Source organism: Rubripirellula obstinata (assembly GCF_001642955.1).
Classification (GTDB): domain Bacteria; phylum Planctomycetota; class Planctomycetia; order Pirellulales; family Pirellulaceae; genus Rubripirellula; species Rubripirellula obstinata.
This window is the reverse complement of sequence record NZ_LWSK01000041.1, coordinates 1-46,122: the sequence shown is the minus strand read 5'-3', so window position 1 is coordinate 46,122 and position 46,122 is coordinate 1. Positions and strand designations below refer to the sequence as shown.

General features: G+C 54.1%; 30 protein-coding genes. 10 read left to right on the top strand and 20 right to left on the bottom strand.

Annotation, left to right across the window (positions count from 1 at the left end; all coding sequences use genetic code 11):
* Positions 1 to 408 precede the first annotated feature (408 nt).
* On the top strand, positions 409 to 1,680 hold the full coding sequence (egtB, locus tag RC85_RS12120; RefSeq protein ID WP_068262985.1) for an ergothioneine biosynthesis protein EgtB: 1,272 nt from the start codon (positions 409 to 411) through the stop codon (positions 1,678 to 1,680).
* Between the two features lie 454 nt (positions 1,681 to 2,134).
* Here egtB and RC85_RS12115 read toward each other — a convergent pair whose 3' ends face one another.
* The gene (locus tag RC85_RS12115) at positions 2,135 to 5,704 is read right to left on the bottom strand and encodes a glycoside hydrolase family 2 TIM barrel-domain containing protein (protein WP_068262981.1); all 3,570 of its coding nucleotides are present in this window, start codon (positions 5,702 to 5,704) and stop codon (positions 2,135 to 2,137) included.
* A 599-nt stretch (positions 5,705 to 6,303) separates the two neighbouring features.
* On the opposite strand from RC85_RS12115, the gene RC85_RS12110 reads away from it, so the two are divergent.
* The gene (locus RC85_RS12110) at positions 6,304 to 7,599 is read left to right on the top strand and encodes an aminotransferase class I/II-fold pyridoxal phosphate-dependent enzyme (protein WP_068262979.1); all 1,296 of its coding nucleotides are present in this window, start codon (positions 6,304 to 6,306) and stop codon (positions 7,597 to 7,599) included.
* Between the two features lie 819 nt (positions 7,600 to 8,418).
* On the opposite strand, the gene tnpA is transcribed toward RC85_RS12110, so the two are convergent.
* The 11 genes from tnpA to RC85_RS12055 form a co-directional block, all read right to left on the bottom strand.
* Complete coding sequence (gene tnpA, locus RC85_RS12105; protein WP_068262977.1) at positions 8,419 to 8,871, bottom strand: IS200/IS605 family transposase; 453 nt, start codon at positions 8,869 to 8,871, stop codon at positions 8,419 to 8,421.
* Positions 8,872 to 10,025: 1,154 nt separating this feature from the next.
* Complete coding sequence (locus RC85_RS12100; protein WP_068262976.1) at positions 10,026 to 11,462, bottom strand: DUF1501 domain-containing protein; 1,437 nt, start codon at positions 11,460 to 11,462, stop codon at positions 10,026 to 10,028.
* Positions 11,463 to 11,465: 3 nt separating this feature from the next.
* Complete coding sequence (locus tag RC85_RS12095) at positions 11,466 to 13,697, bottom strand: PSD1 and planctomycete cytochrome C domain-containing protein (protein ID WP_084422598.1); 2,232 nt, start codon at positions 13,695 to 13,697, stop codon at positions 11,466 to 11,468.
* A gap of 22 nt (positions 13,698 to 13,719) precedes the next feature.
* The gene (locus tag RC85_RS12090) at positions 13,720 to 15,306 is read right to left on the bottom strand and encodes a sulfatase (protein WP_068262974.1); all 1,587 of its coding nucleotides are present in this window, start codon (positions 15,304 to 15,306) and stop codon (positions 13,720 to 13,722) included.
* Between the two features lie 105 nt (positions 15,307 to 15,411).
* A complete protein-coding gene (locus RC85_RS12085) occupies positions 15,412 to 16,704 on the bottom strand; it encodes a DUF1559 domain-containing protein (protein ID WP_068262972.1) in 1,293 nt (430 codons plus the stop codon).
* 83 nt (positions 16,705 to 16,787) lie between these two features.
* Positions 16,788 to 16,973, bottom strand: a complete 186-nt coding sequence (locus tag RC85_RS12080; RefSeq protein WP_068262968.1) for a putative periplasmic lipoprotein — start codon at positions 16,971 to 16,973, stop codon at positions 16,788 to 16,790.
* 87 nt (positions 16,974 to 17,060) lie between these two features.
* The gene (locus RC85_RS12075) at positions 17,061 to 18,065 is read right to left on the bottom strand and encodes a LacI family DNA-binding transcriptional regulator (RefSeq protein WP_068262966.1); all 1,005 of its coding nucleotides are present in this window, start codon (positions 18,063 to 18,065) and stop codon (positions 17,061 to 17,063) included.
* Positions 18,066 to 19,021: 956 nt separating this feature from the next.
* Entirely contained in the window at positions 19,022 to 19,369 is a 348-nt protein-coding gene (locus RC85_RS12070) for a hypothetical protein (RefSeq protein WP_162273201.1), read from the bottom strand.
* A 161-nt stretch (positions 19,370 to 19,530) separates the two neighbouring features.
* Positions 19,531 to 21,729 carry a recombinase family protein gene (locus RC85_RS12065; protein ID WP_084422597.1) on the bottom strand — a complete coding sequence of 733 codons (2,199 nt, stop codon included), beginning with the start codon at positions 21,727 to 21,729 and terminating at the stop codon, positions 19,531 to 19,533.
* 300 nt (positions 21,730 to 22,029) lie between these two features.
* Complete coding sequence (locus tag RC85_RS12060; RefSeq protein ID WP_068262960.1) at positions 22,030 to 23,109, bottom strand: transposase; 1,080 nt, start codon at positions 23,107 to 23,109, stop codon at positions 22,030 to 22,032.
* 1,035 nt (positions 23,110 to 24,144) lie between these two features.
* Positions 24,145 to 24,960: a GNAT family N-acetyltransferase gene (locus tag RC85_RS12055; protein WP_068262958.1), complete on the bottom strand. Its 816-nt coding sequence runs from the start codon at positions 24,958 to 24,960 to the stop codon at positions 24,145 to 24,147.
* A gap of 339 nt (positions 24,961 to 25,299) precedes the next feature.
* Between RC85_RS12055 and RC85_RS12050 the strand changes: the two genes are divergently transcribed.
* The 3 genes from RC85_RS12050 (at position 25,300) to RC85_RS12040 (ending at position 27,225) form a co-directional block, all read left to right on the top strand.
* Positions 25,300 to 25,575: a hypothetical protein gene (locus RC85_RS12050; protein ID WP_149752714.1), complete on the top strand. Its 276-nt coding sequence runs from the start codon at positions 25,300 to 25,302 to the stop codon at positions 25,573 to 25,575.
* Between the two features lie 139 nt (positions 25,576 to 25,714).
* On the top strand, positions 25,715 to 26,857 hold the full coding sequence (locus tag RC85_RS12045; RefSeq protein WP_068262952.1) for a hypothetical protein: 1,143 nt from the start codon (positions 25,715 to 25,717) through the stop codon (positions 26,855 to 26,857).
* Positions 26,854 to 27,225 carry a hypothetical protein gene (locus tag RC85_RS12040; protein ID WP_068262951.1) on the top strand — a complete coding sequence of 124 codons (372 nt, stop codon included), beginning with the start codon at positions 26,854 to 26,856 and terminating at the stop codon, positions 27,223 to 27,225. Before RC85_RS12045 ends, RC85_RS12040 begins: the two co-directional genes overlap by 4 nt.
* Before the next feature lie 12 nt (positions 27,226 to 27,237).
* On the opposite strand, the gene RC85_RS12035 is transcribed toward RC85_RS12040, so the two are convergent.
* The 4 genes from RC85_RS12035 to RC85_RS12020 all read right to left on the bottom strand — a co-directional run bounded on the left by RC85_RS12035 (position 27,238) and on the right by RC85_RS12020 (position 34,693).
* On the bottom strand, positions 27,238 to 30,483 hold the full coding sequence (locus tag RC85_RS12035; protein ID WP_068262948.1) for a type I restriction endonuclease subunit R: 3,246 nt from the start codon (positions 30,481 to 30,483) through the stop codon (positions 27,238 to 27,240).
* A 121-nt stretch (positions 30,484 to 30,604) separates the two neighbouring features.
* Positions 30,605 to 31,222 (bottom strand): type IV toxin-antitoxin system AbiEi family antitoxin domain-containing protein, encoded by a 618-nt coding sequence (locus RC85_RS12030; protein WP_068262947.1) that lies wholly within the window; start codon positions 31,220 to 31,222, stop codon positions 30,605 to 30,607.
* 458 nt (positions 31,223 to 31,680) lie between these two features.
* Positions 31,681 to 33,063 (bottom strand): restriction endonuclease subunit S, encoded by a 1,383-nt coding sequence (locus tag RC85_RS12025; protein ID WP_068262942.1) that lies wholly within the window; start codon positions 33,061 to 33,063, stop codon positions 31,681 to 31,683.
* Positions 33,053 to 34,693 carry a type I restriction-modification system subunit M gene (locus RC85_RS12020; protein WP_068262940.1) on the bottom strand — a complete coding sequence of 547 codons (1,641 nt, stop codon included), beginning with the start codon at positions 34,691 to 34,693 and terminating at the stop codon, positions 33,053 to 33,055. Before RC85_RS12020 ends, RC85_RS12025 begins: the two co-directional genes overlap by 11 nt.
* A 786-nt stretch (positions 34,694 to 35,479) precedes the next feature.
* Here RC85_RS12020 and RC85_RS12015 point away from each other — a divergent pair.
* Positions 35,480 to 35,863: a group I truncated hemoglobin gene (locus RC85_RS12015; protein ID WP_068262938.1), complete on the top strand. Its 384-nt coding sequence runs from the start codon at positions 35,480 to 35,482 to the stop codon at positions 35,861 to 35,863.
* Between the two features lie 80 nt (positions 35,864 to 35,943).
* Here RC85_RS12015 and RC85_RS12010 read toward each other — a convergent pair whose 3' ends face one another.
* Positions 35,944 to 36,324, bottom strand: a complete 381-nt coding sequence (locus tag RC85_RS12010) for a DUF3127 domain-containing protein (protein WP_068262931.1) — start codon at positions 36,322 to 36,324, stop codon at positions 35,944 to 35,946.
* Between the two features lie 280 nt (positions 36,325 to 36,604).
* Between RC85_RS12010 and RC85_RS12005 the strand changes: the two genes are divergently transcribed.
* A complete protein-coding gene (locus tag RC85_RS12005; RefSeq protein ID WP_068262930.1) occupies positions 36,605 to 38,104 on the top strand; it encodes a lipopolysaccharide biosynthesis protein in 1,500 nt (499 codons plus the stop codon).
* A 791-nt stretch (positions 38,105 to 38,895) separates the two neighbouring features.
* Here RC85_RS12005 and RC85_RS11990 read toward each other — a convergent pair.
* Complete coding sequence (locus RC85_RS11990) at positions 38,896 to 39,204, bottom strand: Dabb family protein (RefSeq protein ID WP_068262924.1); 309 nt, start codon at positions 39,202 to 39,204, stop codon at positions 38,896 to 38,898.
* 83 nt (positions 39,205 to 39,287) lie between these two features.
* Positions 39,288 to 40,502, bottom strand: a complete 1,215-nt coding sequence (locus RC85_RS11985; RefSeq protein WP_084422595.1) for a type III polyketide synthase — start codon at positions 40,500 to 40,502, stop codon at positions 39,288 to 39,290.
* 423 nt (positions 40,503 to 40,925) lie between these two features.
* On the opposite strand from RC85_RS11985, the gene RC85_RS11980 reads away from it, so the two are divergent.
* Positions 40,926 to 42,743, top strand: a complete 1,818-nt coding sequence (locus RC85_RS11980; RefSeq protein ID WP_235033251.1) for a sigma 54-interacting transcriptional regulator — start codon at positions 40,926 to 40,928, stop codon at positions 42,741 to 42,743.
* 4 nt (positions 42,744 to 42,747) lie between these two features.
* A complete protein-coding gene (locus tag RC85_RS11975; RefSeq protein WP_068262922.1) occupies positions 42,748 to 43,974 on the top strand; it encodes a glycosyltransferase in 1,227 nt (408 codons plus the stop codon).
* Between the two features lie 387 nt (positions 43,975 to 44,361).
* Here the strand turns inward: RC85_RS11975 and RC85_RS11970 are convergent, their stop codons facing one another.
* The gene (locus tag RC85_RS11970; RefSeq protein ID WP_068262921.1) at positions 44,362 to 44,838 is read right to left on the bottom strand and encodes an FxsA family protein; all 477 of its coding nucleotides are present in this window, start codon (positions 44,836 to 44,838) and stop codon (positions 44,362 to 44,364) included.
* 154 nt (positions 44,839 to 44,992) lie between these two features.
* Between RC85_RS11970 and RC85_RS11965 the strand changes: the two genes are divergently transcribed.
* A complete protein-coding gene (locus tag RC85_RS11965) occupies positions 44,993 to 45,844 on the top strand; it encodes an alpha/beta fold hydrolase (protein ID WP_160148103.1) in 852 nt (283 codons plus the stop codon).
* Positions 45,845 to 46,122 lie beyond the last annotated feature (278 nt).

Here is a 46,122-nt window from a genome sequence, read left to right as displayed (position 1 = left end):
CCTAGTAGTCCATGTCAGCTCAATCTTCGGTTAGGAGGTAGCGGAAGTCGCGTAGACTTTCGGCGTCCCCCTCGTAGCCGAAACTCTTGGCGAGTTCCGCTACCCGAAAATTGAGGTGACGCGGAATACTAAAGTAGGCCGTAGCGAGTGGAGTGAGTTACGGCATGTCTGCAAGTGCCGTAACTCGCTCCACTCGCTACGGCCTACAAAAAGCGTGCCTGCAACCGCAGAATCCTCCCGTGCGTGTTAGAGCTTGACAACGATGCACGGTGAACGCGTTGACCGAAATAAAGTAAAATTGGTTGGATAACCTAACAAATTCCGATGGTTGCCAACGAAAGTAGCGCTGTCCAGCTAGGCTTTAGAAACCGTTTGATTGTCTGATTGTCGAAATCGGTGAAGTTTTTGATGCCAAAAATTGATTCCAACGTGGCGGCTGAACGTTATCCAAGCGTGCGTCGTTTGACCGAGCAACTTGCCGAACCTCTATCCGCCGAAGACTGCTCGATCCAGTCGATGTCGGACGCCAGCCCCACTCGTTGGCACATGGCTCATACGACTTGGTTCTTTGAAACGTTTCTGTTGAAACAGTTGCCGGGATACGTTTCGCCATCGCCGCAGTTCGAGCAGCTTTTTAATTCGTACTACAACTCGGTCAGCGAACTGTTCGATCGTTCACGACGCGGTTGTCTTTCGCGACCGAACATGGACGAGGTCCGTGAGTATCGCAAGCATGTCGATTCGCTTGTGCGAGAGAACTTGGAATCGGGCAAATTCAACGACCACCAACTCGCTGTTCTCGAAATCGGAATCAACCACGAACAACAGCATCAAGAACTGATCCTAACCGACATCAAACATGGCCTGGCGTGCAGTCCGCTACTGCCGACCTATCGCGAATCGGTTTCAGAAAATTACGCCGACGCCGACGCCAGTGAGATCGAATGGGTTGACGGCCCCGATGGCTTGGTGTCGATCGGACACGATGGCGAAGGATTCTCATTTGATAACGAATCGCCAAGGCACTTGTTTCACCTGGTTCCCTATCAGGTCGCCAGCCGCACGGTCACCAACGCAGAGTTCTTGCAGTTCATGCAGGACGGCGGTTATTCGCGGCCGGAGTTCTGGCTATCGGCCGGTTGGGACGCGGTTCAGAGCAACGACTGGTCCGCGCCGCTGTACTGGAAAAAGGCAGGCGATGAATGGGAAAACTTCACGCTCGCTGGCCCACGCCCGATTGCGATGAACGAACCGGTTTGCCACATCAGCTATTTCGAGGCCGATGCTTACGCACGTTGGGCAGGCTGTCGATTGCCGACGGAATTCGAATGGGAAGCGATGGTCGATTCACTTTCAATCAAACCTGATTCTGGTTGCTGGTCAGACCAATTAATCTCCGCAAACCAGGCGATACACCCGAGGGCTCTGGTCCAGAATCATGGCTTCGACCACGCGTTTGGAAATGTCTGGGAATGGACCAGCAGCCAGTACAGTGCCTATCCCGGGTATGCACCACCGCCAGGTGCGTTGGGTGAATACAACGGCAAGTTTATGTGCAATCAATTCGTGCTGCGAGGCGGTTCGTGTGCAACGCCACAAGGTCACATACGATCCACCTATCGAAACTTTTTCCCCGCCGACACGCGGTGGCAGTTTTCAGGGATACGGCTGGGCCGCTAAATCTTTGGCGTTGACGCGGACATTGGAGGTCCAAGTTTTGTTCCGTCCCTACTGAAGTACGCCAACGGCGTTAAACACCATAGCCCAGGGTTAAGGTTTTGCGAGCGTAGCGAAGCAAACCGCAACCCTGGGTTGATGACGTTAACGAATTAGTCTCCCCCGTCCCCGATTTTGACGGCGAAGCCGCCAAAATCGGGGACGGGGGAGGGGGGCTGCTGGTGCTCCGTGACCCAGGGTTGCAGCGTCAAATCGCCAAGGCGATTGACGACTTTAACCCTGGGCTATGTTGTTTAACGCCGATGGCGTAGAGAAAGAAAGTAGCGCAAGCAAGAATGACTTTAACCCCAAAGATTTAGCGGCCCAGGATAAGGTTAGCGAAGTCGTTGTAGAACGGATTTCATTCCGCTGGACAGTCGGGTGCTTCACTTGATCGTTGCTTCACTCGATCGTTACTTCACTCGATCGTTACTTCACTGGCACTCACCCACTGGTCGCTTGGCACACCCGTGCAATGGATGCGAACATACCGCGCGGTTGCGTTGACCGCGTGCGATTGTTCTGAGCCTTTGGTGTTACTCGACGCGAGTGTCTTCCAATCGTTTCCATCGGATGACGCTTGCACGGTGTAAGCGTAAGGCCCACCCGATTCCCAGACGACGCCAACTCGATTCAGTTTTGTCTGCTTGCCCAAGTCTTTGGAAACCCACTGAGGCGTACTTCCATCAGCGGCACACCAACGCGTGTTTGGATCGCCGTCGAACGCCAATTTTGCGACGTTTCCTCGGGTCGTCTCTGAACTCGACGACCGAAACTTGCCCTTGGGGCCGGAACCAGACGCGAGCGGTTTCAAACTTTCAAAGTCAACCGGTTCAGCATCCACTGCGGAATCCATCACTTGAGCAATTGATTCTCCTGCATTGATCGATTGGATTCGATACGAGTATTGGAATTCTCGGTCGGTCAACAAATACGGTTTCAGCGCCGTCTGTCCCCAACTGTTGTTCCCGCCGACTCCCATTTGCCGATGGTCGATGTTCAGCAAAATGTTTGGCGAGCGTTCCATTTGAAACGAGTACTCAGAGCTTTCCATCGTTTTGACGCCGTAGTGTCTCGCACCCACCGACAACGGTTCGCCCGCGGCAGAGATCAACACCCCATCGCCATTTTCGTTCGTCAGCGAAACCCAGCGGACATCGACCTTGTTGCCGTTTTCTTGGGGTCGCGAGTAGTCGATCCATTGATCGTCCACGGTTCCACCGAACACGCCAATCCGCTCGTAATTGCGATCCGCATAGGTCGGGTTGGGGCCGCGTCCAAACCACTGTATCTGGTTGAACTGCTTGCCAAGTTGCAACTGCGTTCCAACACGATGCGGATACTTTTGTTTCGGACTCGCCGAGATTTTCAATGCCACGTCAACATCGATCTCTGCGTTGCCGTAGACCGTGTAAACGATTCGATACACAGAGCTAACGGATGGCAGTCGTGCGTCAACCGTCATTCGGACCGCACCGGATTGCAACACATCAAGATTTGCTTCGGTTACGACTTGTTGATCGACCGCATCTTTCCAGACCTTGCCGAGTTTTCCGTATTTGATCGGAGCCTTATCGTTATCGGTGTAGGCACGCCATAAGTCTAAACTTGGCCCATTTTCAATTAGCAATTTCCCATCGACAGAATAGCTTTCAAGTGTTCCAGCCTTGGTATCGAAAACAACCTGAAAATCATCACCGCTAACCGTCGCTTTTCCGTCTGCCTTGACAAGCTTCGGCGCTGGCAACGAAGCGGGTTGGATTCGGATCGCCGATGTTTCTTTGGGCAGCTTAAACTGTTCAAACGACAATTCATGGCCCGGTTCAACTAGTTCACTGTACGCCTGCTTTGCAACAAAACGCAGGGTCACGAAGTACTCCGCACCTGGTTTGATTTCCAAGCTTGGCATGTCAATTTGGATTTGCGATTCGCCACGCGCTGGAATATCTAGCGCTGGCAAATCGCCTTTGGCAATTTCCTTACCACTCTCTTCAATCACCCAACTTCCTTTGACAATATCGTCCATGTTGACCGTATCAAACCAACTTTTGATGGTGAACGTTCCAGCCATCAAATCGATCGGTGTGACGTGAACGTTTCGGTAGACGTGTTTGATCGCAAACAAACCCGGATGCGGCGTCCAGTCGGACGCAATTAAACCGTTCATGCAGAAATTGTTGTCATGGTGAATGCCATGCTTATCTTCATGCCAACCACCGTAGGCAAAGAAGTCTTCCCGGACCGGTCCGACACCCACGTTTGGTTGATGCGAATCTGGTACGGGCGTACGCAATCCCTGGTCCATCCAATCCCAAACGAAACCGCCGCAATGATTGTCGTGCTGATAGATCGTGCCATGCCAATACTCGGCAAGGTTCCCGTTGCTGTTGCCCATCGCATGCGTGTACTCGCACAACACGTTGGGTTTCTCGCCAGCTTCGCGCCCCCAATTCTGATCCGAATACATCTTTGAATTGAAATCAGATGCCTGGTAACCCTCGCGTTTCTCGCCCTCGTAATGAACCGGACGCTCGGGGTGATTCGAATTCAGATATCGATAAGCCGCGTCAAAGTTCGGTCCCACGCCGGCCTCGTTCCCAAGGCTCCAGATGATGACCGATGGATGGTTCTTGTCACGTTCCGCCATGCGACGCACACGATCGACGTGCGGTACTTCCCAAGCCGGATCGTTGGCGAGTTTGTTTTGCGGGTTGTTTCCGTAATCGTGCGATTCAATGTTGGCTTCATCAATCACCCAGATTCCGTATTGATCACAAAGGTCATACCACAGTGTGTCGTTGGGATAGTGACAGGTGCGTACCGCGTTGATGTTGTTTTCTTTGAATAGACGAATGTCACGAATCATCGAATCGCGGTCGGGCACCTGTCCCAAATCCGGATGCGTTTCGTGACGGTTGACGCCTTTTAGTTTTAACTTGACGCCGTTGACGTAGAACACGTTTCCTTTGATTTCAACCGTTCGGAAACCAACACGCGCCGGAACCACTTCGATTGTTTTGCCGCCATTTGAAAGCGTCAACAATGCTTTGTAGAGATTAGGCCGCTCGGCACTCCATGCTTTAACCTTAGGCACGTCCAACACCAGCGGCGAACCGTTTTCCACCCAGCCTTGCGCGACGCGATTACCACTTGAATCAAGCAACTCGCATTTCGCACGTTCGGCTCCGATAATATCTGCTGTTACGGTCAAGCGACCATCTTGATAATCGTTGACAAGCGACGCGTCGATTTTGAAGTCACGGATGTGCGACTCTTCGATCGACCATAGCGAAACGTCGCGAAAGATCCCCGCCAAACGCCAAAAATCTTGGTCTTCTAAATAGGAACCGTCGCACCATCGATAGACCGCAACGGCGAGTTGATTCCTGCCAGGTTTCAGGTATTCAGTAATCTCAAATTCGGCGGGCGTCCGACTACCTTCGCTGTAGCCGACTTTTTCTCCGTTGACCCAAAGGTAGAAACAAGAGTTCACACCAGCGAAATGAATTATTGTTTTTCGTTGCTGCCATGATTCTGGTATCTCAAATTCGGTCCGGTAGCTGCCCACGGGATTGATCGCCGGATCGATCACGGGGGCATTCTTCTCGAACGGATACTTCATGTTGGTGTAGATTGGAATTCCATGTCCATGCAATTGCCAATTCGATGGAACCGGAATCGTGCCCCAAGCCGAATCGTCAAAATCGACCTGATAAAAATCCATCGGCCGTTCGTTGACGCTGGGCACCCAGTTGAATTTCCAATCCCCGTTAAGCGACTTAAGCCAAGGCGATTGGGTTGGGTCCATCGCGATCGCTGACTCGGCATCGGGATACGTCATCATTGTCGCGTGCGGTTGTTCGGCATTGACCTGGATAACGTCCAGATCTTGCCAACCGGCCAAAGCAGACGAAGTGCTGCATAAGGTGAAAAACAACAGGAACAAATTCAGAAACTTTGCGAGGTGCATTCGGGATCGTTTGTTCATCAGCAGGCTGCTTTGGAGGCGTATCGAAAAAACACATACTTTGGTGGTTCACAACGGAGAATAACATTTCTACACCAAACCATTGCGAAGGATAGAGCGATTTAACGCAACGCTGAGAAGCCGTTTTGAGTGGCTCGATTCGGAACGCCCAAATCATCAACCTAGCTACCGCGTTGAAGGAATTCGCGGGCTGGACGATACGCAGCCATGAGCTGGATCGGCAAAGATGGTTTGGACTAGGTAGATTGGGTCATTTCCGCTCGAGTCGTTCCCCCGGCGAACGCTCGGTCTGTCGGAATTTTTAATTTGCAGTGTTCATCGCGTGTTGGTTCGTTTAGCCGCGTGGGCATCGCCGTGCGTTGTGGGGCCAGCGCGACGCGCGGGGCGATGCCCACGCGGTTAAACAAGTTAGGAACCCTCCACTGCGTTGGGCGCCGTCTAGGGTCGCTGTCTGGAATCGCTGTCCAGAATCGCTGTCTAGGGGGCTCTGAAAACCATTTAGAGAACCCCTGGGATTTTTTTTGTGTCTGAACGACAATGCGCTTGCGGTAATAACGTTACCCGGCACTTTGGCCATTCCATTCCCTAGACGGTCCCTCATGTCTGAACCGCTTTCCGATCACCCGCAAATCCTCAGCGACACGCCAAATATCGACGCGCCGCCGATTGATACTCCAACGACTGATCCCGAACCGAAGCCGTTTGAGGTTCAGTTCGCCACTCGCGTCAATCGACTGCCGCCGTACATGTTTGGTCGGATCAACAATTCGCTGTACCAAAAGCGTCGTGCCGGTGATGACGTCATCGACTTGGGGATGGGCAACCCGTCCGATCCGCCGGATCCGTTGGTGATCGAGAAACTGCACACCGCCGCGGCCGATCCAGGCAACCACGGTTACAGCAAATCCAACGGCATCGCGAACCTGCGCCGAGAATTGGCCAGCAAGTATTACCGCAAGTACGGCGTCAACCTTGATCCCGAACACGAAACGATCGCGTGCTTGGGCAGCAAGGAAGGTTTCTCGCACATGTGCTTGGCGTTGATGGGCGCAGGCGACACGGCGATCATTCCATCGCCATTCTTTCCCGTTCACATGTACGGTGTGATTTTGGCTGGCGGCAACGTCGTGTCGCTGGACGTGGCTGACCCAAACAAATTCCTTCGCGATGTCGCTTTCACGTGCGAGAACATGGAACCCAAACCGAAGGTTCTGATCGTTAACTATCCGCACAACCCAACCTCCGCGGTCATCGAACCTGATTTCTTTATCGATGTCGTTCGCTTGGCAAAGAAGTATGGGTTCTTGGTCATCCACGATTTTGCTTACGCCGATGTTGCGTTCGACGGTTACTTGCCACCAAGTTTCTTGGCCGCACCGGGGGCGAAGGATGTCGGCGTCGAATTTACGACGATGAGTAAGGGATACAACATGGCCGGATGGCGAGTTGGGTTCTGCGCCGGCAATTCAGAGATGATTCGCGGCTTAGCGACGATCAAAGGCTATTACGATTATGGCATGTTCCAAGCAGTCCAGATTGCGGCGATCGTTGCGATGCGAGAAACCGAGGCGACGGTAGCCAAGCAATCAGAAATCTACCAAGGTCGCCGCGATGTGTTGGTCGGCGGTCTGAAACGATTGGGATGGAATGTCAATCCACCCAAGGCAGGCATGTTTGTTTGGGCCGAAGTTCCCGAGCCATGGAAGAGTTCGATGAGCACGATGGACTTCGCGATGAAGTTGCTTGAAGAAGGCAACGTCGCGGTCAGTCCCGGATCAGGTTTTGGCAGCGGAGGCGAAGGCTTCCTGCGAATGTCGCTGGTTGAAAACGAACAGCGTCTGCGCCAAGCCGTCCGTCAAATCGGAAAATGCCTAAGCCCGCAAGCAGTTGCATAGGGCCAATTGCTGTCGGCCCGCTGGGCCTGGTCGGTTTTGGTTTCGAGTAACCGGTGGCTGCGCCACCGGCAGAGTGCTGTCGGCCCGCTGGGCCTAGTCGGTTTCCAAGCCACGGAGTGGCGGCAGCCCGGTGCCGGTGGCGAAGCCACCGGATAACAATTGTCGGCCCGCTGGGCCTGGTCGGTTTCTAAGCCACAGAGTGGCGGCAGCCCAGTGCCGGTGGCGCAGCCACCGGATAACCATCCCTAAATACTCATAGGCCCGGAGGGCCGAAAGCCCGGTGCCGGTGGCGCAGCCACTGGTTAACCATTCCTAGACACTCATAGGCCCGGAGGGCCGAAAGCACCCTGCCGGTGGCGCCAGCCACCGGTCGGTGACAACAAAAACCGACTAGGCCCGGAGGGCCGACAGCATCCGAGCATCAATCCCAAATCGAAAAATGCCTAAGCCCACAGGCAGTGGCATAGGGGCAATTGCTGTCGGCCCGCTGGGCCTAGTCGGTTTTGGCTTCGAATAACCGGTGGCTGCGCCACCGGCAGAGTGCTGTCGGCCCGCTGGGCCTAGTCGGTTTCTGAGCCACGGAGTGGCGACAGCCCGGTGCCGGTAGCGCAGCCACCGGATAACAATTGTCGGCCCGCTGGGCCTGGTCGGTTTCTAAGCCACGGAGTGGCGGCAGCCCAGTGCCGGTGGCGAAGCCACCGGATAACAATTCCTAAATACTCATAGGCCCGGAGGGCCGAAAGCCCGGTGCCGGTGGCGAAGCCACCGGTTAATACAACTAAAACCGGAAAGGCCCGGAGGGCCGACAGCACCCGAGCATCAATCCCACAAATATCGCTCGTCATATTCAACACCGGCTGCATTGAGCATACGCACATACTCTTCCGAATAACTCTCATCGGCATGATGATCGACTTGATTTTCAATGTAGGCAATCACTTTTGCTTTCGCATTACCGCTGACTGTGAACACACCGTACCCATCTTGCCAGCCGAACTTGGCGATCATCCCGCTTGACTCATTAAAGTGTTTGGACGAGTTCGACTTCACCTCTCGCATAAAATCAGCGATGCAGTGCTGCGTCTTCAGCTTGACCAGCAAGTGAACATGATCGACCCAACCACCGATACGAATCGGAACACCATCGAGTCCGCGAACTGTCCCGCCCAAGTATTCAAACACACGATCCCGGGTTTGAGGTTGAAGATAAGGTTTTCGATTCTTGGTGCTAAAGACAAAGTGATACAGCAACATGTGGTGGGTCGAAGCCATCTTTTTGATCCTTGAATTTGCGGAATAGATTAGGCCTGTGGTGTCTGGATCGCTACCGGCCCGATCGCTCTATCGACAAGAGTAGCGGGACTCCGGTGGCTTGCCAGCCTGTCGATTGAATCGATATTCAAGCGGTAATGGTAAGCCGTTGGCCGTAACGGCTCGGGCAATGCGGTAGGCCCGGCCTTAATCGACATGCCGCTGCGCCACCGAGCTGTCGGCCCGCTGGGCCTATCGACAAGCGGTGGTGGGATACCGGTGGCTGCGCCACCGGCACTGGGCTGCCGGCCCGCTGGGCCTAGTCATGCTGGGCCTAGTCATGCTGGGCTGGACAGACCAGACCAACTAAGTCGCCTCTGAGTTCACGACCAGGCCCGGAGGGCCGACAGCACCCTGCCGGTGGCGCCAGCCACCGGCAAGGTGACAACAAAAACCGACTAGGCCCGGAGGGCCGACAGCATCCTGCCGATGGCGTCAGCCACCGGTCAGTGACAACAAAAACCGACTAGGCCCGGAGGGCCGACAGCATCCGAGCATCAATCCCAAATCGGAAAATGCCTAAGCCCACAGGCAGTGGCATAGGGGCAATTGCTGTCGGCCCGCTGGGCCTAGTCGGTTTTGGCTTCGAATAACCGGTGGCTGCGCCACCGGCAGAGTGCTGTCGGCCCGCTGGGCCTGGTCGGTTTCTGAGCCACGGAGTGGCGGCAGCCCAGTGCCGGTGGCGAAGCCACCGGATAACAATTGTCGGCCCGCTGGGCCTGGTCGGTTTCTGAGCCACGCAGTGGCGGCAGCCCGGTGCCGGTGGCGAAGCCACCGGATAACAATTGTCGGCCCGCTGGGCCTGATCGGTTTCTGAGCCACGCAGTGGCGGCAGCCCGGTGCCGGTGGCGAAGCCACCGGATAACAATTCCTAAATACTCATAGGCCCGGAGGGCCAAAAGCCCGGTGCCGGTGGCGCAGCCACCGGATAATACAACCAAAACCGAAAAGGCCCGGAGGGCCGACAGCGATTTCAATCTTAGCCACCGGCCACTCAGCCTAGGAGACCGTTTTAAAACGTAGCTGATCCCAGCAAAGCCGCCACCGATGATGACGACTTTCGATTTCGTTTATTGTTCAGTCATTCGCTAAATTGTTGCAGTGCTTATCAGAAGTCAAGCGAGGATACCGTGAACCACATGCCCTTCGACGTCGGTAAGCCGGTAACGCCTGCCTTGCGAAAGGTAAGTTAGCCGCTCGTGGTCGATTCCCAATTGATTCAGAATTGTTGCGTGCAGGTCATGGACGGTCACCTCATCGCGAACGACTCGGTAGGACAATTCATCGGTTTCGCCGTAGTTAAGCCCCGCCCTGAATCCACCTCCGGCAACAATTTTGGTGAAGCAGTTTGCATGGTGATCGCGACCGTAGGACTTGGCGACGTCACCACTTTGGCTAAACGCAGTCCGGCCAAATTCGCCGCCCCAAATTACGATCGTGTCGTCTAGCAAACCCCGTTGTTTCAAATCCGTAATCAGCGCCGCTGTTGCACGATCGGTTTCGCGACAACGTTTGGGCAAGTGCGATGGAAGATCAAAGTGGTGATCCCAGCCGGAGTGATAGAGTTGGATGAATCGAACATCTCTTTCGGCAAGCCGGCGTGCCATCAAGCAGTTGAAGGCGTAGCTTCCGCTTTGACGAGCTTGCGAACCGTAGAGATCAAACGTGGATTCCGGCTCATCCGACAAATCAGCCAAATCCGGCACGGAAGTCTGCATTCGAAATGCCATCTCGTACTGCGCGATACGTGTTTCAATCTCGGGATTGCCAGTCCGCTGTAACTCCTCGGCGTTGAGTCGATTGATCGTGTCGAGCATCCGGCGTTTTTCGGTCAAGCTTTTGCCACTGGGATCATTCAGGTAAAGCACCGGTTCAGCTCCGCTGCGAAACCTTACACCCTGATGTCGGCCTGGCAGGAATCCGTTACCCCAGAGCCGAGAATTGAGCGGCTGCATCGTCGGCAGATCTCCGCTAGAAACTAGGACCACAAAATCAGGCAGATCACGGTTCATGCTGCCCAGTCCATAGCTAAGCCAACTGCCTATGCTGGGTCGGCCGGCCAAGTTGTGCCCAGTTTGCATGAACGTCATTGCCGGATCATGGTTGACTAGTTTCGTGCTAACGCCTCGGATTGTGCAAACGTCATCAACAATGCCGCTCATGTGGGGCAACAGATCGCTGACCCAAGAACCACATTCTCCGCGTTTTTTGAATTTGTATTGCGTGTCGATAATCGGGTGGATCTTGTGCTCACTGGTGAACCCGGTCAACCGCGACGACTGCTCGACGTTCGCAAACATGTCCTGGCCGTGCAGCTTGTTAAGTGCTGGCTTGTAGTCCATCAGATCCACCTGCGACGGGCCACCGGACTGAAACAGGTAGATCACTCGCTTGGCCTTGGCTGGGTGATGAGTCACCGGTTCGCCTTGGCCATCAGGTCCATCAGCGGACAGCATGCTGCCAAACGCCATCGCACCAAGTCCGCCGGTGATTGTGCCAAGCGCGCGGCGACGGTTAATCCCGGCCAGCATTGATTGGATTTGTTCGTTCATTGTTTACTTTCGCGAGAGGGTTTCGCTGAGGTTAAAGACGGTGTGGTAAACATCCGTCAGTGCGGCAACATGGGGTTTGTCAATTCCGCGCTTTACGACTCGGTGTCCAACAGATAACAACCGCTCCGCAGCATCGGGGTTGTGCCGGTAAAAATCCAGCCGATCTTGGTACAGGTCTTCCAGTAAACGAAGTTCAACGTCTCGCGGTTGTCGCGACAAGATCTCTCGGAATCCCTGGGCGATCGCCAACCCAGCCTCTTGCGACATACCCGCGTTTGCCTCACCCATTGCTCTGGCTGCTTCAATGTAAGTTGGGTCGTGAAGCGTAACGAGCGCTTGCAACGGAGTATTGGTTGCCATCCGTTGTACCGTACAAACATTGCGACTAGGTGAGTCGAATGTTGCCATCGCTGGGTGGGGAGCAGCCCGTCGCCAATAGGTGTAGAGACTCTTTCTGTACAAATCCGAACCATCGCTTTGAGTGTAGGTTTCCACATGCGACGGCGGTGCATTTAGATCTTCCCAGACGCCCGGCGGTTGATAGGGCATCACGCTTGGGCCGCCTATTTTTCCGGTCAGCAAACCGCTCGCAAAAAGAGCTTGATCACGAATCAGTTCAGCAGGCAAACGGAAACTTGGGCCTCTGGCAAGCAAGCGGTTTTCAGGATCATCAATGCTTGTGCGAAAGTTAGATGATTGTCGATAAGTCGCTGACAACACGATATGGCGAATCACCGTTTGCAAGTCCCAGCCACTGTCGCGAAACTCCGCTGCTAACCAATCAAGCAACTGCGGATGGCTTGGTAGTTCGCCCTGCAACCCAAAGTTGTCTGACGTCTTCACCAAGCCGATTCCGAAAAACTGTTGCCAAAGCCGGTTCACTGTGACGCGTGCAAAGAGCGGGTTGTCGTCGGAGCAAAGCCAGCGAGCCAACCCGAGTCGGTTGGGCAAGTATCCATCGAAGCTTGGCAAGACCTTAGGCGTTCTTGGGGAAACCTCTTCGCCCGGCTGATCAAATAGACCCTGCTTCAAAATATAGGTCGTGCGAGGTTCTTCCTTCATAACCATCGCTAAAACTGGTTTTGACGAATTGTCTTCGCTGAAACCATGCTCGATAAACGGAGCCGCCGCCATTTGGTCTCTGCCTGGTTCACCAGGTGCACCGCTCTCTGCACTGGTGTTAAAGAACGCGTAAAGCGAATAATAATCGTCCATGTCCAGCGGGTCGTACTTGTGATCGTGGCAACGCGTGCAGTCCATCGTCAGACCAAGAAACAGGGTGCCGGCGGTGGACGTTTTGTCGTTCGCATACGTGACACGGTACTCTTCGTCAGTAATGCCACCTTCAACCGAATAGCCGTGATTGCGATTGAAGCCAGTTGCGATCAATTGCTGCTGTGTCGGATTTTCCAACAAGTCACCTGCTAATTGTTCGGTAACGAATTGGTCATAGGGCATGTTTTGCTGAAAGGCTTGAATCACCCAGTCACGCCAAGGCCACATCGTTCGCTGGTTGTCGAATTGAAAGCCGTTGCTGTCGGCGTACCTCGCATTGTCCAACCAAATCGTCGCCATACGTTCGGCGTAGTCGTCGCTGGCAAGCAACCGATCGACAACCTTTTCGCAAGCAACAGGTGATTGATCGATAAGGAACGCATCGATTTCAGCAATGCTTGGCGGCAAACCGATTAGGTCTTGAGTGACACGCCGCAGCCACGTCGCGCGGTCGCTCGGCTGCGCGGGTGTGATTGCTTTAGCATCCAAACCTGAGATGACGAAAGCGTCGATAGGATTTACGCCAACACCAGGCTCCCCTGGTCGCAAGATTGGCTCAAACGCCCAGTGACCTTCCCATTTCGCGCCTTGGGAAATCCATCGCCGAAGCGTTGCCTTCTCTTTATCACTTAAAACCAGGTGCGAATCCGGCGGGGGCATCACCGTATCTTCGTCATCCGATTCGATCCGAAAAACAAGGTCACTGTCGTCTGGATCGCCCGCGACGATTGCGTCCAGGGCACCTTCCTCGGTGTCGAATCGCAAGCCCGCCTGGCGGGCTTCCGCATCAGGGCCATGACACACGTAACACTTATCCGACAAGATCGGTCGAACATCACGATTGAAGTCGACCGCTTTCGCCTGGCTAGCAAGTGCGGCAAGTGCCAGCGTAAAAGTTAGCAAGTGAAACTGAAGGGAAAGCAAACGATGCATGGCGTTTCGTCGCTTAAGACTTGGCATGGCTAGTTGGAAACCTCGGCAATTACTTACTACTCAATACTTTGCGTGGAAGATCGGCTTTCTCTGTCGATCCGGTGCTCATCGGTGGATTGTCGGGATCGATCTTTTGGTTTTCCCAATACAAACCATCTTCACGTTCTTCCAAGATTCGTTGTCCGCTGCCCGGTGCCAACGGCACTTGGTTGTGTGGCACGTATTGCTGCAATCGCTCTTTGACTTCGGCGAGTGATTCGTCGTCGATGCGGTTATTGAATTCGTTGGGATCCTGTTGCATGTCGTACAACTCTTCGCTGCCGTCGGCGTAGTGAATCAATCGATAACGTTCATCGCGGATTGATGAGTTACCAGGATTGTGTTCGGTCACTGCTGGTCGCTTGCTCTTTGCATCGGCGTCTGTAATCAGCGGCACCAGGCTGACGCCTTCGACAAACTCAGGAACCGGCAACCCGGCCAGATCCGCCAGCGTGGGAAAGACGTCTAACAATTCGACCGGTTGATTACTACTTCGCGGCTCGATGCCTTTGCCGGTAAAGATCAGTGGCACGTGAGTCGATCGTTCCCAAAGCGTTGTCTTGCCCATCATTTCTTTTTCGCCCAGGTGGAAACCGTGATCGCTCCACAGGCAAATGATGGTGTTGTCTGCGTGCGACGATTTTTCCAGGGCGGCCATCACGCGTGCGACCTGGCTGTCCATAAAACTGATGCTTGCTAAATAGGAACGCACCAGGTTTTTGTGTTCGTTGTGATGTTCCAGCCAGCTCAACCTTGGCTCGGGAAGGTTCCAGTGCAGGTACCAACTAAACGGCGAACAGTTTGCACGTTCGTTTTTTTGCATCGGCGGCATCTGCAACGTTTCTTCCGGGTACATGTCCCACCACTTTTGCGTGACATGACAGGGGACGTGAGGCAAGAAGAAACCGACCGCCATAAAGAATGGTTTGTCGCCGGGCATCACTGTCAGTTTTTCTTCCGCCCAATCAGCAACTTTCCAATCGCCTTTTTGATTGTCCTGGTGATCAAAGACGCCCCAATCAACCCACGGATTGTTGCCGGCGGGCGTGGGCGGGATCAGCTTTTTTGGTGGCGTGATTCCTGGCCAACCGCCTGGTCCCCAATGTTGGAATTCGGGATCAGAACCCGCTGGCAAATTGCGTCCCCAACTATTGTGGTAAACCTTTCCGGCAGTGTAAGTCTCGTAACCAGCGTCGGCAAAATACTGGGGCATCGATTTCGACTTCGCCAAAGCCGGTATTTTACGAAACCACGGGTTTAGTCCATGCACGCCCGTCGTCGCCGGTCGCCGCGACAACATCACGCTGGTCCGCGACGAATTGCACAACGGCGATTGGCAGTGAGCGTTGCGAAAGTTCAACCCCGCTTCGGCTAGCGCCTTGATCGCGGGCGTCTTGACTTGCGGATGCCCACCAAGCGGTTCGATCCAATCGTTCAAGTCGTCCACACAGATCATCAAGACGTTGGGGCGATCAGCATTTTGTTCCTGCGCAGTATTCTGGTTTTGTGCATTTGCAAACGAGTTGAAAAAGCAAGTTCCGCAGATAACGCTGACGATGTGGCAGAAAACGATTCGGCTTCGCAGGGTGACATTCATTTGGATATTGGCATTCTGGGTTACGTTCAAGGTTTAAAAAAAGATGGCTTCGATCAAACGATCAAAGCCATCCCAAGATTTGCTACTCAACAAAAGCGAAGGTGATCAAAATTCTTCCTGGATCACTTCTTTGCTGGCACGTGATCCAAGTGAACCCCAGAGTCCGTAGGGGGAACGAGACCCTGGTGCTGCACCGTTACAGTACGGGCCACCAATCGCTGGCGATTCGGCCACGGGGCTAGCACTGCTGTTGCCGGCCTCGATCGAATCGGTGATGAACTTGATTGCACCATCGCCCATCAACACATGGACACCGCCTTGATGGCGACTACTCGGTGGAACGATTCCATCACTATCGATGCCAGTCCCGCCTAGGACGCATTCGCTGTTAGGTGGCAAGATCGTATTGACCATCGAAAAACAAGGCGCTTTGTTAGCCCAACGGTATCCGCGACCAAACGCAGCACCACCAATGGGCGTTGTGTCACGCCAAAACTGAGGACGCAACGGATCGATCCAGTCACGTGCACCGGCACGCGCCGCAATTGGCAGCATCGTAATTGACATTGCATGGTTGCATGTCGTCGCCTGCCCACCGCCGGTCGCTGGCATCGTTCGGTTGTCACGATCGCCTAAGTCGGTCGCGATTTCGCCAGCGGCGATCGTGTTGGAAAGGCCATCCAAAATGTCACGGAAACGCATTCTTTGACGCACCGTAAAGAAGCCTCGCGCACCCGCACGGTGATTGATCGCGCGGTTGGAACCCTGGGTGCCCGTGGTCGTCAGTTGATTGTTCAGCGGACCATGCGTCAGCGTTGGGAAGTTTGAATCCCCCATGCTTGCCGCGTAGTTCGTTCGTCCCCAACCGGGCAGACCAGAACCTGGATCGCTCGGACATCGGAACGCCTGGATCTCAGTCCGCCATGGGATGTAGTCGGAACTGAGGTCCATCGCACCGATCACTGAGTAACCTGGCACAGGCCCCATCGCGGGGAATGGCAGCGGAGCAGTGGCCGCGGGCGGAATGTTGCCCTGCAGGTCATTGTTCATCGGGTTGGAAATTTGCTCCCACAAAGCTTGCGCTTCGATGAAAGGTAATAGACCTACCAAAAAACTCAGCTCACTTTGGCTAGTGCGAACCGTATCGTCGAACCAGTTGGCGGTCGCTGGATCCATCCCTGTTCCGCCACCATGAATTGGCAGCGAGTTATAGGCTGAATGGTAATTATGAATCGCCAAACCAATCTGCTTAAAATTGTTGCTGCAACTCATCCGACGTGCTGCTTCGCGAGCGGCTTGCACCGCTGGCAGCAGCAGCCCGACCAAGACGCCAATGATGGCGATCACGACGAGCAATTCGACGAGCGTAAAGCCCGACGACCCTCTTTTTCTAAACATGTCTAAACCTCGATTTAAGAACAAAAAACAAACATCAAATTGTCAACTTGCCTGCACAATGTGTCGCCACGTTGATCGAGCAGTTACCTGCTCATTTCATCAGCGATCGCTTTCGCCTTCGCTTCTTTTTCTGCTTCCGACAATTCTTCTCCCATGACTGCCGGGGCCGGTGCGCCGGCCTCGGGAACGCTGGTGTCACTGCTGCTGCAACCAGCAACCAAAAAGCTGGAGAGCAAGAGTCCACCGATTGCCAAAAAAGTTACTTTCATCACTACGCCTTTAATAAGAAGGAACTTCGATCGGCTTCACCCTTCGCGAAATCGCTACGGACGTTGCCATGATTAAGGTGGTTGCAGTCAATGCCGGCGCGAAACCGATTCGCGGACAATCAATTCGCCCTGCATCAAAACGGATTCGGTTTTCTTGCCCGACAAGATGGTCGTTACCGCCTTCACCGCCGCCTCGCCCATCGCATCAGCAGGTTGACGGATCGTCGTCAGCGGTGGTGGCATTAACGCGGATTCGATTTTGTCGTCGATGCCAACGATTGATACCTCGTCGGGCACCCGGATGTTGCGACGCGACAGCGCCAAGCGAACACCAAAGGCACTCAAGTCATTGGCCGCAAAGACAGCGGAAAAACTCTTGCCCCGCATCAACCAGGATTCCACCGCCAACACGCCGGCTTGGCCGTAAAAGTTGCCGGGGAAGATCAGATCTTCGTCGATCGGAATGTTCGCTTCAGCGAGCGCCTTGCGATAACCTTTTTCGCGATTGACGGCATCTTCATGCGACGGATTGCCGGTGACATGTGCGATTTGAACGTGGCCAGCGTCAATCAAATGCTTCGTCGCGTTGTATCCCATCGCGACATTGTCGACACCAATACAGACGCCATTCCAGCCTTCGATCTGACGAGCAACCATCACCATCGGGACAGCGTCTTCGCCGCCATGAATTTCATCAGGCGTCAGGTCACCGCCCAGCACAATCACTGCATCGACCTGCCGATCCAACAGCGTATTGATCGCTGCATTTTCAGCGTCATGTTCGTACATCCCGTCACTAAAAATCGGTGCGTACTGCGTTTGCCGTAGGCTTTGAATGATCGACCGAGCGATCGAATCATAGAACGACGTACCGATATTCTGAGTCACGATACCGATCGTGTTTGAGTGCCCATTGGCTAGACTGCGAGCAAACTGGTTGGGCTTAAAACCCATTTCGTTCATCGCGACCTTGACAGCTTCTCGCTTCACTTCGGTGACAGTGGTCGGTCGGTTGAGCACTCGGGAAACGGTCGCCTTCGAAACGCCCGCACGTCCTGCGATGTCCTCGATCGTGACCTTAGAAGTACGCATCTCTGTCTTCGCAGCCTGTGGGAGTTTTAGTGTTTTGAATCAGAACGCGACGCGACTTTTTGAAGTTCAATTGACGAAATTGAAGTCAGGAAGCCGACGTCACACCTTGAAACCGTTATCACGTCATTTCGCCAGCACTCACCAGCAAAGGAAGATTCATTGCGCCTGCGACTTGATTCCGGGGCGTATCCCCACCTTACACGTGAAACCGCTTTCAAGCAAGCAGTTTTGTAGTGCCAATTCGCGAATTCTTACGCTTTCGCAATCCCGCCCAGCTCGAAACACCGCATCGAAGCAGCTTTAAAGCGCCCCACCCGTAGCTGATCCCGCCAGGGTTCAGTCGAACTCGACCCGATCGTGAACTGCCCCGGAGGGGTAATAGCACTTTGCCGGTGGCCAACGGCCACCGGTAACCGACCAGAAAACATGATTTGCCCCGGAGGGGTAATCGATCCAATGAATGCTCGCTGTCGCCCCTACCGGGGCTTGGGATTTTGCTGCGTTTAGCTCCCGTGGGCCAAGGCCCACGGCACAGTGCTGACGCCCCGTCCGGGGCTATCGTAAGTGGCACTCAACCTTTAAATACTGAACTGCCCCGGAGGGGTAATAGCACTTTGCCGGTGGCCAACGGCCACCGGTAAACGACCAGAAAAGATCATTTGCCCCGGAGGGGTAATCGATCCGATGAATGCTCGCTGCCGCCCCTACCGGGGCTTGGGATTTTGCTGCGTTGGACTCCCGTGGGCCAAGGCCCACGGCACCGTGCTGACGCCCCATCCGGGGCTATCAAAAGTGCCACTCAACCTTTAATACTGAACTGCCCCGGAGGGGTAATAGCACTTTGCCGGTGGCCAACGGCCACCGGTAAACGACCAGAAAAGATCATTTGCCCCGGAGGGGTAATCGATCCGATGAATGCTCGCTGCCGCCCCTGCCGGGCAACGCTATGAAGCATTCTACGCTGCGTTTGCGAGCCGGTTTTCGTTGAGTTTTTGTTGTTCTTCGAGATCAGGTGCCCTCACCTTTGGATCGCCCAGCGGCTTCTTGTCTGGATTGTGTGGGCGATACCGAGCCTTCTTGTCAGTCCGGTTGTTGTAGCTTGCGATTACGGCCGTTCGAAGAACCTGATCGAGCAACTCGTCGCTAGCGACCGACTCATTGCGCTCCCGCATCGCACGACGGATCGCTCGCATCGTTTCGGCGAGACTCACCCGAATCGGTTCGTCAGATTGCTGAGGGATCTGCTCTCGTAGAGAAAGCAACTCGGCGTAAGCCTGCGAGAACAACGACCAGTCTAATTCCACAACGACCCGTTCCGCTGAGCGACAACTCAGGATGCCTTTGTCGAGAGTCTGTTTGAGGCCGCGAAACTCGACTTCGATCTCCCGTTCACAATGCGCTCCTTCGCTTCGGCTTGTACGTGGTGTACGAAATGGTGAACGATCCATCGCCCACTTTGAGTTATTTATCGGCTGACTGGGCCTGGGGTCGTCAGTTCAATTGGCGTTTTTGTTTCGCCCCATCCACGACGATAATCCCGTAGCTTGGTCAGTCGTTCAAGCTCAGGTGCATCCGCATGTAACGCCCATTGGCCTCTCGCTTCGGATACCTTGCGCGCTTGTATCCAGCCGACGCGGATCCAACGATGCAACGTTGCGACGGGCATACTCAGTTTCATTGCCAACTCGCTTAACCACCACTCATTCACGGCCAAGTGAGTTCTGTCACTGGATGACTTACCCGCGTCGCCGCGCTCAAGTCGTAAACTTGCCAGTAGACGGGTCACCATCGACTTGTTGAACTTTTTCGATCGCTTGGGTGGACGATATCCTTCGGCATTCAGACATGCGGCGATCTCCGCTGAGGACGTACCAGTCGATTGCAACTCCTCGATGCGTGCAACAAGTTCCGTGTAGTTGCTCAGCTGTTTGTAGCTGTCGACCGGACGCGATTCGTGATGATGACTGTTGAATCCACCGACCCAATGAACGTCCACGTCAACCTGTTCGTTTGACGGATTCGCCGACACGACGACTCGATCTAACAGGAGCCGTGCGATCGTTTGGCGATCCTCGCAGGTCGTCGTCTCCGCTCGCCAAAGCGATTCAATGTTTTCCGATAACGAATGGATCAGTTCACGCTCTGACGCCGATAAATCATTGGGTTGGTCGGCTGTGAATCGTTGATAATCTTGACGCAATGTTTCTTGCTCAGAAAGCTTTTCTTCCCAGCGACACTCAAGTTGTCTTGCCACCAAACGGTTCTCTGGATCGACCGCAGCGTAGCTTCGCCGAGCCAACTCCGTTTCGTAGTTGATCCGCTCCAACCGATGCTTCCACCTGCGGTCGTCCTCGCCGCGCTGCTTGGCGATATCACTTGCTGCGGCGAGGCTCACTTCCAAGGAAGCCGGACGGATCGCTTCGAGTAACAAGCGACCAATCGACTCATCGAGATCTCGTCCAGCAAGGCTCTGACAAATTTCTTCGCCGTAGTCGACCGCACCTCGCTGGCAGGTGTAACGTAGATGTTTGCCGCTGTAGCTGACACTCATACTGCGACCACAGCGACCGCACACAACCAGTCCTGCCAAGAGGCTCTCGCCGCGACCGACGGGACTGGAGAACCGCCCCGCTTTACGGCTGTTTTCCTGTAGTTTTCGCTGGTTTTTCTCGAATTGCTCCCAACTGATGTAGGCCTCGAATCGATCTTGAATCAAGACTCGACAGTCTTTGTAATCACGCAAGGTTCGACCGGTACTTGGACGACCAGGGATCTTCTTTCTCGCGTCCACGTCGCGATGGCCCCAACGATACGCACCTGCATAGATCGGATGATGCAACAGGTTCAGCAGAGTCACGCGATTGGGCCGACGCCACTGAAGTTCACCTCGATCGTCTCCGAAGTGGGGACGCACTGGGATCTGAACTTCGTCGTGGACCAATGACTTGAGCAGACCGCTGATGCTGCCCAACTTGGCGAACCGATCGAAGATACTTCGCACGACACTCTGAACCGATTCATCTGGGTCAATCACGAAATTGTCGCTCAGTGTGCGGACGTAACCAATGGGCGCATGATTGAGTACTTCACCACGCTCGGCTTTGTTACATAGTCCGCGATACATTCGATTTCTCAGCAGATGCAATTCCGCTTCGCTCATGGTTCCCTTGAGTCCTAACAACAGTCGATCGTTGTGATCGCTTGGATCATAAATCCCATCGGTGTCCAATAGCAGTGTTTGGTAGATCGCGCAGATCTCCAGCAACGCATGCCAGTCTTTACATGATCTTGCCAAGCGACTCATTTCGATGCCGAGTATCAGCCCGACTTTGTCGTCACTGACCTCCGTGAGCAATCGCTGAAATCCTGTTCGGGCCACCATTGATGTCCCGCTTTGCGCTTGATCTTCGTCAATGACGATGACTTGACTCCGATGGAAGCCAAGTTCGATCGCGCGATCGACCAATGCGTATTGCAAGGCTGTCGACTCGCGATGTTCTCGCACCTGATGAGGACTCGACTGCCGAACATAAACAATGGCCAATCGATCAAGGTGAATCTGCTTTAGTTTTGGCGAGACTAGGTTCGCGAGCGTTTGCCTGGGAGATTGCGTAGTGGGTTCAGACGTTCTTGGTGACTTTGGTTTCGCAGTTGCTTTACTCATGACTTGCCTCCTTTTGGCGAGGAGGCATTTGTGCGGCGAGCATGATCGCGAGTCGATCGACGATCGCTTGTCTTTGGCTTTCGGGCAGTTGATGCCAAAGTTTCTTCAGCCGCACCGTCCTCGCTGGAGGACGGGCCTGCGCTATCGTCCCGGCAGGTCGGCGCGGGGGGGGACTTCTGGTCTGGGCATGACAAACCTCCTGTGTCAGTGGAATCCGTTGGGTGGGCCAGAGTTCGCTGCTGCGTCCAGTTTGCTAGCATAAGCAGCGCCCGGACGCAGACGCGATAAACCCCATTTTTCTCAGGCGGCAAGCAGATACAAGGGGTGTCTTCCGGCGTATCTTGCTTGGTAGTTCTCCACTCCCCATCTCATTTTGTAGAGCTTGACCATTCGCTTGACCGATAAATCTCTGCCGTTCAAGACGCTCGTCAGCAGCCATACGGTGGTTTTGCCCAAGGTCACCTTCTTTAAACGCAAACGCAGCGGTTTAGCCCCTGATTTCATCTGTCCTTTGGGCCAACACAGAACGATGCCGCCGGACTTCATCGAGAAATCTGCTTGTTCACTAAGCAAGCTCACATTGGCTCCCACGCGAACGAGGAAGTCGTTTCCGCTGTTGATGATCTTGCTCCACAGTGGATAGCCGATGAATCCCGCGTCACCACAAAAGAGCGTGTTTTCCGGGAATTCTTCCTCCTCAATCATGTCTTGAACGTGCGCCCGTTCACTCGAGTTGGAGGGACCGATCTTCCATGTCCACGGAAGCTTTAGTCCCATGTGCCACATCATGGTCAGCCAGACTTGCGGCTTGGGTTGATGCGGTTTGTTCTTTTCATTCTTGCTGCGACGCATTCCCTTGGTCTGCTTCTTACGATACTTGGCAGTCTTTCCACTGCCATGGTTTGGAGCACAGAACGCATCTTCGTTGGACTTGGTCCGCGGTGTTGTCAATCTTGATCCGTCAAAAGCGATGGGGGCATACTTGCCGACGCGGAAATGCTTTCCCGAAATGGATTCGGCTGTTTGGTGAAGTTGCTTTCGGACCGGAATCCGCAGTTGCTCGCCATAACCGGCTAGCGCGTTCATCATGGACGTGTAGCTGTTGCCGACATGCGTCAAGCCGATGTCGTGACAGGTTTTCAAAGTGAACTCGAAGCGATCGTTGAGATGCTTGTTTTCTTGCCATCCGAAAAGGATTGCCTGTGAGACGAGTTGTTCGGGCTTCCACTTGATGTTGCCATGCAGAATCCAGTCTGCAAAAATTTGGTTCTCGGGAAACAAGACTTCCGTGAAGATTTTCTGCAACACGTCTCGATTCTTGACCTTGTATTGAGAACTGGGGTTGCGAGAGCGTCGGGATCGAGATTGCTTACGAGACATGGCCAGATTCCTTTCTGACTGAAGCGTTTCAGTTGGTGTGGGGGGAATCTGGCTTTTTTCATGTTCCCACGAAAATGAAAACCCCAATTTTTTCGGTGCCAAAATGCTTCATAGCGTTGCCCGGCAGGGGCGGCAGCGAGCATTCAGCGAATCGATTACCCCTCCGGGGCAAACCATGTTTTCTGGTCGATTACCGGTGGCCGTTGGCAACCGGCAAAGTGCTATGCCCCTCCGGGGCAGTTCAGTGTTGAAAGCAAGTGCCATTAAGCGATGACCACGCAAGTCTCGTGGACGCGGGGGACGATGCCCCAATGCCACTTACTTAGCCCCGGACGGGGCGTCAGCACGGTGCCGTGGGCTTTGGCCCACGGGAGCCAAACGCACCAAAAACCCAAGCCCCGGCAGGGGCGGCAGCGAGCATTCATCGGTTCGATTACCCCTCCGGGGCAAACCATCTTTTCTGGTCGATTACCGGTGGCCGTTGGCCACCGGCAAAGTGCTATGACCCCTCCGGGGCAGTTCAGTGTTGAAAGCAAGTGCCACTAAGCGATGGCCGCGCGGTTCGGCGGTTGAGTGCCACATTATGCCGGGATCAAAACCGGGAAGTTGTTTCGTGACAAATCCTAAGCGGATCGCCATCTCGAACCGAGCAAGTAATCTCGAATGCTGAAGATGTTGCTCGAACATGCCCCGGTCTTCCCTTCCCTCAACATTGAAAACTCAAAGGCTCCCTGAAAAATCTCGGCGTTCGTGCGGCGCACTCTTCCGTCGAATGAGCCTTAAAGATCGATCCAAAAAAACTGGTCACGAAACAACGATTAAACCGCTAACGCTCGATGACAAGACGCTAACAAGAATTCCATCAGGCCTGCGTGCGGACTTCTGAACCTGTTTGAGTAGTATCGCGTCGAATAGCGGTTCACTCCTCCACGTGATGAATTGACGCGTTCGTGAGAACGCGGAAAGTGGGGGCGTGACTCACCTTGCCGTCGATGCGGTATCGCTTCAATGGGGCCAACTGATCATGGCTTACTGTCACTGGTTTTTAGCTTCGCTTCGGCTTTGTTCGATTTCCGCGATCCAAGCCTCTTGCCACGACTCGTATTTTTGGTCCCAAGATCGGGCCAGTTTGGTCTGCGATTCTGCCTCATTCAACCTTCCCTGAAAGCGATGGTGCCTGGCCATCCAGTGGTGATGGTTCGCCCGCGCGGAAGCCGCCGTCACGTTCGGTGTTTCTCGAAACCCCATTGCAAGATGCCACTTCATGCTCGCATGGTTTCCTAAATGACAACTGCTGCGCAACACCTTGACTCCTTCGCTGGCAAGAGCACGACACGACTGCCAAAACAGTGCCGACGCCAAACCCTTTCGATGATATCGTGGGTGTACCAAAATTGGCTCGACCGCAAGTCCATCGGGAGTTTCGCGGATGAAGATCGCTGCGACTGAATCGTTTCCATCGACAACGGCAAAGGAATGTTTAGCGAGCCCTCGCCGTCTTCGGGTCGAATTCTCTGGAGCGAAAAAGGCAGACATACTTCGCCGCTGCTCCTTCTCAAATGCTGCATCGGAGTAGCCTGCAAATTCAATGGAATCATCGAAGGCATTGATGTGTAACTGGACAAGCGACTCTCGATCAACGTCACCGACCCCACGAATGTCATAGGTACTCTTCGAAGTGGAAGAAGCTGGAGGCGTTTGATTAAAACGCAACTCAAACTTGGCAACGGCACCGTGGCTCGGCGACAGCCGAGCCATCCCGTCCCAATACTCATGCTTCCACCCCAACCGATGCGGCATGACACGGAAATCGTCGATCGACATTGGGATTTCAATCAAGGATGCGGGCATGATGTCTCTCATTGTGCATAAGCGAACGTTACTTCATCCAAGCAATGTACTCACCGGTCACAGCGGTTGATGCCGCTCGCCAATTTGGTTTTGACCGACCTTATTCAACTTAATCGTTTTCGAAAAAACAAGTTGTGTTTTTTGTCACTTTGCCTGCGAGCGATCGCCGATGACCGTGCAGACCCATTGGGCGAAGCCTGCCGCGAATCGTCGATTGGTTAGCGCACCAAGCCCCCGATGGTCAGGCAAAACAGGGACAATCTGCAATCGCACTTGCTATCATTTCAGCCAACAACTCTCGCGCGTGCCCTGTCCCCGTTCGATTGTGTCCCCGTTCGATTGTACGATTCGGCCCTCGAAGACTTGCACGAAGCCGAACACGCACTGGCCGATCTTGACGAAGAGACCCGCAAGCGTGAAAGCTGGGAATGTCAAGACATCGAGAAAGCAGAAGCAACGCCGTTCGACCACGAACGAAAACGCTACCGATCGCAAGCTAAAGAGCACGCATCGATCCTGGCCAACCTGCAGACCAAAGCCAACCAAGCCGATGGCGTGGTAGCCGCTCTGCAAGATCGCTTGGCCGACATCGAAGACCGACTTTTGGAACCGTAAGCGAATGAAAACTGACAGGGCGTTCGTTGCGTAGTACCGGAAGAGACCATGCCATATCCAGGCTTTCTGGCTTCAGATACGATGGAGCAAGGCCGATTCATCAACAGATATGATCATCAATTCCCCCTCGTCTCAAAAAATGACAGAAACCGTCGACTTCCTGAGCCCAAGACTTGTCGGTGACCGTTTCAACGGCCACGCGATACCGCTTGAGGTGTTGAAGGATTTGTCGGTGTTGGAAGAGTTGATCGTTGAGGTGGCGAAGTGGCACTACAGGCAGGACAATCCCACTCGAAAACGGATCCCAAAAGGATTCGCAGATGAAGTCTCGTTGCAAGTTACCGAGATCGGAGAGGGAAGCGCAATCCCCAAAGTCGTGCTAGCAATTGCCGCCGCCTCTTCATCCCTGTTTCCAGTCGATCACCGCGAGTACTTCGAGAAAGCGAAAGCCTCTATCGTCGAAGCAGTTGATTGTGCCGAGAACCAAAAGCCGGTCACTGGTTTGTTAAGTGAAAATCATCTGGCCTACTTTGACCGAATTGGGCGAAGTCTTCGCGACAGCGAATCGCTAGAGCTCAATTACCCCGATACAAACCGCCCAGCACGCTTAAACAAAACGACGCGGCGATACCTAACGCTGGCTACGTCTTCGACCCAGGGCTACACCGAAGAGGTCCGTATCCGAGGACGCGTGTTTGAAGCTGACCAAGAGAAGGAACGATTCAGACTTCGACTGATGGACGGATCACAAATCCCATCACCGATTCAGCCAGAGCATCTCGATAAGATCCTAGAGGCTTTCAACAAGTTCAAGGAAGGATCTCGAGTCATTATTGAAGGAGTGGGGCGGTACGACCGGCGTACAGGGCGTTTGACAAAGCTGGAATCCATCGAGCACATCAGCGTTCTCGATGCCATGGATGTTGGAATACGTCTTGAGGAATTCAAACGGCTCAAGAATGGATGGATGGAAGGAAAAGGGCGTGCGCCGAAAAACGACCATCTCGATTGGCTAGCCGAGGCTTTCGAGAGTTCCTATCCAGATGACCTGCCGTCTCCGTATCTCTACCCCACGCTCGAAGGCGGAGTGCAAGCGGAATGGTCCAGCGGAGACTTGGACGCGTCTCTCGAAATCGATCTGGATAAGCGGCTTTCAGCTTGGCATCTACTGAACACGGAAACTGATGAAGAATCGGAAGCAGAGTTCAATCTCTTGCGACCTGAAGATTGGGTGAAACTTGCAGAGATGGTGAAGGGAGTTTTCGGAGGTAACGAAGCATGAACTCCGATACGATCTTGATTCGTCAGATCCACCCTAGCTTTGTGCAGGATGGACGCGTCGGATCCAACGCATTCTGTCCGACCCCAAAAGATGAGGGCAAGCTTTCGACATACGACGGTGACAAAATTGACGCAGAAGGAGCTTGGCAACACTACACGGGCGACCTACGCCATTCCTCGGTGGGTGCGTATGGATTTAGTGTTGGTGAATGCGAGTCATTGGATCTGCCAGTAAGCGAAGACCCTGAACCTTTCCCAGAGCATGTATTGGTTGACTTCACTGCCCACGGTAGCAGCGCGGTCAAAAAGAAAGGAAAGAAGCTTCGCAAATACGCGGTTGATAGAGGCTGGCTCTACCAGCAAGCTTAGTCCTCGCGAAAATTACGAACGGTGCTTCTTGAAATTCTCGGCCTGCTCGTAGATCTCTTTGTAAACCTCATCACGGTCCACGGGCGGATAGCCGTGATTGGCCAGCACCAGAATCAAGTCGACCTTCAATCCCGCCTTGATGTCGGCGCGTTGGCTCCAATCGGTGTACTTCACCTTGTCATCGACGACCAACTTCACGGCCTTGGAAAGCTCCAACAATTTGTCTTCGGGATAGGTGAAATCGTATTTCACCGCCAGACTTTTCAGAATGTCGTAGAACGCTTTCTCTTCCAGGTCGATCCCCAGATCGCCGAAGGAATCACGTTCGTCTTTCAACGCTCGGATCAGATCCATAATCTCGCCTGAAAAATCATCCAGGACATCGCTGACCAAAACGCTTTCTTCATCGCGTTCGTTGTACCGATCAACCAGCGATTGAAACTTCTTCGTGAACTCGATCCCCTTGGCACGATTCGTTTTCTTGAAATCCTCGATCGCCTTGGCCAGCAACTGCTGCAGCAATTTGATCTTCGTATTGGGCAGTTTGATCTTCTCGATTTTTGCCAAATATTCAGGATCAAAGAGGTCGATTCCATCCACCGACCCCAGCTTGAAGATCTCCTCGACGCCATCACTCTTGAGTGCCTCGGCGATCATTTCACGCACCTTCTTGTTCATCTGCGCCGCGTCGGGGGCGTTCCCCTTGGTCAGCTTGAACACGATCGAGCGGACCGCGAGGTAGAAGTGGATTTGATCACGCTCGGCTTCGCCGAGCGCCTCGCTGCCGCAGCAAATGTCGTAGGCGGCTTTCATCCGCCGAACCAACGCCATGAACCGCTTTTCGATCTTATCGGTTCGCATCGCGTACTCGGCCGCCCGATTCAGGCAATCGAGTTGTTCCACTGAACTGCCGGTGAAATAGTCGCTTGCATCGAACTGCTGGAAAACCTGGCGCAGCAGATCCAAATGGTCCTTCACGGCAACCACCGACAACCCGATTTCCTCGACGTTCTGCTGGTCGGCTTGGTTGTAGTGAGCCATCGCCAAATTCATTTGAGTCTTGATCCCGATGTAATCGATGACCAATCCCTTTTGCTTGGACTCGAACCTCCGATTCACCCTGGAAATCGTTTGGATCAAGTTGTGTCGCTTGATCGGTTTGTCAATGTAGATGCTGTCGAGCGCCGGCACGTCAAAGCCCGTCAGCCACATGTCCACCACGATGGCGATCTTGAAGTTCGATTTCAGGTTCTTGAACTGGCGATCGAGTTCCTTGCGATACTCCTGGCTGCCCAACAGATCGTACAATTCTTTGTCGTCGTCTTTGCCGCGAGTCATGATCATCTTGATCCGCTCCATCGGCTTGATCTTCTTGCGTTCGATTTCGGTCAGGCGGGTGCCCTCGGCACATTCGCGGACCTCGTTCCACCGGGGACGCAGCGCGATCACTTCCTTGAAGAACTCCCAGGCGATCTCGCGTTTGCTGCACACAAACATTGCCTTGCCTTCGATCGTCGAACCTTCTTCGATGCGTTTTTCGTAGTGGTCCACAAAGTCGGCGGCCAGGGCTTTGATCCGATCGGGATCGCCCAGGATGGCGCTCATCTGGGCAGACGCTTTCTTGCTCTCCTCGATTTGATAATCGCTGGCCCCCTCGTCGGCGCAGCGCTGGTAATAGGCTTCGATTTCCTCCAGCTTCTTGTTATCCAGCAACACCTTCGCGGCCCGTCCCTCGTAGACGATCCGCACCGTGATTTCATCCTGGACCGATTCAGTCATCGTGTACGAATCGATCACTTCGCCAAACACATCCAGCGTGGCGTCGATGGGTGTTCCGGTGAAGCCAACGAAAGTCGCGCTGGGTAGCGAGTCGTGGAGGTACTTGGCAAAGCCATAAGTCTTCTTCACGCCCTTTTCGGTCACCTTGATCTTCTGATCCAAGTTGACCTGGCTGCGATGGGCCTCGTCGGAAATGCAAATCACGTTGGAGCGATCGGTCAGCAGTCCCGCACTTTCGGTAAACTTATGAATCGTCGTCAGGAACACGCCACCGCTTTGACGGCCCGCTAACAACTCGCGAAGCTGATCGCGGCTTTCGACGCTAAGAACCGTCTGGTCGCCGATGTAGGTCTTGGCGTTCGTGAATTGCGTTGAAAGTTGGTCATCCAGATCCGTGCGGTCGGTGATCAGCACAATCGTCGGGCTCTCAAATTCGAGGCTCTTCATCAGCAGCCGGGTCAGGAACAGCATCGTCAAACTCTTGCCGCATCCGGTCGCGCCAAAGTACGTGCCGCCTTTTCCGTCGCCCTCGGGTTTGCGTGCTTGCCGGATGTTTTCGTACAGCTTGCACGCGGCGTAGAACTGCGGGTACCGACAAACGATCTTCACTTCCGCTTTGGAAACATCCGGAAAGTAGATGAAGTGCCGGATCACCTGCCGCAAACGCCGTTGGTCGAACAAACCTTTCAGCATGGTGTGCAGCGAGTTGATCCCGTCTCTGGTAGCCGATTCTTCGCCCGTGATCTTTTGCCATGTGTAATAGAACTCGTAGTCGGCGAACAACGAGCCCATCTTGTTGTTCACTCCATCACTGATCACGCACAGCGCGTTGTACTTCATCAGTTCGGGGATGTCGCGAGCGTAGCGGATCGTCAGTTGCTTCCACGCATCGTGCAGAGTGGCGTTCTCGCGGATCGCGCTTTTGAACTCCAGCACGACCAGCGGCAATCCGTTGATGTAAAGAACGCAATCGGGAATTCGCAACTCGCGGCCTTCGATTTCCAGTTGATTGACGACTCGGTAGATGTTCGTGTCCTGGAAGCCTTTGAACGAGTCATAGCTGCTGGGCTTTTCGCCGACCGCGGTTGCCAGTTCATCAAGGCTTTCGGAATCGGCACCACGACCGAGCGGCAAACCGGTGTAGTCGATCAATTGAATGTAGAGATCCTTTTGGTCGCGGTCTTCGCGTTTGAGCAGGAAACCGTCGGAGACCCATTTGCAGATCGTTTTGTTGGAGTCGTAAAGATCGGCGGCGTTCAAGGCGTCGAGTTGACGCAGGATCGAATCGATCTCGCCCGGCGTGATGTTGTCGGCGGCATAGCGTTTCGCCAGGTAGTCGCGCAGATCGCCGCGGATCAAGACATCGCTGGGCTCTCGGACAATCTCGGTCCCCGGCGTGTACGGGTAGCCTTGATCACCCAGCAGGCCGATGATCGCCTCTTCGAGTTTCGCTTCGGTGAATTTTTCTATTCCTGCCATGGCCCGCCTGATGTCCAGTTTTTAACGAATGGCAAGTCACGGACGATTGCGTCAGCGACCGGGGAAAGAGTGGCTAGTCTTGCTCGAACCGACGCGGGGACATCCCTGATGTTCTTCTTATTCACAGGATGGATTCCAGGTACGGACGAATCGGCCTCGATACTCGGCAAGTGCTCGCATAGTCCAGGAGCGCCTGAACGTTTCGTTTGGGTTGACCTTTGTAGAATTTGATCGCTTCAATGACAGTGTCCAGGCCGATCTGATTGCGAAACTTGAAACAGTCGGCAATCGTTTTCTCACGACAATAGACGGGAATCTTGAAGCCATCGATCGTCACCTGTTCGATTCCTTCGACAAATGCCTTGTCGCTGAACCGAAAGGTACGGATGGGCGGATAGTCCATTTGTGGTGGAGACGCGTTACGAGCAATCGCCAGATAAACCTCGTGCGGGATCTGAGTTGTCAGTTCATGAATTGCCAGGGCGGAAATCAGGCACACCACGCCCTTGGGCACCTTGGCGGTGACAGTCACGAGATCCGGATTTCCCAGCGGAGGCTTATCCGCTAGGCGATAGAGTCCCCGGCTTTCCCGAACCACGACTCCGCACTCAGCCATTCTTTGCAGGGTGTTCCGGTGAATCCCTGCGCGCACCGCCTCTGCCATTCGCATCATTCCCTGGTTCTGGTTGATGATGTCGATCGCGGATTGGATGGCAGTCGAATGTGTTGTTGGGCTCATCTGAAAATGTACGAAAGAACTCCACTTATTTTTACCTGGAGTGATTATGTACCCTTGTGATGGCCGTGGGAAGCTCAAAATGCAGAAGATTCGGCGATAGAGGCTGGCGTTTTGGCCACTTTACGTCTAGCTGGCTCCCCATCAGTCGTGGACGGCCTCGATCCTTCCTTTTCAGATATCGTCGGGGAATCCCGGCAAGTCCCGACAGATTCTTACCCTGCGAGCACGGTTTGGGAAAGCTGAAATTTGCGACTTGATGGTACAAAACCACTGCAATGAAACATTGGTGGCGTGGAAACGGACCCGTCAGCTACCTGTAGAGAGTTGGAGTCGTACACCGATCTTTTTTGACGCAAAGACGCGAAGGCGCAAGGACGCAAAGGGGAGTCGTCGTGCCTGACCACTCTTCCTTGCGGCTTTGCGCCCTTGCGTCTCTGCGTCTTCTATTTTGATTGCGGTCATACGCTGTCCGCCACCAGTTTTTCAGCCTCCGGAATGCGAAGTTCGCCCGAGAGGAGTTTGGGGAGAAGGGTGTCGCGGAGTGCATCGAGACTTTGCGACTCCCCACTTGAGACATCCTTCTTGCGATATAATGGCTCGGCGTATTTGTTGAATGCGTCCATCATTACTTCGGGTGGCGAAATCAACTCAATTCCTTGTAGATCTCCCTTCGTAATGGCTTCTCTAGTCGCCCCCGCACTTAAACCGATCAGGTGGTTTTTCATTTTGGGGTGCACTAAGTGTTCATGCAAAAACCAATGTGATACGCCAGCCCGGGCACGTATTCTCGCAACGTGTTGGTTCACACGGGCCGGTAGAACAATTGGATCAACGATGCATGTCCGGAGGACGGATGCACCTGTAATGTTAAACAGGATATCGTCTTGTCGAAGGGCTACATTGCTGAGCTTTGCTGCCGCCTCATCTGTAATTCTTGCCAAACCATCCCACACGAACTGACGGTCAAATACATTTTGGCTGCGTACGAGTGCTATGCCTTCTTCAACATAGACTTTCGCGCCACCTCGGGGTGTAGCGCCGCTACCGATGTCAGATGTAAGCTCAACGAGCTTTTTGATGGACCACCCATCCGGGATCCAGCCCATTTGTTCATCGAAGGTGAAGGAGGCGGGGAAGAGGGTGCGGATGTTTTCTGGGAGGGGTTTACGCTGGGGGCCGAGGGCGCGGCGGGCCGAGGCTCGGGCGGCGAGTGGATCGGGGATGCTGTGCCCGGCCGCCAAGGCATTGTCGATCACCGGATCAAAATCCACAAACCAACTCTTGAACAACGCTCGTGCCATCGACTCCAACGTCCCATTCATCCGACGATTCAACTCGATCTTGTCGTCGAGAGTTCCGAGGATGTGGGCGATAGCCTTTTGTTCTTCGTAAGGCGGAAAACGAAGTCGCACTTTTCGCAACTCTGATTGTTTGATGCCTTTTACGGTGGTGCCTGTTCCTCTCCCGTCTAACTGGTGTTGCACATAATTTGAAATCAATAAATATTTCAGAAAACGATTGTGCAATACTTGAGCTTTACCTCGCAACGTAATCACACGTTGTGCGAGGGCGACTTTTCTGTCGTCGAGTTCTGCGACTTCGCCGAGTGGGGCTTCTGTGGTTAAGACGATGTCGCCCGGCTTGGGAATTCCTCGCCGCATCCATGACTCGTAGTCGGACGGTGCGATGAATTCAGTCACTGGCTGAATCCTTCCGTCTTTGATGATCTTGGCTGTAATCAGCGGAATTCCAGTATCAGTCTTCTTCGGTGTTTTTCCGCGATAGTCAATTATTGCTGACATGCAGTCTTCTAAGGCGCTATCGGTCCAATCACTCCCCATAACCCAGCACCTCCAGATTCTTCCGGATCGCTTGATCTAGCTTCTCCGCTTCATCCATCTGTTCGTACAGTGTCGCGGTCAAGTCGGTCATCTTGGTTTCAAACGGGATGCCGTCGTCTTCCAGCGGTGCCGCGCCGACGTAGCGGCCCGGGGTGAGCACGTAGTCGTTGGCTTGGATGTCCCGCAGTGTCGAGCTTTTGCAAAAGCCGGGTTGGTCCTCGTAGTCGCCGTCCTTCGATTCGCCTCGCCACGCGTGATAGGTTCTCGCGATCTCGTCGATGTCGTCTGGCGTCAATTCCTTGTGCGTGCGGTCGACCATCGTGCCGTGGTTGCGAGCGTCGATGAACAACGTCTCGCCAACACGCTGGCGCTGATTGAGCGCGCTGTTGCCCTTCACCTCGCGAGCCTGCTTGCTCTTGGTGACGAACCACAAACAAACAGGAATCTGAGTCGTGTAAAACAACTGACCGGGTAGCGCGATCATGCAGTCGATCAGATCGTTTTCGATCAACTTTTGGCGGATCTTGCCCTCGCCGCTGGTGCTGGTCGACATCGCACCGTTGGCCAGCACAAAACCGGCGATGCCGTTTTCGGACAGCTTCGACACCATGTGCAGGATCCAGCCGTAGTTGGCGTTGCCGGTCGGCGGCACGTCGTAACCGCTCCAACGAGGATCGTCGACCAGTTCGTCCGTCGCTCGCCACGCTTTCAGGTTGAACGGCGGATTGGCCATGATGTAATCGGCCTTCAAGTCCGGATGCTGATCCTTGAAAAACGTGTCGGCGGGGACTTCGCCCAGATTGCCCGAGATGCCGCGAATGGCCAGGTTCATTTTGGCCAGCTTGTACGTCGTGCTGGTTTGCTCTTGCCCGTAGATCGAGATGTCTTTCTGGTTGCCCGAGTGGCTGGTGACGAACTTGACCGACTGAACAAACATGCCGCCGCTGCCACAGCAGGGGTCATAGATCTTGCCGCTGTACGGCTCGATCATTTCGGCGATCAGGTTGACCACGCACTTGGGCGTATAGAACTCACCGCCCCCTTTGCCTTCGGTGGCCGCGAACTTACCCAAGAAGTATTCGTAGACGCGGCCGACGATGTCTTCTTCTGATTCGCCACCTTCGCCACCTTCATCGGCGATGGTGCTGATGTTGTTGATGCTGTCGATCAACGCGGCCAGCTTGGCGACGTCGATGCCCATCCGCGAGAAGTAATTGTCCGGCAAGGCACCCTTGAGCGACGGGTTGTTCTTTTCGACCGCGTGCAGGGCACTGTCGATACGGACGGCGATGTCGTCCTGCTTGGCTTGTCCCGCGATCGTCGACCAGCGAGAGTCTTCGGGCAGGTAGAAGATGTTTTCCATGGTGTAGAACTCCACCATGTCGACGTAGTCGCCTTTGCCATCGGCGATCAGGGCGGCGCGGCGATGTTCAAACCGGTCGCTGACGAATTTCAAGAAGATCAGCGAGAGGACAACGTGTTTGTACTCGGATGATTCGACGCTACCCCGCAGTTTGTCGGCGGTGTCCCAAAGGTTTTGCTCAAACGATCGCTTCGAGTCGGCAGCCTTCTTTGCAGCTTTTGACTTGTTGGGAGTGGCTTGTTTCGTTGAGCTTGATTTCTTGGCCATAGATGTCAGTCGAGATCCGCTTGGTGATGTCGCGTGAAATTCTGATGAGGCCAAATAGTGTAACCATTTGGGACCTATCCAAACACGACCAGAATGAGACTGCCCGACCGGCGCAAGTGGAAATGTAATGGGTCAAACCAACTCTTGAAGGAGTGAGCTACTTATCGCACCAGAGCGAAACGGCCAATTGTTAAATCAAACAGGTTTGGCACAGTTGTTTGCTCGGCTGTGGTTAAGTGATCATTCTGTTTGTGTTGGGGAGACCACGGCGGGGGGCCGCCATGCTACTTTGTGGTTGAATGATCTTTCGGTTTGTGATGATCGGTGTTGGGGAGACCACGGCGGGGGGCCGCCATGCTACTTTGTGATTGAATGATCTTTTGGTTTGTGATGATCAGTGTTGGGGAGACCACGGCGGGGGGCCGCCATGCTACTTTGTGGTTGAATGATCTTTCGGTTTGTGCTGATCGGTGTTGTGAGTCCACGGCGGGGGGCCGCCATGCTACTTTGTGATTGAATGATCTTTCGGTTTGCGATGATCGGTGTTGGGGAGACCACGGCGGGGGGCCGCCATGCTACTTTGTGATTGAATGATCTTTTGGTTTGTGATGATCGGTGTTGGGGAGTCTACGGCGGCGGGGCGACTTTGGGCGAAGTGAGCTGTTTCGCACATGGCAGCGAAGACGGTTTGCGTCGGCTATGATTGGTTGTCGGTTCGATTCAGAATGATGATCGAATCGTTATCAACCACATCACCTTGAAGCCGAAGTGCGAGTGAGAAATCCCATGAGTGAGCAAAGCGATCGATTGTTTGAACGACTGGGCGGGGCCGAGGGTGTTCAAGTGATTATCAATGAAATGTATGACCGAGTCCTCCGCGATGACACGCTCGCACCTTTCTTCACAGGGGTGCCGATGGAACGATTGCGACGGATGCAGTACCAGTTCATTGCATCCGCACTGGATGGACCGGTGGAGTACACCGGAGCGGAACTCAATGCAATCCATCGCGGGCGTGGGATCACTGCAAAACACTTCGCAAAATTCTGCGGTCACTTCGCCGACGCGGTGGAAGCTCGTGGAGCTTCCAAGGAAGAAATCGATCAATGCCTTGGCCGATTGGCGACCTATAAAGACAAGATCACCGGCGAAGCCAATGTCGATGGATGAACAGTAGGTATTGGCAGTTGGAGATTAGGCGTTAGGTGGTTTTTTCCTAATACCGAAAACCCAATTCCTTCTTACCTAATTCAAAAAGGTGCTTCGTCGTCGCCGGCTTCGGCGAAGGCGTCGTTGGCGTCGCGGACGTTTTCGGTCGACGTGTTGCTGCCCGCACCATTGCCCTTGATCTGGAATGTCAGTGCTTCGGCGTTGAGGAAGAATTTGACTTCGCTCTGTTCGTCTTTTTGCCAGCGACGACCGTTGAGCCGGTACACGATTTCGACTTCGTCACCCACATTCATTTCGTCAACGCTGTCGCAAGAATCGCGGGTGAAATCGACGGGGACGTAGTTGGTAAAGCTGCCCTTGTCCTGTTCTAAAACCACCATGCGCTTGCGAAAGCCTTTTTGGCCGTAGGTTTTTGTTTCTTCGATCAGGTGGACAACGCCGGTGACTTTGGGGTCGCTCATTGAGTCATCTTCAGTTTAGAGGTGCGTTCATGTGGGTTACGGATTGTAGCGGATCAGGTGGATCAGCCAAACGGGCCATTCCGGTTCTAACGCCGGTTTTCGCCTTCGTTTTAACGTGCATCCACCGGCTCGTTATCGCTATTTCCCATATAACCGGCACCGTTTGACACGTCTGGTCATTTACAGGCTGGCAGTCAGGATTTCGTTGCCGAGCGGTCATCGGAAGCGAGTCACATTTCAGTGATCTTCGCCCACCCGTGTTTTCGCCTGCGATTTCTCCATGACTCAACCTGCACCTGAATCCAAGCAAGACGTACGCAGTTTTGCCGCTGATTCTTTGGCAATCGGGATGGCAGTGATGTTGGCGATGACCATCATCCAGCGTGGCATGGGATTTTTTCGTGGCATTTGGTTTTGCCGGATGCTGGACGATGCCGTCGTCGGTCAATGGTCGATGGCCTACGATTTCATCACGATGATGACGCCAGTGATGTTGTTGGGCTTGCCAGGATCGCTGCCTCGTTACGTCGAACACTATCGGATTCGCGGGCATTTGCCACAGTTCGTCAGGCGGTTGTTGATCGCCACCGGAATTCTTGGGGCGATCTGTTTCGCCGGGATCATGATCGCACCGGACTGGTTCGGTTGGCTGGTCTTTTTGGAGCCTCAGAATGCCGCGTTGGTCTACAGCGTTGGCGTTGGCGTGGTTGCCATTGTCGTCTTTAATTTTATCTATCAGTTGGTGTCTTCGCTGCGACAGGTTCGCGTGGCGTCGATGATGCAGTTTGTTCAGAGCATCGCTTTCACGGTGATCGCCGTGATTTGGTTAGGAGTCGGCGGCGGTTTGGTGGGGCTGGTTTACGGCTTTATCGCTGCCACGATTCTTTCGATGGTTCCAGGCCTGATTTCATTGGCGTCGGGTTGGAAGGGGCTGCCGATCAGCGAAGAACCTTTCGCACCCCCAGCGATGTGGCAGCGGTTGTTGCCGTACGCGGCTGCGATTTGGGCGATGAACTTGCTGACCAACACGTTCACTTTGTCAGACCGCTATATGATTTTGCACATGATGCCGGGCAGCGAAGAGGTGACTCAAGCAGCCGTCGGGCAATACCACAGCGGACGAATCATTCCCATGCTGTTGGTGTCGTTGGCAACGATGGTCAGCGGTGTGCTGATGCCTTACCTGACGGCAGATTGGGAAGCGGGGAAAACGCAAGAAGTTCGCGAGAAGCTGCGCCGGATTCTGTTTGCGATGTCGGCATTCTTTACCGCCGGTGCCGCGGTTTCATTGCTGCTTGCACCCTGGTTTTTTGAGAACGCACTTCAGGATCGGTACAGTGCCGGGCTCGCGATGATGCCGATGACGTTTGTGTTTTGCATCTGGATTTCACTGGGCAACATTGGACAAGATTATTTGTGGGTTGCCGAAAAAGGTAAGTGGGTCGCTGTTGCGATCGGCGTTGGCTTTGCCCTGAACATCGCGATGAACTATGCACTGTTGCCGATTTGGGGACTGCACGGCGCAGTGGTCGCAACGCTGGTTTCCAACGGTGTTGTACTGCTGGGATTGTGGGTCGCGATGAATCGATTCGGTTACCCGTTGGACCAAAGCACCATCGTTGCCACCTTGTTACCGGCGACGTTGTTGATGGGGCCTTGGGTAACGTTGGTCTGCGTCGCAATGGTGTGCGCGGGAACTGGACAGACCAGATCCTGGTGTGGCGAGGCGATCGACCACGCAAAAGCGAAGTTTGCGTCGCAGCGCAAGATTGCGGTTTAAGCTACGGGTTTGAGCGACAGGTTTAAGCGACGGGTTTAAGCGACGGGGCAAGCTCAAATATCGATTGCTTACCGGCATGGTGATTTAATCAGCGCCACGCGTAAGAGAACGTCTGGCTTAGATCCCAAGCATACCGACGGTCAGCCTGGCCTGATGGAAATCATTGCAACGCAGCAAATTGGGCAAGCTGAACCATGGCAGACAACACGAACTGGAACGCTGGGAAACATTGTGGCGACAGCACTTTTCCCTGATCGCTAGTATGTAGGCCGTAGCGAGCCAAAGCGAGTTACGGCAATTATGCGCAACGCCGTAACTCGCTATGGCTCGCTACGGCCTACTTTCTGTTTCCCAGCCGCTGCTTGGCCTGATGACAATCATTGCAACGCAGCAAATTGGGCAAGCTGAACCATGGCAGGCAACACAAACTGCAGCGCTGGGAAACATTGTGGCGGCAGCACATTTTCCTGATCGCCAGTATGCAGGCCGTAGCGAGCCTTAGCGAGTTACGGCAATTATGCGCAACGCCGTAACTCGCTATGGCTCGCTACGGCCTACTTTCTGGTTCCCTGACGGAGGCTGGGCTGATGGAAATCATTGCAACGCAGCAAATTGGGCAGGCTGCACCATGGCAGGCAACACAAACTGCAGCGCTGGGAAACATTGTGGCAACGGCATATTTCCATGATCGCCAGCAAGTAGGCCGTAGCGAGCCAAAGCGAGTTACGGCAATTCGCGCAACGCCGTAACTCGCTATGGCTCGCTACGGCCTACATACCGGCGCTGTCCAGCTAGACAATGTAGCTGTCGTAAACAACCACGTTCTGCCAAGTTGCTTTGTTGTTGGCGATGAAGGTTTGATGGCGATCTGAAACTTGATAGGTGTCTTGAGACGCCCGATCGGCGAAGATCAGATGGAGCGAAACATCGAAGTCGCCATTGACCTCGCGATCGAGATCTTTCACATGTGTGCCGAGGTCAAAGCTGATCAGGCCGTCGTGAGAATTGAGGTAGTGTCGACACTCCGACAACAGGTGTTCGATGGATTCCGCGGTACGCTCTTTAAGCGTGAAGTAGACGATGTGCGCTAATTTGGGCATGGTGTGACGCTCTGTGCTCGGGAGATTTCAATTCACTGGGAAAGCAGGCAAACTCACCGGCGAATTTGCCATCCTTTGAATTCCTAGCGTATCAGCGCCACTTCGATTTCCAAGCCCGGCCCAAAACCCAACATCACCCATGGTTTGGGTCGGTCAGCTTTCGCGAATCGATTCAGGATAAACAGCATCGTTGAGGATGACATGTTGCCGTGGTCATTCAGCACTCCACGCGACGTGGCAAGGTCGTCATCACAAAGTCCCAATGCGTCGCGGGTGGCCGTCAAGATTCGGCTGCCACCGGGGTGGACTGCCCAGCCTTGGATGGAATCAATTGTTTCGCCTTGCTGGGCCAGCCAACCGGCCAAGTAGTCTTTCAAATTGGCTTCGATCAAACCAGGCACTCGCGCCGACAACGTCATTTCGTATCCGGTATCTCCGATCCGCCATGTCATCGCGTCTCGACTATCGGGTACCAAACAAGATCCGGTCGCAACCATTCGACCAACCCCTGTCGCGGCGGCGTCTTGGCCTTCGTCGATTTGAGATGAATCGCCCGATGATTTCAGGACCGATTGCGGCGTTGTTGGCGGTACTGATTGCAGCACTACCGAGGCGGAACCATCGGCGAACAACGCTCCGCTGACAATCCGATCGGGGTCGTAACCGTATTGATAGTGCAAGCTGCAAAGTTCAACACTGCACATCAAGACTTTGGCATTTGGATCGGCTGCCAACAATCCGCGACTGACGCGCAGACCGTTGACCGCGCCGTGGCATCCCATAAAGCCGACTTGAACTCGCTGAGTGGTCGCAGGCAAACCAAGTTCATCGATCAGTTCAATGTCGACACCGGGCGCACTAAAACCTGTGCAGGACACTGTCACCAAATGAGTGATCTCGCCAGCGGTCACACCACTTTTTAATAGCGCATCCTTCGCTGACGCGATCGCCAGCAACGGTGCTTCGCTGGCGTATCGATCGCTTCGACTCTTGGTGCCGGGACCGCGATCGGTTGGGGAGGTCGCGGGCGGATAGAAACTGTTGACGATTTCGGCTTCGGGATTCTCGTCCAACAAGACGCTGCCGCGATGCTCGATGCCGGTTCGCCGATACAGAGCTGCAACCTTCCGCGATTCTTGATCGGTGGAACAAGACATCTGCTCGGCAAACTTTGCACTGACTTGATGACCGACCCGAAACTGGGGAACCGCAACTCCGACCGACAACATCTCTGCTCCGCAAGCATGCAGTTTGGCGGCGTCAGATTGCACCGGAGTGAGCAGTTTGGGTGAATTCATTGAGCTAGATTACAGGGTTTTTTAAGTAAACATCGTCCGTTTACTTTGGAAGGTTCGACGGTGTGATTGTAGCTGCTCATCCGTTCAATAGGCGGACTATCTTGGTGAAAGCGGCCTGTAGGTGGACGCTTTGTTCGGACTGATCCAAACCGGAAGACGGTTTCGATTACGCTAGCGATCACGTACGCTAACACGACCTCGGTCGCCGCGTTCTCAAATTTTACAGTTCACAGTGGATTGCCATCCTCTCGTTTCGTTAGAACCGATAAGGTGCTTTTGATCGACCTACGGGAAATCATCGACCACTAGTCCGCTATCGCTACTGCTCATCCCCCTACACTACAATCCACTCGATCCACAGGGCTGTATCCCGGCCCTTGATTCTAACCCGGTTCAGAATCAATCCCGAACAAATAAATCATCGTGGCTTACCTAGCAGTCAAAACCGGTCCCGAACAAGGGCGACAGTATCAGCTTGATCGTTCGCGTCCCATGCATGTGGGCCGGGGAGCTAGCTGCGAGATCGTATTGACGGATCCCATCAGTTCTCGCTTTCACGCCGTCATCTATTTTGAGGATGGTAATTGGCATTTGCGTGACACCAGCAGCCGCAACGGCACCCTGGTCAACGGCCAGAAAACTGACAGCGCTCGCTTGCTGAATCAAACCGTGGTCACGATTGGCGGCACTGACATGCAACTGGTCGAACCTGACATGGAATCGCATGACGATTCGCTAAACACGATTTCGATTCCCAAAGACCAAATTCAGCCTCGTGATTGGCGAGCGGGCATCGAGGACCCGGTCGCTGGGCTAGCAGAAACTCAGTACCTGATTGACCTGTATCAACTCAGCTTACAATTGCTGATGGGGCAGAACACTGACGATGTTATCGACACAGCGTTGAACTTGTTGCTCGATCGAACGGGTTCCGATGTCGTCGGCGTGACCTTCGATAGCGGCGATGGAAAACAGCGTCCGCTGCGTTGCGCACCCGACGGTTTGCCATCCGAATCCTGGCTTTCCAAATCGCTGGTCCGTCGAGTGGTCCGTGACGACGCAGGCGTCTGGACAGGTGATTGCGAAAACAGTGATTCAGACAAAGCCAAACTCGACTCGCAGTGGAGCGATGCGATTTGCGTGCCCGTTCGGGGCGAAGACAACAAGGGAACACTTTGCATTTACCGACGCAAATCGCAGTTTCAAAAAACGCACTTTGAATTCTCGGCGGCCGCCGGACGACTGTTGGCAATCGGCCTTTCCAGAATGGCTCAGCATGACCAAGTCAAAGCGGATGCGCAGCGGATTGCGAATCGCAATGCCGATGCAGACGAATTGATTGGCGAATCGCCGATCATGCAAAAGCTGAAAACAAGAATCCAGCGAGTAGGTCAGTCCAACGGTTCGGTTTTGATTCGCGGTGAAAGCGGTTCAGGAAAAGAATTAGTCGCTCGCGCGGTCCATCGATCTAGCCTGCGTGGGAAACGACCGATGCTGACCGTCAACTGCGCCGCGATTCCTCGTGACCTCATTGAAAGCCAGCTCTTTGGTCACAAGAAAGGATCGTTCACTGGTGCTGAACAAGACCACATCGGCTGGTTCGAGCAGGCTCATACGGGAACATTGTTTCTGGACGAGATTGGCGAGTTGACATTGGAAGGGCAAGCGAAGCTGTTGCGAATTCTAGAAGGCCATCCGTTCTTGCCCGTCGGTGCGACCAAAGAAGTGATGGTCGATGTACGCGTGATCGCGGCGACCAACCGAGATTTGGCTGAGTTCGTTCGGGAGAAAAAGTTTCGCGAGGATCTGTTTTATCGATTGAGTGTTTTTGAGTTGAACGTTCCGCCGCTGCGTGAGCGTGGGGATGACTTAAATCGCTTGATCGATCACTTCCTCGACCACTTTCGACTGCAAAATGCGCGAAGCGGTTTAGAGCTTTCCGACGAAGCAAGACAGCAGCTTTGTGAATACCCTTGGCCGGGCAACGTTCGTCAGTTGCGAAACGTGATCGACAGTGCGGTCGTGATGGCTGATGATCCGATGATCTTGATCGATGACCTTGGGCTAAGAGATGCCGGGCTAAGTCGTCTGGACACATTGCGTATCGACATGTGGGAAGAACGACTGATTCGTAAAGCATTGCAACGTAGTTCCGGCAGCGTCCCCGAAGCGGCAAAGTTGCTTGGGATCAGTCGCGCGACGGCGTATCGCAAAATTACTGATTACAAGATCGATCGATAACGCCGTGTTGGCAATCCTTTCCGCGCCGGGTTCGCGAGGCGACGTGAATCCGATGATTGCGATCGGACGCGGACTGCGAGAACGCGGTTACGACGTCGTGATCTCACTTGCCGAGCCCTACGCGGCGCTCGCCAGCGATGCAGGATTAACGCCGGTCCCTGTCATCAGCAAAGAACGGTTTGATGATCTGCTGGCCAACCCCAATGTGTGGAAACCGATTCGCGGTGCCCGAACGATGATCGGCACAGTCGCAGGCGAATTTATGGGACTGCATTTGGATGTCATTCATCAGCATCATGTTCCCGGTCAAACGGTGTTGGTTTCGCATCCGCTTGATTTGGCCTCGCGAATCTTTCGTGAACTCAATCCCGAAACGCCGCTGATTGATATTCACCTAGCACCGTCAATGCTTCGCACGTACGACGATCCATCGCGAATGACGCCTTGGTGGTGGGAGTTTTCCAAGCCTCAATGGCTGGTTCGGTGTGCTTATCGAATCGTTGATGCTCTGGCGGTCGATCCAGCCATCGCGGGCAAAGTCAACGCGGTGCGACGAACCATGGGGCTGCCGCCGGTAAAACGCATCATTGATCAATGGTGGTTGTCACCGGATCGAATTTTGGCGATGTATCCCGATTGGTTTGCGCCGGCGACACAACAGTTTTCGCCACGACTGGTTCACTGCGGATTTCCATTGGCGGATAACAACGAACCGCAGGTGCCTCGGTTGAGCCAACGTCCGATCGTGTTTACCTGCGGAACGGCTCATCATCATTCCAAAGAATTCTTTAAGCGGGCGGTCGCTGCATCCATCGCGATCGGGTTGCCCGCGATGTTGTTGTCAACGCACTCGGATAACTTTCCTGATTCGCTGCCGCCACAGGTTCAAACGGCCAACTACTTGCCGCTAAACCAAATTTTGCGTGATTGCCGTTTGATGGTTCATCACGGTGGTGTCGGAACAACTTCAGCTTGCATGGCGGCCGGCATCCCGCAAATCATTCGCCCGATGGCGTACGATCAGTTCGACAATGCCAGCCGCGTGGAGAGACTTGGTGCGGGAAGATGGTTGAAACGAGATCGAGACTTGATCAACCTTTTGAACCAAGTCATCAACGATTCATCCATGGCGGAAACCGCAACAAAATTGAGTAAACGAATTGGTAATTCACCAAGCGGTTTAGAAACGGCGATCGATTCGATTTGCAATGTTGCATTGCCGGCAGATTGATTGCATCAATCGTTGCTTAGGAACGTATGACTTTTTACAGTCGCGTTTCGCTCGGAACGTCGCATCAGTTATTGCGAGTTAGGCCCGGAGGTCCGGCAGCTCCCTGCCGGGTGCGCGAGCACCCGGATGGCTGCCCCACATCAAAGCGAGAGATAACGCTGGCATCCGGAGATTTAGATCCCCGGCAGAGAGCTTCCGTCTCTCCCGGGACTATTCCCGAATCAAACAAGATCCCTCGCTGACGCGTTCGGCTTGGGAAGTCGGGAAGTTGTCTGAGGACAAGTCCTGAAGGAACGAGCGGAAAATTAGTGTCGCCTTTCGCTCCGCGAAAGTAGCGAATCCGCTGCTTTCGCGGAGCGAAAGGCGACTATAAAAAGTCGCACGTTCCTAACTGACGTCGCGGCGGACGGCTTGAGCGTCGATCGTTTTTGAATCGTTTGGGTAGTTGCGATTGAGCGGGCTGCCCTGAAAAACTTGACTGGTACCACTGGTCACTTGGACCTGGACGCCTCTGAAGAATCGGCTTAGGAAGTGCTTCCGAATGAAATCTCGCCCGATCGGCACCAGCATGACGAAACCAAACGCGTCGGTAATCAGTCCTGGCGTCAACAACAATGCTGCCGCGAAAACGACCATCAAACCGTCTTGAATTTCACGGCTTGGCATTCGCTTTTCGCCGAGCGCGCCCTGGAAACGCTGCCATGCTGCCGCTCCTTCGCGACGCGCAAGGTACGACCCAATCACACCTGTCAGAATGACGACCAGAAAAGTTGCCATCGGGCTGGTCGCATGACCAAGCTGTAACAATAGATAAAGCTCGACCAACGGGATCACGGTAAAGGCGAGCAACAGTCGAATAAGCATGTTTGAACCGGTCAAAATGGCAGCGGTGACGAATTAAAGGTAACTTGGTTGCACCTTGTGTGCCGAAATGCTTGAATCAGGGGAGTGCCCGCAAGATCGTCACGACCCGATTCGTCAACGAGTCGCCAATCATCGCTCCCGGAGAGACGCTGTCTTGGACTACGAAACTCTCTCGACAGGGCGTGAATCGCGGTTGCATGGCCAACTTTGGGTCAATACGGATGCCCCCAAGGGTGTGTTGATTTTGGTTCACGGTCTTGGCGACCATGCAGATCGGTTTGCTGGCGTTGCCGAAGCGATTTACGATCATTGGGCGGTCTTTGCATTCGATTTGCCTGGGCATGGGCGTTCACCCGGCAAACCAGGTCAGGTATCGGGTTTCACGAACCTGCTTGGCGATATCGCCGCGGCCAGCCAGACGATGGCGGACCGGTTCGCCGATTTGCCACAAGTGTTTTTGGGGCACAGCATGGGTGGAAACTTGGCAGCTAACTACGTCTTGCGTCGCCAAGAACTAGCACCCAATACCGTGAGCCCGCAGGGACTGATTTTGTGCGCGCCAATGTTGCTGCCACCGCGTCCGATGCCCCGACCGATCATTTTCGCAGCCTGGCTGACCGGATATCTGTTTCCCTTTTTTCGATTCGGTCATCCAGTCGATCCAGAGGAATTGACGAGCGATCCCGACGAGGTGCAAGCGATCAAAAACGACACCATGATGCACTCCAAAATATCCATGCACTTGGCAACGCAATTGGTCGCCCAGGGCCGCTGGGCAATCGACCAAGCCAGACACGTTCAGATTCCAACGTTGATCCAGCTTGGTGAAGATGATTCGATGATCGACCAGGCGGCTTGCAATCATTTTGCCATCCGAATCGGCGACTCAACGACCCTGCAAACCTTTCCACAAACAAAACACGCGCTGTTTCACGACAAAAGTCGGGCCGACGTGATTGATCAGCTTAAGCAGTGGCTACGGCACGTCGTCGAACCCAACCTTTAGAGCGAACGTTTAGCTTAGAACTGGCCCGAAACAACTGCCCGGTTTTCCCGTAGCTGGGCCAGCCAGGGTTCAGTCCATCATTAGCTGTCCCCGACGCCGTGAAGAGTTTTCATCCAGTAAAAACCCATTGCTTTGTTTAGCCGCGTGGGCATCGCCCCGCGCGTTTCGTTTCGCGTGGACGCGCGGGGCGATGCCCAACGCGGTTAAACAGAAAGTAGGCCGTAGCGAGCCATAGCGAGTTACGGCGGTGCGCACATTGCCGTAACTCGCTATGGCTC

Bases quoted from the DNA above. Each gene is read 5' to 3' on its own strand.
- RC85_RS12075 (WP_068262966.1), bottom strand. From the start codon at position 18,065: ATGCGTACTTCTAAGGTCACGATCGAGGACATCGCAGGACGTGCGGGC.
- RC85_RS12035 (WP_068262948.1), bottom strand. From the start codon at position 30,483: ATGGCAGGAATAGAAAAATTCACCGAAGCGAAACTCGAAGAGGCGATC.
- RC85_RS11985 (WP_084422595.1), bottom strand. From the start codon at position 40,502: ATGAATTCACCCAAACTGCTCACTCCGGTGCAATCTGACGCCGCCAAA.
- RC85_RS12010 (WP_068262931.1), bottom strand. From the start codon at position 36,324: ATGAGCGACCCCAAAGTCACCGGCGTTGTCCACCTGATCGAAGAAACA.
- RC85_RS12115 (WP_068262981.1), bottom strand. From the start codon at position 5,704: ATGAACAAACGATCCCGAATGCACCTCGCAAAGTTTCTGAATTTGTTC.
- RC85_RS12045 (WP_068262952.1), top strand. From the start codon at position 25,715: ATGACAGAAACCGTCGACTTCCTGAGCCCAAGACTTGTCGGTGACCGT.
- RC85_RS12025 (WP_068262942.1), bottom strand. From the start codon at position 33,063: ATGGGGAGTGATTGGACCGATAGCGCCTTAGAAGACTGCATGTCAGCA.
- RC85_RS12015 (WP_068262938.1), top strand. From the start codon at position 35,480: ATGAGTGAGCAAAGCGATCGATTGTTTGAACGACTGGGCGGGGCCGAG.
- RC85_RS12100 (WP_068262976.1), bottom strand. From the start codon at position 11,462: ATGAACGAACAAATCCAATCAATGCTGGCCGGGATTAACCGTCGCCGC.
- RC85_RS12085 (WP_068262972.1), bottom strand. From the start codon at position 16,704: ATGTTTAGAAAAAGAGGGTCGTCGGGCTTTACGCTCGTCGAATTGCTC.
- RC85_RS12030 (WP_068262947.1), bottom strand. From the start codon at position 31,222: ATGAGCCCAACAACACATTCGACTGCCATCCAATCCGCGATCGACATC.
- RC85_RS12065 (WP_084422597.1), bottom strand. From the start codon at position 21,729: ATGAGTAAAGCAACTGCGAAACCAAAGTCACCAAGAACGTCTGAACCC.
- RC85_RS12055 (WP_068262958.1), bottom strand. From the start codon at position 24,960: ATGCCCGCATCCTTGATTGAAATCCCAATGTCGATCGACGATTTCCGT.
- egtB (WP_068262985.1), top strand. From the start codon at position 409: ATGCCAAAAATTGATTCCAACGTGGCGGCTGAACGTTATCCAAGCGTG.
- RC85_RS12080 (WP_068262968.1), bottom strand. From the start codon at position 16,973: ATGAAAGTAACTTTTTTGGCAATCGGTGGACTCTTGCTCTCCAGCTTT.
- RC85_RS11990 (WP_068262924.1), bottom strand. From the start codon at position 39,204: ATGCCCAAATTAGCGCACATCGTCTACTTCACGCTTAAAGAGCGTACC.
- RC85_RS12110 (WP_068262979.1), top strand. From the start codon at position 6,304: ATGTCTGAACCGCTTTCCGATCACCCGCAAATCCTCAGCGACACGCCA.
- RC85_RS12040 (WP_068262951.1), top strand. From the start codon at position 26,854: ATGAACTCCGATACGATCTTGATTCGTCAGATCCACCCTAGCTTTGTG.
- tnpA (WP_068262977.1), bottom strand. From the start codon at position 8,871: ATGGCTTCGACCCACCACATGTTGCTGTATCACTTTGTCTTTAGCACC.
- RC85_RS11970 (WP_068262921.1), bottom strand. From the start codon at position 44,838: ATGCTTATTCGACTGTTGCTCGCCTTTACCGTGATCCCGTTGGTCGAG.
- RC85_RS12020 (WP_068262940.1), bottom strand. From the start codon at position 34,693: ATGGCCAAGAAATCAAGCTCAACGAAACAAGCCACTCCCAACAAGTCA.
- RC85_RS12090 (WP_068262974.1), bottom strand. From the start codon at position 15,306: ATGAATGTCACCCTGCGAAGCCGAATCGTTTTCTGCCACATCGTCAGC.
- RC85_RS12060 (WP_068262960.1), bottom strand. From the start codon at position 23,109: ATGTCTCGTAAGCAATCTCGATCCCGACGCTCTCGCAACCCCAGTTCT.
- RC85_RS12005 (WP_068262930.1), top strand. From the start codon at position 36,605: ATGACTCAACCTGCACCTGAATCCAAGCAAGACGTACGCAGTTTTGCC.
- RC85_RS12095 (WP_084422598.1), bottom strand. From the start codon at position 13,697: ATGCCAAGTCTTAAGCGACGAAACGCCATGCATCGTTTGCTTTCCCTT.